This window comes from Sinorhizobium chiapasense (assembly GCF_036488675.1).
Lineage (GTDB): Bacteria > Pseudomonadota > Alphaproteobacteria > Rhizobiales > Rhizobiaceae > Sinorhizobium > Sinorhizobium chiapasense.
On record NZ_CP133148.1, the window covers coordinates 3,228,883 to 3,286,034 of the forward strand.

51 protein-coding genes, 1 tRNA gene and 1 pseudogene (2 of these 53 only partly in view) are annotated in these 57,152 nt (G+C 61.7%); 34 read left to right on the top strand and 19 right to left on the bottom strand.

All coding sequences use genetic code 11. The features are described 5' to 3' along the window. The 6 genes from RB548_RS15580 to RB548_RS15605 form a co-directional block, all read right to left on the bottom strand. Nucleotides 1-286: the start of an FAD-binding dehydrogenase gene (locus RB548_RS15580; RefSeq protein WP_331372165.1), read on the bottom strand. The gene continues 1,364 nt to the left of window position 1, outside the view; 286 of the gene's 1,650 nt are visible here — the first part of the coding sequence; its start codon is at nt 284-286; the stop codon falls past the left edge of the window. A gap of 79 nt (nt 287-365) precedes the next feature. Then, nucleotides 366-1,397 (bottom strand): peptidoglycan -binding protein, encoded by a 1,032-nt coding sequence (locus tag RB548_RS15585; protein ID WP_331372166.1) that lies wholly within the window; start codon nt 1,395-1,397, stop codon nt 366-368. Between the two features lie 4 nt (nt 1,398-1,401). After that, on the bottom strand, nt 1,402-2,502 hold the full coding sequence (locus RB548_RS15590; RefSeq protein ID WP_331372167.1) for a MotA/TolQ/ExbB proton channel family protein: 1,101 nt from the start codon (nt 2,500-2,502) through the stop codon (nt 1,402-1,404). Nucleotides 2,503-2,750: 248 nt separating this feature from the next. Then, the gene (locus RB548_RS15595) at nt 2,751-3,551 is read right to left on the bottom strand and encodes an inositol monophosphatase family protein (protein ID WP_331372168.1); all 801 of its coding nucleotides are present in this window, start codon (nt 3,549-3,551) and stop codon (nt 2,751-2,753) included. A gap of 375 nt (nt 3,552-3,926) precedes the next feature. Continuing rightward, nucleotides 3,927-5,078: a tetratricopeptide repeat protein gene (locus RB548_RS15600; protein WP_331372169.1), complete on the bottom strand. Its 1,152-nt coding sequence runs from the start codon at nt 5,076-5,078 to the stop codon at nt 3,927-3,929. A 9-nt stretch (nt 5,079-5,087) separates the two neighbouring features. After that, on the bottom strand, nt 5,088-5,741 hold the full coding sequence (locus RB548_RS15605) for a thiamine phosphate synthase (protein ID WP_331372170.1): 654 nt from the start codon (nt 5,739-5,741) through the stop codon (nt 5,088-5,090). Between the two features lie 206 nt (nt 5,742-5,947). Between RB548_RS15605 and RB548_RS15610 the strand changes: the two genes are divergently transcribed. Both RB548_RS15610 and RB548_RS15615 read left to right on the top strand, forming a co-directional pair. Next, nucleotides 5,948-6,727: a sulfite exporter TauE/SafE family protein gene (locus RB548_RS15610; RefSeq protein ID WP_331372171.1), complete on the top strand. Its 780-nt coding sequence runs from the start codon at nt 5,948-5,950 to the stop codon at nt 6,725-6,727. 89 nt (nt 6,728-6,816) lie between these two features. Continuing rightward, nucleotides 6,817-7,077, top strand: coding sequence for an ArsR/SmtB family transcription factor (locus RB548_RS15615; RefSeq protein WP_331372172.1), 261 nt, complete (start codon nt 6,817-6,819; stop codon nt 7,075-7,077). Between the two features lie 197 nt (nt 7,078-7,274). Here RB548_RS15615 and RB548_RS15620 read toward each other — a convergent pair whose 3' ends face one another. Next, complete coding sequence (locus tag RB548_RS15620; RefSeq protein ID WP_173510145.1) at nt 7,275-7,448, bottom strand: YdcH family protein; 174 nt, start codon at nt 7,446-7,448, stop codon at nt 7,275-7,277. A gap of 213 nt (nt 7,449-7,661) precedes the next feature. Here RB548_RS15620 and RB548_RS15625 point away from each other — a divergent pair, with 213 nt between their 5' ends. The 7 genes from RB548_RS15625 to RB548_RS15655 all read left to right on the top strand — a co-directional run bounded on the left by RB548_RS15625 (nt 7,662) and on the right by RB548_RS15655 (nt 11,933). Then, the gene (locus RB548_RS15625) at nt 7,662-7,865 is read left to right on the top strand and encodes a YdcH family protein (RefSeq protein WP_034855051.1); all 204 of its coding nucleotides are present in this window, start codon (nt 7,662-7,664) and stop codon (nt 7,863-7,865) included. 53 nt (nt 7,866-7,918) lie between these two features. Beyond that, the gene (gene purE / locus RB548_RS15630) at nt 7,919-8,383 is read left to right on the top strand and encodes a 5-(carboxyamino)imidazole ribonucleotide mutase (RefSeq protein WP_173510144.1); all 465 of its coding nucleotides are present in this window, start codon (nt 7,919-7,921) and stop codon (nt 8,381-8,383) included. Next, nucleotides 8,380-9,429: a 5-(carboxyamino)imidazole ribonucleotide synthase gene (locus RB548_RS15635; protein ID WP_331372173.1), complete on the top strand. Its 1,050-nt coding sequence runs from the start codon at nt 8,380-8,382 to the stop codon at nt 9,427-9,429. Before purE ends, RB548_RS15635 begins: the two co-directional genes overlap by 4 nt. Before the next feature lie 174 nt (nt 9,430-9,603). Continuing rightward, nucleotides 9,604-9,729 (top strand): type B 50S ribosomal protein L36, encoded by a 126-nt coding sequence (gene ykgO / locus RB548_RS15640; protein WP_119256688.1) that lies wholly within the window; start codon nt 9,604-9,606, stop codon nt 9,727-9,729. Between the two features lie 98 nt (nt 9,730-9,827). Next, entirely contained in the window at nt 9,828-10,436 is a 609-nt protein-coding gene (locus tag RB548_RS15645) for a tetratricopeptide repeat protein (RefSeq protein ID WP_331372174.1), read from the top strand. Between the two features lie 100 nt (nt 10,437-10,536). Next, nucleotides 10,537-10,851: a hypothetical protein gene (locus RB548_RS15650; protein ID WP_331372175.1), complete on the top strand. Its 315-nt coding sequence runs from the start codon at nt 10,537-10,539 to the stop codon at nt 10,849-10,851. Nucleotides 10,852-10,883: 32 nt separating this feature from the next. Next, the gene (locus RB548_RS15655) at nt 10,884-11,933 is read left to right on the top strand and encodes an alpha/beta fold hydrolase (RefSeq protein ID WP_331372176.1); all 1,050 of its coding nucleotides are present in this window, start codon (nt 10,884-10,886) and stop codon (nt 11,931-11,933) included. Here RB548_RS15655 and pyk read toward each other — a convergent pair. Together pyk and RB548_RS15665 are read right to left on the bottom strand one after the other, a co-directional pair. Then, nucleotides 11,900-13,339, bottom strand: coding sequence for a pyruvate kinase (gene pyk, locus RB548_RS15660; RefSeq protein ID WP_331372177.1), 1,440 nt, complete (start codon nt 13,337-13,339; stop codon nt 11,900-11,902). The genes RB548_RS15655 and pyk overlap by 34 nt on opposite strands. Next, nucleotides 13,339-13,728, bottom strand: a pseudogene (locus tag RB548_RS15665) (DUF1036 domain-containing protein); the annotation flags it as partial. The gene pyk and the pseudogene RB548_RS15665, both read right to left, overlap by 1 nt. 280 nt (nt 13,729-14,008) lie before the next feature. On the opposite strand from RB548_RS15665, the gene RB548_RS15670 reads away from it, so the two are divergent. The 3 genes from RB548_RS15670 (at nt 14,009) to RB548_RS15680 (ending at nt 15,667) form a co-directional block, all read left to right on the top strand. Beyond that, on the top strand, nt 14,009-14,803 hold the full coding sequence (locus tag RB548_RS15670; protein ID WP_331372178.1) for an N-formylglutamate amidohydrolase: 795 nt from the start codon (nt 14,009-14,011) through the stop codon (nt 14,801-14,803). A gap of 113 nt (nt 14,804-14,916) precedes the next feature. Further along, nucleotides 14,917-15,222 carry a DUF1244 domain-containing protein gene (locus RB548_RS15675; protein ID WP_331372179.1) on the top strand — a complete coding sequence of 102 codons (306 nt, stop codon included), beginning with the start codon at nt 14,917-14,919 and terminating at the stop codon, nt 15,220-15,222. 178 nt (nt 15,223-15,400) lie between these two features. Further along, nucleotides 15,401-15,667 (top strand): DUF2312 domain-containing protein, encoded by a 267-nt coding sequence (locus RB548_RS15680; RefSeq protein ID WP_136508132.1) that lies wholly within the window; start codon nt 15,401-15,403, stop codon nt 15,665-15,667. 79 nt (nt 15,668-15,746) lie between these two features. Here the strand turns inward: RB548_RS15680 and RB548_RS15685 are convergent, their stop codons facing one another. Both RB548_RS15685 and RB548_RS15690 read right to left on the bottom strand, forming a co-directional pair. Next, nucleotides 15,747-17,606: a DUF882 domain-containing protein gene (locus tag RB548_RS15685; protein WP_331372180.1), complete on the bottom strand. Its 1,860-nt coding sequence runs from the start codon at nt 17,604-17,606 to the stop codon at nt 15,747-15,749. A gap of 180 nt (nt 17,607-17,786) precedes the next feature. Next, on the bottom strand, nt 17,787-19,328 hold the full coding sequence (locus tag RB548_RS15690; RefSeq protein WP_331372181.1) for a sigma-54-dependent transcriptional regulator: 1,542 nt from the start codon (nt 19,326-19,328) through the stop codon (nt 17,787-17,789). A gap of 186 nt (nt 19,329-19,514) precedes the next feature. Between RB548_RS15690 and RB548_RS15695 the strand changes: the two genes are divergently transcribed. The 3 genes from RB548_RS15695 to RB548_RS15705 all read left to right on the top strand — a co-directional run bounded on the left by RB548_RS15695 (nt 19,515) and on the right by RB548_RS15705 (nt 23,326). Further along, nucleotides 19,515-21,389, top strand: a complete 1,875-nt coding sequence (locus RB548_RS15695) for a M3 family oligoendopeptidase (protein ID WP_331372182.1) — start codon at nt 19,515-19,517, stop codon at nt 21,387-21,389. Between the two features lie 156 nt (nt 21,390-21,545). Then, nucleotides 21,546-22,703 carry an aminodeoxychorismate synthase component I gene (locus RB548_RS15700; protein ID WP_331372183.1) on the top strand — a complete coding sequence of 386 codons (1,158 nt, stop codon included), beginning with the start codon at nt 21,546-21,548 and terminating at the stop codon, nt 22,701-22,703. After that, entirely contained in the window at nt 22,700-23,326 is a 627-nt protein-coding gene (locus tag RB548_RS15705; protein WP_331372184.1) for an aminotransferase class IV family protein, read from the top strand. The genes RB548_RS15700 and RB548_RS15705 overlap by 4 nt, the downstream gene beginning before the upstream one ends. Here RB548_RS15705 and RB548_RS15710 read toward each other — a convergent pair. Next, complete coding sequence (locus RB548_RS15710; protein WP_331374986.1) at nt 23,291-24,241, bottom strand: GGDEF domain-containing protein; 951 nt, start codon at nt 24,239-24,241, stop codon at nt 23,291-23,293. The genes RB548_RS15705 and RB548_RS15710 overlap by 36 nt on opposite strands. A gap of 161 nt (nt 24,242-24,402) precedes the next feature. Here RB548_RS15710 and RB548_RS15715 point away from each other — a divergent pair, with 161 nt between their 5' ends. The 9 genes from RB548_RS15715 (at nt 24,403) to RB548_RS15755 (ending at nt 34,652) form a co-directional block, all read left to right on the top strand. Beyond that, the gene (locus tag RB548_RS15715; RefSeq protein ID WP_331372185.1) at nt 24,403-25,281 is read left to right on the top strand and encodes a heme-dependent oxidative N-demethylase family protein; all 879 of its coding nucleotides are present in this window, start codon (nt 24,403-24,405) and stop codon (nt 25,279-25,281) included. A gap of 241 nt (nt 25,282-25,522) precedes the next feature. Further along, a complete protein-coding gene (locus tag RB548_RS15720) occupies nt 25,523-26,974 on the top strand; it encodes a homospermidine synthase (RefSeq protein ID WP_331372186.1) in 1,452 nt (483 codons plus the stop codon). A 273-nt stretch (nt 26,975-27,247) separates the two neighbouring features. Next, nucleotides 27,248-27,613 (top strand): outer membrane lipoprotein Omp10, encoded by a 366-nt coding sequence (gene omp10, locus RB548_RS15725; protein WP_331372187.1) that lies wholly within the window; start codon nt 27,248-27,250, stop codon nt 27,611-27,613. Nucleotides 27,614-27,731: 118 nt separating this feature from the next. Then, on the top strand, nt 27,732-28,139 hold the full coding sequence (locus RB548_RS15730) for a GFA family protein (protein WP_331372188.1): 408 nt from the start codon (nt 27,732-27,734) through the stop codon (nt 28,137-28,139). 321 nt (nt 28,140-28,460) lie between these two features. Next, nucleotides 28,461-30,338: a 5'-nucleotidase C-terminal domain-containing protein gene (locus tag RB548_RS15735; protein ID WP_331372189.1), complete on the top strand. Its 1,878-nt coding sequence runs from the start codon at nt 28,461-28,463 to the stop codon at nt 30,336-30,338. 114 nt (nt 30,339-30,452) lie between these two features. Further along, entirely contained in the window at nt 30,453-31,487 is a 1,035-nt protein-coding gene (gene hemH / locus RB548_RS15740) for a ferrochelatase (RefSeq protein WP_331372190.1), read from the top strand. Between the two features lie 146 nt (nt 31,488-31,633). Next, on the top strand, nt 31,634-32,629 hold the full coding sequence (locus RB548_RS15745) for an SPFH domain-containing protein (protein WP_331374987.1): 996 nt from the start codon (nt 31,634-31,636) through the stop codon (nt 32,627-32,629). A gap of 11 nt (nt 32,630-32,640) precedes the next feature. Then, nucleotides 32,641-33,096 carry an NfeD family protein gene (locus RB548_RS15750; RefSeq protein WP_331372191.1) on the top strand — a complete coding sequence of 152 codons (456 nt, stop codon included), beginning with the start codon at nt 32,641-32,643 and terminating at the stop codon, nt 33,094-33,096. Between the two features lie 116 nt (nt 33,097-33,212). Then, on the top strand, nt 33,213-34,652 hold the full coding sequence (locus RB548_RS15755; protein WP_331372192.1) for an outer membrane beta-barrel protein: 1,440 nt from the start codon (nt 33,213-33,215) through the stop codon (nt 34,650-34,652). A gap of 223 nt (nt 34,653-34,875) precedes the next feature. On the opposite strand, the gene galU is transcribed toward RB548_RS15755, so the two are convergent. After that, nucleotides 34,876-35,763 (bottom strand): UTP--glucose-1-phosphate uridylyltransferase GalU, encoded by an 888-nt coding sequence (galU, locus tag RB548_RS15760; protein WP_331372193.1) that lies wholly within the window; start codon nt 35,761-35,763, stop codon nt 34,876-34,878. 80 nt (nt 35,764-35,843) lie between these two features. On the opposite strand from galU, the gene RB548_RS15765 reads away from it, so the two are divergent. The 3 genes from RB548_RS15765 to RB548_RS15775 all read left to right on the top strand — a co-directional run bounded on the left by RB548_RS15765 (nt 35,844) and on the right by RB548_RS15775 (nt 38,697). After that, complete coding sequence (locus RB548_RS15765) at nt 35,844-36,032, top strand: hypothetical protein (RefSeq protein WP_331372194.1); 189 nt, start codon at nt 35,844-35,846, stop codon at nt 36,030-36,032. A 30-nt stretch (nt 36,033-36,062) separates the two neighbouring features. Next, entirely contained in the window at nt 36,063-37,283 is a 1,221-nt protein-coding gene (locus tag RB548_RS15770) for a lytic murein transglycosylase (protein WP_331372195.1), read from the top strand. Between the two features lie 190 nt (nt 37,284-37,473). Next, nucleotides 37,474-38,697, top strand: coding sequence for a DUF459 domain-containing protein (locus RB548_RS15775; RefSeq protein WP_331372196.1), 1,224 nt, complete (start codon nt 37,474-37,476; stop codon nt 38,695-38,697). A gap of 166 nt (nt 38,698-38,863) precedes the next feature. Here RB548_RS15775 and RB548_RS15780 read toward each other — a convergent pair whose 3' ends face one another. Both RB548_RS15780 and gltB read right to left on the bottom strand, forming a co-directional pair. Then, entirely contained in the window at nt 38,864-40,321 is a 1,458-nt protein-coding gene (locus tag RB548_RS15780) for a glutamate synthase subunit beta (protein ID WP_331372197.1), read from the bottom strand. Between the two features lie 101 nt (nt 40,322-40,422). After that, entirely contained in the window at nt 40,423-45,147 is a 4,725-nt protein-coding gene (gltB, locus tag RB548_RS15785) for a glutamate synthase large subunit (RefSeq protein ID WP_331372198.1), read from the bottom strand. A gap of 556 nt (nt 45,148-45,703) precedes the next feature. Between gltB and RB548_RS15790 the strand changes: the two genes are divergently transcribed. Continuing rightward, entirely contained in the window at nt 45,704-46,750 is a 1,047-nt protein-coding gene (locus tag RB548_RS15790) for a threonine aldolase family protein (RefSeq protein ID WP_331372199.1), read from the top strand. 167 nt (nt 46,751-46,917) lie between these two features. On the opposite strand, the gene RB548_RS15795 is transcribed toward RB548_RS15790, so the two are convergent. Next, nucleotides 46,918-47,379: an Hsp20 family protein gene (locus tag RB548_RS15795; RefSeq protein ID WP_225108588.1), complete on the bottom strand. Its 462-nt coding sequence runs from the start codon at nt 47,377-47,379 to the stop codon at nt 46,918-46,920. A 564-nt stretch (nt 47,380-47,943) separates the two neighbouring features. On the opposite strand from RB548_RS15795, the gene RB548_RS15800 reads away from it, so the two are divergent. Then, on the top strand, nt 47,944-48,933 hold the full coding sequence (locus RB548_RS15800) for an alpha/beta hydrolase (protein WP_331372200.1): 990 nt from the start codon (nt 47,944-47,946) through the stop codon (nt 48,931-48,933). Between the two features lie 62 nt (nt 48,934-48,995). On the opposite strand, the gene hisN is transcribed toward RB548_RS15800, so the two are convergent. Both hisN and RB548_RS15810 read right to left on the bottom strand, forming a co-directional pair. Continuing rightward, nucleotides 48,996-49,790, bottom strand: a complete 795-nt coding sequence (hisN, locus tag RB548_RS15805) for a histidinol-phosphatase (RefSeq protein ID WP_331372201.1) — start codon at nt 49,788-49,790, stop codon at nt 48,996-48,998. 308 nt (nt 49,791-50,098) lie between these two features. Then, entirely contained in the window at nt 50,099-50,980 is an 882-nt protein-coding gene (locus RB548_RS15810; RefSeq protein WP_331374988.1) for an N-formylglutamate amidohydrolase, read from the bottom strand. Nucleotides 50,981-51,172: 192 nt separating this feature from the next. On the opposite strand from RB548_RS15810, the gene cpdR1 reads away from it, so the two are divergent. Continuing rightward, nucleotides 51,173-51,535 (top strand): response regulator CpdR1, encoded by a 363-nt coding sequence (gene cpdR1 / locus RB548_RS15815; RefSeq protein WP_003531148.1) that lies wholly within the window; start codon nt 51,173-51,175, stop codon nt 51,533-51,535. Between the two features lie 278 nt (nt 51,536-51,813). Beyond that, nucleotides 51,814-51,888: transfer RNA gene (locus RB548_RS15820), tRNA-Val, on the top strand. A gap of 1,199 nt (nt 51,889-53,087) precedes the next feature. Here RB548_RS15820 and RB548_RS15825 read toward each other — a convergent pair. Further along, the gene (locus tag RB548_RS15825; protein WP_331372202.1) at nt 53,088-53,543 is read right to left on the bottom strand and encodes a cupin domain-containing protein; all 456 of its coding nucleotides are present in this window, start codon (nt 53,541-53,543) and stop codon (nt 53,088-53,090) included. 724 nt (nt 53,544-54,267) lie between these two features. On the opposite strand from RB548_RS15825, the gene RB548_RS15830 reads away from it, so the two are divergent. From RB548_RS15830 to RB548_RS15840, 3 genes are all read left to right on the top strand, one after another. Continuing rightward, on the top strand, nt 54,268-55,278 hold the full coding sequence (locus RB548_RS15830) for a LacI family DNA-binding transcriptional regulator (RefSeq protein ID WP_331372203.1): 1,011 nt from the start codon (nt 54,268-54,270) through the stop codon (nt 55,276-55,278). 40 nt (nt 55,279-55,318) lie between these two features. Further along, on the top strand, nt 55,319-56,593 hold the full coding sequence (locus RB548_RS15835; protein WP_331372204.1) for an ABC transporter substrate-binding protein: 1,275 nt from the start codon (nt 55,319-55,321) through the stop codon (nt 56,591-56,593). Nucleotides 56,594-56,660: 67 nt separating this feature from the next. Continuing rightward, nucleotides 56,661-57,152: the 5' portion of a carbohydrate ABC transporter permease gene (locus tag RB548_RS15840; RefSeq protein ID WP_331372205.1), read on the top strand. 360 nt of this gene lie beyond the right edge of the window; the window shows 492 of its 852 coding nt (coding positions 1-492); its start codon is at nt 56,661-56,663; its stop codon lies off the right edge, out of view.

Sequence of the window (57,152 nt, forward strand, 5' to 3'; positions counted from 1 at the left end):
GATAGGCATCAGCCCACAGCCGCGGCCAATGATCTTCCGGCCGATCGAATTGCGACGAACCCATCCAGTCCTGGCGCGCAAGATCGGGATGATCGCGAATTCCCATGCGTCGCTGCTCGGGACTGTCGATGAAGAACAGTCCTCCGAGCGACCAGAAAGCCTGGCCGCCGAGATTTTGTTCCCCCTCCTGGTCGAGAACGATCACCTTGCGGCCGCGGGCCGCAGCTTCGGACGCCGCCACGAGGCCGGCAAGGCCCGCACCGATGACCAGCACATCACAATCCATGAAAGGCGCCCTCCCCCCGCATCCTTCGACGTAACTGTTACGCAGACGTCAAGGTCAATACAAGGGCTCGGAGGCGCGACTATTTCTCTGTCAGCTTCAGCTCGATACGCCGGTTCTGTGCCCGAGCTTCAGGGTTCTCTCCCTCGGCGATCGGCTGAAATTCGCCGAAGCCTGCGGCCACCAGCCGGTCCGCCGGCACGCCCCTGGACATCAGGAACTTCACGACCGATGTCGCGCGGGCCGAAGACAGTTCCCAGTTGTCGGCAAAACGGCCGGATCCCGAGAGCTGTACATTATCGGTATGGCCATCGACGCGCAGGACCCAGTTGATCTCCGCGGGGATTTCCTTCGCGAGATCGAGAAGCGCCGTGGCGAGTTTCGCCATTTCCGCCTGGCCCTCCGGATTGAGGTCGCTGCTGCCCGACGGGAAGAGCACTTCCGACTGGAAGACGAAACGGTCGCCGACGATGCGGATGTTTTCGCGGTCGGAAAGGATTTCCCGCAGTCGACCGAAAAAGTCGGACCGGTAGCGGTTAAGCTCCTGCACGCGCTGGGCAAGCGCGACATTCAGGCGGCGGCCGAGATCGGCGATCTTGGCCTGGGATGCCTGATCCTTTGCCTCCGACGCCTGAAGCGCCCCTTCGATCGCCGCGATCTGGTTGCGCAGCGCGGCAATCTGCTGGTTGAGGAGCTCGATCTGGCTCATTGCACGCGCGCTGACCTGCTGCTCGGCCTCCAGTTCTGATCCCAGCCGGCCGATCTTCTGGTTGGCCGCTTCGGTGCTGCCAGCGCCTTGGTCGAGCAGCGCCTGCAGGCGCGAGCGCTCGTCTTCGGACTGGGTAAGCGAGGCCTGCAGGTTGGCAAGCGAATCCTCGAGGTCCTGTTTACCGCTCTTTTCCAGCGCTAGAAGCTGCGTCAGCTCGTTGATCTGGCTGTTCAACCGGTTCAGCACTTCGTCCTTGCCGCTGATTTCCCGCCCAAGCAGGAACTGCGCCAGCACGAAGACGCTCAAGAGAAACATGATCGCCATCAGCAACGTCGACAGCGCGTCGACGAAGCCCGGCCAATAATCGATCGTTCGGTGACTGCGACCTTTGCGGGCAAGGGCCATGGGCTCAGTCGCCTCCGCTCTCGTCTACGCGGCTGAGCTGCGCAATCGACTTCTCGCCATGCACGGCGATCCTTTCGGCCTGGCCGATGCGCGATGTCAGCTTGTCGAGCGTCTTGCGCATCGCCTTCGCTTCCTCCTGTTGCGCTTCGATCCAGTCTCGGAGCATCTGCTGCTCGCCGCGCATATTCTTGACAAGGCCCTGGATGCCCTCGGCCAATGAGGCCATTGCGGCCGTCGTGCGATGATTTGCGCCGCCCTCCTGGTTCAGCCGCGTGAGCTGATCGGTCAGACGGCGCAGCTCCTCGACGGACGGCTCTCCGGGAATGCTGATCGGCGAGGAGATCCCCGATCCCACATCGGTCACCGAGGAAAGCCAGTTTTCGAGTTCCGTATAGAAGCGGTTCTGGGCGCGGCCGGCCTGCAAGTCGAGGAAACCGACGATCAGCGATCCGGAAAGGCCGAAGAGTGAAGCGGAAAAAGCGGTTCCCATGCCGCTGAGCGGCGCGGACAAGCCGCTCTTCAGCGAGCCCAGCAAATCTTCCGTAGTGCCGCTGCCAGCGTCCAGGGACTGGATGACGGTGTTGATCGAGCCGATCGTACCGAGCAAACCCCAAAAGGTGCCGAGCAGGCCGAGGAAGACGAGAAGACCGGCGAGATACCGGGTTATGTCGCGCGATTCGTCGAGACGCGTCGCAATGGAATCAAGAATCGAGCGCAACGCGATCGTGGAGATCGCGGTCGTCTGGCGACCGCCGATCAGCGACCGCATTGGCGCGAGCAGGACCGGATCGCGTCCGACCTTGTCGGCGCTTCCGGCCGCACGAAAGGAGTTGAACCAGCGGACCTCGGGCCTCAAGCCCAGGACGTGGTTGAAGGCGAGCAGAATGCCGATCAGCAGAACGCCGAGAATGAGCCCATTGAGGCCCGGATTGCCGGCGAAGGCGTCACGAGCCTGCCGGAAGAGAATGGCAGCGACGAAACCGACGATGATCAGGAAAAGGACCATCGTCCAGAAATAGGGCATGGGGCTCGAAAGCTTGTGCGGATTGTAGTTCTCCTCCACGCTCTCCCGACCGTTCCATCCGGACAGATTCAGTTTCGTCATAGGTTAGCCAGACTCCCGGGTTCACTCCAGCACCGCGCCCCCTCAGACACGCAAGGGTTGCCGCAACACTTTGAATTGCCGCGGCATTTCTCGAAATCAAGTCCGACTCGAGAATTGCGCCGTCAGCGGCGGCACGGCACCGCACCGGCCCGGAGACTAGTGGAACTTTGCGCCAAATTGAAGGGAAAACGAAGGCCCCCGGGACATAACGCACCGGAGGCTGCAAAGTCTAACAAGAAGGTGGTTGTTTACTTCGCCGGAATCGGGCGATGGATCACGTCACGCAGCGCCTTGACGATATATTCATTGCCGCAAAGGACAGAGCCGTCCTCGACCGGCTTGCTGCCGCCGTCAACGTCGGTTGCCCAGCCGCCGGCCTCGCGGATGAGCAGGATGCCGGCCGCAATATCCCACGCGGCGAGGTCCCGTTCCCAGTAGCCGTCATAGCGGCCTGCGGCCACGTAGGCGAGATCGAGCGAGGCGGAACCGAAACGACGGATGCCGGCGACTTCGCCCATGACATGGCGAAGTTCGATCAGATATTTGCCGTGATTGCCGCGGCCGAGATGCGGTGTCCCGGTGGCGATGACGGCATCCGAAAGATTCTTGCGGGCGCCGACGCGCAGCCGGCGGTCGTTGAGGAAAGCACCACCGCCCTTCTCGGCGGTATAGAGTTCATCCGTTGCCGGATTGAAGACGACGGCACCGACGATCTCGCCTTGACGCTCCAGCGCAATCGAAACGGCAAAATGCGGGATGCCATGCAGGAAGTTGGTGGTGCCGTCGAGCGGATCAACGATCCAGCGATGCGCGCCGTCGGTCCCCTTGATCTCCTCGCCCTCTTCGCCGAGGAAGCCATAGGTCGGCCTCGCCTTCAGCAGCTCTTCGCGGATGATCCGTTCGGCCTTGCGGTCGGCCTGGGAAACATAGTCGCCCGGTCCCTTCAGTGAGACCTGGAGGTTCTGCACTTCGCCGAAATCGCGCGCCAGCGACTTGCCGGCCTTGAAGGCGGCCTGGACCATGACATTGAGAAGGGCAGAACGGGCCATGTGGCGATCCTTATAGCGAAGGCCGGCCGAGCCATCTCGAACCGGACATTGAACCTGCTGACGTATCCCGCCTACAGCGCCGTACGTCTTTCAGACGCACAAAGGTCGCGGTAGCACTTTTGAACTGCTGCATGTTTTATCCTTAAATCGCTACGATTTAGGGAAACATGCAGTCGGCCGCGCCTGGCGTGAGCGAAGCTGCGAGTTTCGTCGTCAAAAAACCGAGTGAAGGCACTCCGTCCGCGGGGCCGAAGTCAGAAATGGAGGCTGCGGACAAAACCGCGGCTTCAAGACCACAAAAGCCGCCAAAGTTCAAGCGAAATAGCATTGCCGCCGGCAAACGACATCCGCGACCGCCGCCTTAGGCGACCCGCGTCAGGAAGAGCGAAACTTGTTCGCCGCTGCGAGCGCGGATTTCTGCTGCGTTTCGTTGAGGCCGAGATAGAAGTCCTCAAGCGCATCGTCCTTGAGGCCGGCGCGGCGCGACAGCACATACCACTTCGCAGCCTCGACCGGATCCGGGCGCGTGCCGATCGCATTGACATAAAGGTGCGACAGCCGGTTCTGCGCTACGACATTGCCGCTTTCCGCCGCGCGCTTCATCCAGGCGAAGCCTTCTTCGAGGTTGCGGTCGCCGGCGATGCCTTCGACGAACCAGATGGCGATGTCGAGTTGTGCGGTATCGTAACCGGCTCGGGCGGCGCGCTGCAGCCATTCGCGGGCACGCGCGCGCTTGTTCTCCTCTATGCCGTCGACATTAATATAGATCTGCGAGAGGGCGTATTGCGCATCGGCGATGCCCTGCTCGGCGGATTTCTCGTAATAGGGCATTGCCGCCTTCAGGCCCTTCTCGCCCGGCATGTCGGCAACCAGCGTTTGCCCATAATTGAACTGGGCCGAAGCATTGCCGAGATCGGCCGCCTTCTTCATCAGCTCTTCGGATTTCTTTCTGTCGCGCTTGACGTAGCGCCCCTCCATCAGGATCAGGGCATACTTGAACATGGCCGCCGGATCGCCGTTATCCGCAGCCTGTCCGTACCAGAAAGCCGCCTCCTTGGCATTGCGCGCAACGCCAAGGCCCTGCTCCAGGATCGATGCGACCAGCGTCTGGGCAGCCGGATCGCCGAGCTGCGCTCGCGGCAGCGCCAGATCCATCGCGGTCAGATAGTAGCCGCGCTGGAAAGCGCCGTAGGCATCGTCGACTTTTCCGGTGAACGGCTTTTCCGCCGGAAGCGCCGGCAATTGCGCGCCCATTCGGTCGATGACATTGACGCCCTCCGACGGCTTGCTGCCATCTCCGGCCTTCGTCTTTTTGGGCGCCTCGGTCTCGAGGTTCTGCTGCGGAGCCGCACCTTCCGGCAGGATCGCCCCGTTGAAGGGTGTGATCCGCCCGCGCTTTGGCACATTCCCCTCGTCCGCGGGCGCGCCCGCCGCCGGCTGCTGCGCGCGAACCGGCGTCGCCGCGAGAGCGACGGCCATAAGAAGGACTGCAGCCCGGCTGGGCTTCGACGACAAGCGGCTCAACATCGGATCGTCTTAATCTTCAAACCGTGGCGCTTTTTCGTCAAGCAGCGCGTTGACGGCAGCGACAACCGCCGGCGCCTGGTCCGGTTCGCCAAAGACGGCGAGACGAAGCGCCACGAATTCCGCCCCGGTTTCGGCGACCGCAAGCGCTGACTGCGGATCCGTGCCGCCCATGACGACGCAGGGGATCTCGATTATCGACGCCCACCATTCGGCAAGTGCCAGATTTTTCGGATGCGGTTCCGGCTTGATGTCGCCATCGGTGCGACCGAAGAAGACGTAATCCGGCCTGAGTTCGCCGATTTCGAGCGCATGGTGGCGGTCGGAGGCATTGCCGCCTCCAACGATCAGCTTCGGCGTGTGTTTCTCGATCGCATCGCCGAGCACGTCGGGTCCTCCGACGATATGCAGGCCATCCGCCTTGGCGCGTCCCGCGACGCGCGTGTCACCCTCGATCAGCGCCGCCGCCCCCGCCTTCTGGATCACCGGCACCAACAGCTCGGCGTGCTGCTGGAACGCGGCGTCGCTGAGGCCGTACTGCGGCAGGATGACGGACGCCACGTCGCCTCCCCTCAGTGCGTCGGCGAGCACCTTCGAACGCTGGACAGGATCCGGCATATCCGGCACGACCAGCACAAGGCGGCAGCGGTTTTCTACATTGCTCATGGTATCCGTTCCTGGCGGCATCTGCTTCACTGCATGATTCCTCAAATCGGAATCGATTTAAGGACAAAATCATGCAGCACTTCAAAGTGCTACAGCAACCTTAGCGCGTCCGATTGGACGCGCGGCGCTGCAGGAGCGAAAGCCGCCACTCGATTTCGTTCGGGAAAACCGATAGACGGAGATGACAAAAGGATCAACCGCCACTCATGCTTCCCGGTTTCGACTTCTATCTCGTCGCCATCCCCGCAGTCCTGCTCGTCGGCCTCAGTAAGGGCGGCATGGGCGAGGCGCTTTCGTTGATGGGCGTTCCGATCCTGTCGATGGCGGTATCGCCGGTCCAGGCAGCCGCGCTGTTGCTGCCGATCCTCATCGCCATGGATATCGTCTCCCTCTGGATCTGGCGCAAACACGGCGACAAGAAAACGCTCACGATGCTGCTGCCCGGCGCGATCGCCGGCATCGCCATCGGCTGGGCGACCTCCGCCTATGTGCCGCGCGACGTCTTGAGGCTGATCATCGGCCTCATCACCGTCCTCTTCGTGCTGCGCTATGTCTATACCGTCTGGCGCAGCCGCAATGGTGCCCCGATCAGCCCCAAGAAGCAGCGCGCCGGCCCCGCCGCGCTCTGGGGCTCCTTTGCCGGTTACGGCAGCTTCGTCGCCCATGCCGGCGGCCCGCCTTTTCAGATCTATGCGTTGCCGCTGAAGCTCGATCCGCGTGAGTATACAGGCACCATCGTGCGCTTCTTCGCGGTTCTGAACGCCGTGAAACTCATTCCCTATTTCGCCCTCGGCCAGCTCGATATCAGCAATCTGAAGACATCTGCCACGCTTTTCCCGCTGGCAATGGTGGCGACTGCCTGCGGCGCCTGGATCGTCCGGCGGATGAAGCCCCAGATCTTCTATCCCTTCATGTACTCGATGGCCTTTATCGCCGGATCGAGACTCGTCTGGGATGGCCTTGCGGGCCTCATGGCCGGCAGGTGACGCCTCGCGGATTGCTGCAGAGCAGGGCCGCTTATACCGCAGCGCACAATTTTCTTGCCGCTTATGGAGAATTCGCTTAACGTTCGGCCATGACCATCGCGGACCCTTTCGATGCCATCGCGGATCCGAACCGGCGCTACCTGCTGGAGGAACTGCGACGCGCACCTAAGACGGTGAACGAATTGGCCGAAGGCCTGCCCATCAGCCGCCCGGCCGTGTCGCAGCACCTGAAGGCGCTGCTCGACTGCAATCTCGTGTCGGTTTCATCGAGCGGAACGCGCCGGATCTACACGATCCACAAGCCGGGCTTCGACAGGCTGAACCTTTGGCTTGACCAGTTCTGGTCCTGATGCATTTCGGCCAGAAGCGTGTCGCGGTTTTGGGACAACGACATGTATGAGGGCGCTTGGAACCGGTCGCCCGACAGAAATAGACCGGGCGTCAGGCCCGGTCGAGTGTTCCGTATATTCCGTGATGGGATTGGTTCTTGACCCTGTTGCGTTGTCACTGGAAAAGAAGACAACGCCACCCGAAATACCGTTCAGAATCAGTGAGTCGAGGAACGGAGTCTTTCGATTTCGTCCTTGATGCGCAGCTTCCTTCGCTTAAGATCGCTAATCAACTCGTCCTCGCAGGACGGTGAGTTGAGAGCTGCGTGGAGCTCCTGTTCCAGGGCGCCATGTTTTTTCTCAAGCGTTGCAAGATGAGCCTCAATGGTCATTTGGCAGTCCCTTCCTTTTGCTTGCATCCGGCAGGTAAATGCCGGATGTTCCATGGTTGTAACCTTACTACTCTGCCATGCCATTTTTCATTTGTCGAAGGCGAAATGATGACGTCTGATAACTTCCCGTTACCGCCCAAGATGTGGTAGAGCGGCGCATGAAAATTCCGGATCGCAGATCTATTGCGACCGGGCTTATGGGGATCGTTTTGCATGCCGGACCAGGACCAGGCCGAACTCAGACTGACCATCGCGCGCCTGAGGCAGGAACATGAAGACTACGACGTCGCCATCAATGCCATGATTGAGACCGGCTGCGACGCCTTGCGCATCCAGCGCATGAAGAAGAAGAAACTGGCGATCAAGGACAAGATCACCAAGATCGAAGACCAGATCATCCCCGACATCATCGCCTGAAACGGATCAAGACCGACGTGACAGACACGACCACCCCGCCCGTCGCCATCATCATGGGAAGCCAGTCGGACTGGGAGACGATGAAGAACGCCGCCGACACGCTCGAAGCGCTCGACATCGCCTACGAGGCCCGGATCGTTTCCGCGCACCGTACGCCGGACCGGCTCGTGAGCTTCGCCAAGGGCGCACGTGACGAAGGCTTCAAGGTGATCATCGCCGGCGCCGGCGGCGCCGCGCACCTGCCGGGCATGTGCGCGTCGATGACGCCGCTGCCGGTCTTCGGCGTTCCGGTGCAGTCGAAAGCACTTTCCGGTCAGGACAGCCTGCTTTCGATCGTGCAGATGCCGGCCGGCATCCCGGTCGGCACGCTGGCGATCGGAAAGGCGGGAGCGATCAATGCGGCGCTGCTTGCCGCCGCCGTCCTCGCACTCGGCGACGACGATCTCGCCGACCGCCTCGACGACTGGCGCGAACAGCAGACCGTCTCGGTAGCCGAGTACCCGGTGGACGAGGCATGAAGACCATCGGCATCATTGGCGGCGGTCAGCTCGGCCGCATGCTGGCGATGGCGGCTGCCCGCCTGAATTTCCGCACCGTCGTTCTCGAACCGCAGCCGGACTGTCCCGCTGCCCAGGTCGCCAACGCCCAGATCGTCGCGCCTTACGACGACGCGCACGGGCTTGACCAGCTCGCCGCGGTCTCGGATCTCATCACCTACGAGTTCGAAAACGTGCCCGTCTCCGCAGCCATAAGGTTGGCGGCCTCGCGCCCCGTCTTCCCACCGCCGAAAGCCTTGGAAGTGGCGCAGGACCGGCTCGTGGAGAAGCGTTTCATCAATGACTGCGGCATTGCGACGGCGCGCTTCCACGCCGTCGACAGCCAGGTCGACCTGGAGTTGGCACTTGCCGACTTCGGCGGCTCAGGTGTCCTCAAAACCCGGCGGCTCGGCTACGACGGCAAGGGCCAGCGCGTGTTCCGCTCGACCGCGGACGACCCTGCCGGCGCCTTCATGGCCCTGGGCCAGGTGCCCCTCGTCCTGGAAAGCTTCGTACCGTTCGAGCGCGAGATCTCGATCATTGCTGCGCGCGGCCCCGACGGCAGAAGCGCCTGCTTCGATCCGGCGGAGAACGTGCATCGGGACGGCATCCTCCACACGTCCACCGTGCCGGCGTCGGTTGGCGCCGCGACGGCAGACGCCGCGCGGGCGGCGGCGACCGCCATCCTCGACGCGCTCGGCTATGTCGGCGTGATCGGAGTCGAGTTCTTCGTGCTGGCCGATGGCAGCGTCGTCGCCAACGAGATCGCTCCGCGCGTCCACAATTCCGGCCATTGGACGGAAGCTGCGTGCGTCGTTTCGCAGTTCGAGCAGCATATCCGCGCGATCGCGCGCCTACCGTTAGGCGACCCGTCGCGCCATTCGGATTGCGTGATGCAGAATCTTATCGGCGACGATATTGCCGAGGTCCCAGGTTTGCTTGCCGAACGCAACGTGCTCGTTCATCTTTACGGCAAGGCCGAAGCACGTGCCGGCCGCAAGATGGGCCATTTCACCCGCCTGAGCTGAGGGAACGCCCACAGATTTGCGCTGTGCGAAAGGAAAATCCCCTGTCTTGCGGTTGACACAATAAGGGCGACACGGTATGTGCCTGCCTTACTTAGAGCGCGCTGAATGGCGCGCTTTTGATTGTTAGAGATTACCGGGCGAATTTTCGTTCCCCGAAACCTGCGGATCAGGAAAATGAAGATCAAGAATTCGCTCAAGTCGCTGAAGGCCCGCCACCGCGAAAACCGTCTGGTTCGTCGCAAGGGCCGCGTCTACATCATCAACAAGCAGAACCCGCGCTTCAAGGCACGTCAGGGCTGATGCTCCCCGGGGCAGCGATTGCGTTGCCCTGCCTGATTGGCGGGTCGCCCCTGGTGATCCCCCATATTTGATTTGATCTTGTTCCATGGCGGGCTACGATGTCCGCCATGCGTATTTTTGTAACCTCGATTCTGGCATGTTTTGCCGCGCTCGCCGTCTCCCCTGGCAATCCGCTCCGGGCAGCAGAGCCTGCGCCGCAAACGGAAACAGCAAACCTCGCCACACCGCAACAGCGTCTCGATTCCCTGTTCGCCGACCTGAAGAAGGAACGCGATGAAGCCAGGGCGCGGCAGGTGGCAGACCGCATCCGCCTGGAATGGCAGGATTCCGGTAGCGCCACCGTGAACCTCCTGATGCAATGGGCCGACAAGGCGATCACCGACGACAAGAAACCCGTTGCGCTGGACATTCTCGATCAGGTGATCGCGCTTGCTCCGACTTACGTGGAAGGCTGGAACCGCCGCGCCACCTTGCACTATCAAATGGGCAACTATCGTAAGTCGATGTCCGACATAAATCGTGTGCTTGCGATCGAACCACGGCATTTCGGCGCCCTTGCGGGCATGGCCACGATGCTCAGCGCCGCCGGCAAGGACGAACTGGCGATGCGCGCCTGGCAACAGTTCCTCGACATCTACCCGTCGGATCGAAAGGCACAGGAGCAGCTTGGCGAGCTGGCCGAGAAGCTCGCAGGCAGCCGGACTTGACAAACCCCGGAGGCTCCACCGCCTTCCTTCCGGTATCTTAAAGTTGGGCGAATACTTCGGATCGGGAAATAGAATGCCAAGGCCCCCAAGAGTGACAATCTTGTCGTCCGATTATATCGGCGTGCAGATCGCTGATGAGAACGACAAGCAAGTGTTCGCGGAGTTGGGTCTCAAACCGGATGAACTGAACGACGGTCTTTATATCTATGATGCGTCGAGCGCGCCTTCGATCTATCGCATGTGCGAGTGTCTTCGCGATTTAGGGGTCCCTTTTTCAAGTCATCGGACAGGGGGCGCCGATTACGTCATCGAGGCCTTTCGAGATAGAGGCTACGTTCAAGGGAACTTCAAGCGGGCTAATTTTTTCGGTAATGATACCGTTGAGAACGCACCCTTTGCGATCGAAGAGTTCTGATCCGAACGCAATAAGGGTAAAATCGACGCTTGATGTTGCCGGCTCTACTGATCCTCGCCGCCCTTGCCGCAGTACCGTTTGCCTACAGTCTTTACCAGGCTCGCAGGATCGCAGCACGATTCCCAAACAGGGGCGATCTTGTCGATGTCGGTGGCTTCCGCATGAACTGCGTCCACGTCCCCGCGCCTGGCAGCCCCGATCTACCGCCGGTCGTCTTCATCCACGGCGCCGGCGGCAACCTGCTCGACCAGATGCATGCCTTCAGGCCGGCGCTCGAAGGTCGGGCGGAACTGCTTTTCGTCGACCGGCCGGGCCACGGTTATTCGGAGCGGGGCGGAACCGTCAATGGCTGGCCGGACGGTCAGGCGGAGGCGATCGCCAGACTCATGGAAAGGCGCGGCATCGATCGCGCCATCGTTGTCGGCCATTCCTTCGGCGCTGCGATTGCCGCAACTTTTGCGCTCCATCACCCTGAACGAACCGCGGGTGTCGTTCTGCTCGCACCGGCGACGCATCCCTGGCCTAGCGGAATCGACTGGTACTTCTCGTTGGCGACGCTGCCTTGTCTCGGCTGGCTCTTCGCCCACACGGTCGCCACCCCGCTCGGCCTGCGCCGCATCGACAGCGCCACACGCTCGATCTTCTCACCCAATGAGCGCCCGCTGGACTACATCGGCAAGACCGCTCCGCATCTGGTGCTACGGCCGATGACCTTTCTCAACAATGCGATCGACGTTGCCAACCTGCACGCCTATGTGACGCGTGTCTCTCCGCGCTATGCCGAGATCGCGGCACCGACGGTCGTCATCACCGGCGACAGCGACGCCATCGTTCTGGCCGATATCCATGCGCGCGGCCTTGCGCGCGACATTGCCGGATCGGAGCTGTTATGGATCGCCAATCTCGGCCACAAGCCGGATTACGTGGTGACCGACCTCGTCGTTGCCGCGATCGAGAAACTGGCAGGCAAGCCGCGCGACCTCCAGGAGATGGCGCGGCGGGCCGAATCCCGCCTCGCGGCTAACGACGCTTCAATCCAGGAAAAGCCTTATACGCCGGTGAGCCCATCCGAGCCGATATAGGCGATGCGCAGCATGTTGGTGGCACCCGGCGTTCCGAGCGGGACTCCGGCGGAGATGATGATGCGGTCGCCCGGCTTCCCGAAACCCTCCGCCGCGACGATGCGGCAGGCCCGGTTGACCATGTCGTCGAGATCTTTCGCATCCTCGGTGACGACGCAGTGCAGGCCCCAGACGACCGAAAGGCGCCTTGCGGTCTCGACGATCGGCGAAAGCGCGATGACCGGCACTTGCGGCCGCTCGCGCGCGGCCCGCAGGCCGGTTGCTCCGGATGACGTATAGCAGACGATCGCCGCGAGCTTCAGTGTCTCGGCGATCTGGTGGGCGGCGAGAGAAATGGCGTCGGCGCCGGTCGCCTCGGGCGGCGTGCGCTGCGCATAGATGATGCCCGAATAATGCGGGTCGCGCTCGACGTTGCTGGCGATCGAGGCCATGGTCGACACCGCCTCGACCGGATACTCGCCGGAAGCAGATTCGGCGGAAAGCATCACTGCGTCAGCGCCCTCGAACACAGCCGTGGCCACGTCGGACACTTCCGCGCGGGTCGGGACCGGCGAGGAAATCATCGACTCCAGCATCTGGGTGGCGACGACCACCGGCTTGCCGGCACGCCGACAGGCGCGCGTCAGTTGCTTCTGCAGGCCGGGCACGGATTCAAGCGGCATCTCCACGCCGAGGTCGCCGCGCGCCACCATCAGCGCGTCTGAAAGCTCGATGATCTCGTCGATACGCTCGATCGCCTGCGGCTTTTCGATCTTCGACATCAGGCCGACACGGCCGCGGGCAACCTTGCGGACTTCCGCGAGATCTTCCGGCCGCTGGATAAAGGAGAGCGCCACCCAATCGACCTGCCCTGTCGCCAGCACGGCGTCGAGATCGATGCGGTCCTTTTCGGTCAGCGCGCCGACGCCGAGCAGCGTGTCGGGCAGGCTGACGCCCTTGCGGTCCGATATCCTCGTACCGGAGACAACGGTCGTGACGATGCTCTTGCCGTCCGTCTTCTCGGCCCTGAGGTGCAGCTTGCCATCGTCGATCAGCAGGCGATCACCGGGTTTCACCGCCTCGAGGATTTCCGGGTGGGGAAGATAGACGCGGGTGTTGTCGCCGGGGACCTCCTTGTTGTCGAGCGTGAAGGTCTGCCCGATCTTGAGCTCGACCTTGCCCTCGGCAAACTTGCCGACGCGCAGCTTGGGACCCTGGAGATCGGCCAGAATGCCGATCGGTCGGCCGCAGCGGGCTTCGACACTACGGATCTTCTCGATCAGCGAGCGCATGACGTCATGGCTCGCATGGCTCATGTTGATACGGAAAAGATCGGCTCCCGCCTCATGCAGCCTCTGGATCATCTGCTCGTCGGACGACGCCGGTCCGAGGGTGGCGAGGATTTTGACTTTTCTGTTCCGCTTCATCAATTCTGGCTTTCCTGCGTGCCGGGCGTGTCGGAAAGCTGAACCATCCAGCTGCCCTGCCGCCCCGTGTCATATTCCTTGAACCCCATTCGCTGAAAGCCGCGCGCGAAGCAGTCCTGCACGCCGGTGATCTTGAACTCGTTCTCGGCGACGCACATGTTGACCCCGCCGGTCCAGCGGCCGCCACGAGCCGCATCTTCCGCGTAGAGATAATAATACCTGGATTGAAGTTCGCCCTCGATCAGGGTCGCGCAGGTCGTTGCCGGCACCTGCCACCAGCCTTCGGTTACCCAGCCATCCTTGGCGCGGTAGCCGATCGCTACGCCAACCAGGGTTTGCGTACCGTTGCAGACACGAAAATCGGCACGAGCCTCGTCAGCGACGAGAAACGACCCAGAGGTTGCCAACAAAAACAGGAGGGTAGCCCAGAACGTTCCCAGGCCCGGTTTCGCTTTGGAAAAAGGATATCTAGACACGGCTTCCAACGGAACTCCGTTTTGATTTGCGTGGCACTTTCTTGCGATGCCCAGCCCCGAAAGTCAACGCAACACTAATCGATTACAATTGGCATTCTGGTGACAGAAGGCACAAGAGTTTCGCCTTTTTCTTGCGAATGGCCGTTGTGCATGCGATCAGGAACTCGCGTTCGCAACATCAAGCAGGAGCGGCATGCAGCACTATTACCCTTACGAGATCATTGAAGGCAATCCGGCGAATGGTCTCGTTCTTCTGGCCGACCACGCCATGAATCGTCTCCCGCCGGAATATGGAAAACTTGGCCTTCCCGACAGCGCCTTCACCCGACACATTGCCTATGACATCGGCGTCGAACCGCTCACACGCGAATTGGCCGCGGCGCTCGATGCGCCGGCCGTGCTCGGCTGCTTTTCGCGGCTGCTTATCGATCCGAACCGCGGCGAGGACGACCCGACTCTGATCATGAAGATCTCCGACGGCGCAATCGTCCCCGGCAATCATCCGATCACGGAGGAGGAATGGGAGAACAGGCTCAATCGCTTTCATCGCCCCTACCACCACGCCGTTTCCCAAACCATCGCGCGGGCTGCCACGGCAGGCGGCAAGGCGCCGCTGGTCATCTCGCTTCATTCCTTCACGCCGGCCTGGAAGGGTGTCGACCGGCCGTGGCACGCCGCAGTGCTCTGGGACAACGATCCGCGCGCTGTGTTTCCGTTGATCGAACGGCTCGAAGCAACGGGCGATATCGCCGTCGGCAACAACGAGCCCTATGACGGGGCGCTGCGTGGCGATACCATGTATCGGCATTGCATGACGCCGGGCATTGCCCATGCGCTGATCGAGATCCGACAGGACCTGATCGCCGACGCGGCCGGCGTCGCCGCCTGGACCCGGCGCCTCGCCCCCATCCTGACGGAACTCAACGGCTTGCCGAAGCTGCACGACTATCAGCGCCACCCCTCGCGCACGGGTGCTTATGACGGCTGACCACGGCATGTTTCCTTAAATCGCAGCCGATTCTAAGGATAAAACATGCAGCAATTCAAAGTGCTACAACGTCCTTTGCGCGTCTGATAGGACGCGCTGTGAAAGGAGACCCTATGACCAAACTCAGCCAGGATCAGCAGACCGCCTTCGAGGCCGCGGCCTTCCGGCGGCTCGTGACGCATCTGCGCGAGCGCAGCGACGTCCAGAATATCGATCTGATGAACCTTGCCGGCTTCTGCCGCAACTGCCTCTCCAATTGGTATCGCGAGGCGGCCGAGGCCTCCGGCATAGAGATGAGCAAGGAGGAATCGCGCGAGATCATCTACGGCATGCCGTATGAGGAATGGCGTGCGCGGCATCAGACGGAGGCATCCGCCGAGCAGAAGGCCGCCTTCGACCACAACCGCCCTAAAGAATAGCATTCCTGGCGGTGCCACTTGCGCGGGAGACATGATGGCTGTGGAAAGCGAGCCGCACTTCTCCCGGATCGTGTTCCGTGAAATAGCGCCGTTGTTGCGCAATCGCCCTTGACCTCGGCGGCGGTTCGCGGCAGGTCACAGCACCAAGAAAATTCATTCCCCATAAAAGGAGAAGACCATGTCGGATGCTCACGGCGTCGCACGCGACCAGCTTCGTGCTTTCATCGAACGGATCGAACGGCTGGAAGAGGAAAAAAAGACCATCGCGGACGACATCAAGGATGTCTACGGCGAGGCCAAGGCAATGGGCTTCGATACCAAGATCCTGCGCAAGGTGATTTCCATTCGCAAGCAGGACCATGACGAGCGCATGGAACAGGAAGCGATCCTCGACACCTATCTGCAGGCGCTGGGCATGGTTCCTGCTGCCGAGGACGCGGCATAAGCTTCCTCGACGGATTCCAACAAAAAAAAGCCCGCAGGTACGCCGGCGGGCTTTTTTGTTTTCTTAAGAACAGCGGCGATCAGTTGGTGCTGAACTTCTTCACTTCCATGAAGTTCACAGCATTGCCGCTGAAGCGCGCCGTATCGACTACGCGCACACCACTCGTAAAGCCGGCGGCATAAACCGTCGTCGGCGCTGCGCGCAGCGACTTGCTGACGAAGCGTGGCGCCTTGACCGGTTTCGACAGGGTGGCGACGCGACCGGTCGAGAGAGCCCATTCCGAGATGATCTTCTGCGTGAGCTTCGGCTCCGTGCGGACAGACGAGCGGCTGGCTGCCTCGGCATCCTGCCTCCTCGGCCGGCTGCCCTTTGCCGACACCTCGGCTTCCGTGTCGAAGGCACTATCGAAGATCGATTCCTTCGTACTTGCATCCGACCGGGGGGCATACGCCGCCATTTCGATCGGCTGTGCGGTTGGTTCGGGTTCTGTTGTCGGCGCTGCAAGCGCAACGCGCGTCGCCGCCTGGGCAGCGGTGTCACGCGGCGGCTCGGCGGACGCCATGACCGGACGTTCCGCGAAAGCCGGGACACCGACCTCGGCATCGGCAACGGCCGCAAGCGCGGCTTCCCCGGCCGGACGCATTCCCGGCACCGGCACGAAACCGAGCGCCTGAGCATCTTCGGCCGCGGCGTCGGCGGACGCCACAAGCGTTCCGTTGGCTATCAGCGCATTCATATCGCGACGGTCAAGCATCTGCGGAACCGGCACCTTCAGCGTGCTGAGATCCGCATATTCCGATGGCACGGCCGGCGTCTGCTGCATGGCGGCAGCCAGCGCCTCCTGGGCGTTGTTTTGCGCGGGCGCGACAAGCGCAACCGCTACGCCACCGTTTGCCGGCGTATCTTTGAAGGCCGGCCGGGCAGCCGGAACCGGTGCATTGATATTCTGCTGTTCTTCCGACGTCTCGCCGGCGACCGAACCCGCGACACCCGGAAGCGCCTCCTGCCCAGCCGGCGCGGATGCGGTCTGAGCCTTGGCCGGAGCCTCGCTTTCGCCGTCGTCCGCCGCGCCTGCGGCGATTGCCTCTGGTTCTTCATCCTCGTCGCCGCCACCGCCGAAGAGCATGGCAAAGAGGTTGCCGCTGCGCTTGCCGCGGGCGACGTCACCCGGTCCCTTGGCACCGCCGCCGGCAACCTCGATCGCTGACGCGCCGACGCGCCGCTTGTAATCGGCAACGGCCTGCTGATAGCCCGGCAACGGCTTGCCGTCGGACGGTACGTGCATGGTCTTGCCGTCCGGGAAGAGACGTGCGAGTTCGTTGCGGGTCATGCGCGGCCAGGCGCGCACGCCGCCGACGTCCATGTGGACGAAGGGAGAGCCGGAGGTCGGATAATAGCCGACACCGCCCACCTGGAACTTCATGCCGATTTCGCGGAGCGACTTGAGCCTCACGTCGGGCAGGTAGAAATCCATCGCCTTGCCGAGCATATGCTGGCTTTTCTTGGCGACGCCCTTGGAGCGGGACCGCAGCATGCTGTTTGTGGCGGGAGAACGATAGGCCGAAACGACGTGGATGTAGTCGCGCGAGCCACTCTTCTGGTAGACCTCCCAGACGAGATCAAGGAGCCGCGGATCCATCCTGGTCGGCTCGTTGCGCCGCCAGTCGCGCAGAAAACGGTTGATCTCCTGCAATCCCCTGGAATCGTAGCGGCCGTTGCGCTTGAAGGTGATCTGCGCCTTTTCCTTAGTATGGATGTAATAAAGCTTCAAGGTCCGGGTCTGACCGGCCGCCTCGACCGGAGGTGCCATGCCAGGTGTGACGAGGGACGCCGCCAAAGCGATGGAGGCAAGAACCTGCGGCGCCTTGCGGGCAATCGCCGAGCAGACTCTGCGCGCCAAGAAGCCGGCTGGCTTCTTCAAACCGAACAAATTTGGCATTCAATCCCCGTCCGACGGACAACCGTGCTTCGTTGTCTCAGATGACTGTCAAATAAGGTGACAGCATGGCAATTATGCCACAGTCGTCACCGCCCCTTATAATATAGTGAACAGTTCACTAACAAGGTCTAAACGGCGGCGCCCCAATTGCACGGCAAATGAGTTGTGAATGCGTCGAAATTATGCGGCCTCACGCAGCGGATCGTCGGGGTCGATGCCGTAATCCTTGAGCTTTCGATAGAGCGTCGAGCGGCCGATACCGAGTTTTCGCGCCACTTGACTCATCTGCCCGCGATAGAACTTCAAGGCAAAGCGAATCAGTTCCTCTTCGACCTCGGCCAGCTTGCGCACATCGCCGCCCTCATCGACGCTGGCGATGGCGTTTTCCAGACGGTTGTCCGCTGCGTGCTCTCGGGACGCCGGTTGCTCCGCGACCTTCGAATCAGCATGAGCGTTCGAGGCATAGCCGGCCGCTGGGACGCGGTCCGGCCCAGCCTCGCCCCAGGAGAAGCCGGAACGGTCGGCGACGACGTAGCCGGGTATCTGGGTCGCGATTTGCGGAAAATCCTTGACCGTGAGTTCGTTGCCCTCCGCAAGCACCACGGCGCGGAAAATCGCGTTCTCGAGCTGGCGGATGTTGCCCGGCCAATCGTAGGCCGTCAGCAGCGCCATCGCGCCGCTCGACACCGTCAGCGGCTGATTGAGCCTCTGCTCGGCGGCAAAGCGCTCGACGAAAGCGCGCACCAGCACCGGAATATCTTCCTTGCGCCGGCGCAGCGCCGGAATGGTGATCGGGAAGACATTGAGGCGATAATAGAGATCTTCCCGGAACCGTCCTTCGCGCACCTCGTTGATGAGGTCCTTGTTGGTGGCCGAGATCAGCCGCACATTGACCTTCTGCGGATGGCGCGCTCCGACAGTCTCTATCTCGCCCTGCTGGACAGCACGTAGGAGCTTGACCTGAACATCGAGCGGCAAATCGCCGATCTCATCGAGGAAGAGCGTTCCGCCATCAGCATCGACGAACTTGCCCGTGTGCTTTTCGGTTGCGCCGGTGAAGGCGCCCTTCTCGTGACCGAACAGGATGCTTTCAACCAGATTGTGCGGGATCGCGCCACAATTGACGGTGACGAACGGTTTGCCGGCACGGTCGCTCGCCGATTGGATCGCGCGCGCCACCATCTCCTTGCCGACGCCGGACTCGCCTTCGAGCACGATCGGGATGTTGGACTGCGCGGCACGACGGGCAAGGTCGATGACCCGGATCATCGCCGGGCTTGCCGAGACGATGTCGTCGAAACCAACCGCGCCCCCGCGCGTCCGGCGCGACGTTTTCACCTTGCCGTCGCGGTGCGCCATTTTCAGCGCGTTGCCAATCGCGACCGCGAGCCGCTCCGGCGACACCGGCTTGACCAGGAAGTCGAAGGCCCCGGCCTGCATTGCCTGGACAACCGTTTCGATGCCGCCCTGTCCGGTCTGGACGATCACGGGCGTATCGACGCCGCGTTCGGCAAGCGCCTCGAGAAAACCGTGGCCGTTCATCTCGGGCATCAGGAGGTCGAGCAGGATGACGTCGATGATACCACCCTTGCGCACCAGCACTTCGAGTCCGCTGCGCCCGTTGTCGGCGAGATGCGCGACGTGACCCAGCCGTTCGATCATGTTCGTCAGCAACCGGCGCTGCACCGGATCGTCATCGATGACAAGAATATGTGATGTCACGAAAGCCTCCTGCTCTGGACACGCAGTACTCTTTGGCCAACCTCATGTGCCAAATCATGCCAGCTATTCGTGCCATAGAGGACTGAACATCATGTTTTGAGAAAAGCTTGCATTTTATCCATTGGCGGCGATAGCAATGGGCCCCATATGGCTTGTTACCTCAGCCACCAATGCGAGAATCCGAAGATGCCGCTATCCGCTCGAAACCTTGCCGCTTCCACCACCCGATCCGTGCTTCGTGCGACGGCCGGACAGGCGCATGGCGCTGCCGCCGACCTTGGCGATCTGCCGTCCTGGCGGCTCGAAGATCTTTACGCATCCTCCACGTCGGAGGCATTCCGCTCCGACATGACGAAGGCGGAGGCCGACGCCATCGCGTTCGAGAAGAAATGGAAGGGCAAGCTGACGGAGGCCGCCGGCAAGACCGGCGACGAGGGTATTGGCGCCGCGGTGAGGCAGTTCGAGGCGCTCGAGGATCTGATGGGGCGGATCGCCTCCTTTGCCGGGCTCACCTATTTCTCCGACACGTCCAAACCGGCGAACGGCAAGCTCTATGGCGACGTCCAGTCGAAGCTCACCGACATGTCGGCGCATCTTCTGTTCTTCTCGCTGGAACTCAACCGCATCGAGGACAGTATCATCGATGCGGCTCTGACAAAGGACAGCCTTGCGGCACACTACAAGCCGTGGATCCTTGACCTGCGCAAGGACAAGCCTTTCCAGCTCGACGACAAGCTGGAACAGCTTTTCCTTGAAAAATCGATGACCGGCGCAACGGCCTTCAACCGCCTGTTCGACGAAACAGTCGCGGCGCTCACCTTCGACGTGGATGGCGAATCGTTGCCGCTCGAGGTTGCGCTGAATCTCCTGCAGGATCCCTCGCCGGAGGCCCGTAAGAAGGCGGCGATGGCGCTCGCCGCAACTTTCAAGGCGAACATCCGCACCTTCGCGCTGATTACCAATACGCTCGCCAAGGACAAGGAAATCTCCGACCGCTGGCGCGGCTTCGACGATATCGCCGACAGCCGCCATCTCGCCAATCGCGTCGAACGGGAGGTCGTGGATGCGCTCGCCGCCGCGGTGAAGGCCGCCTATCCGCGGCTCTCGCACCGCTACTACGCCATGAAGGCGAAATGGCTCGGCATGGAGCAGATGGAGTTCTGGGACCGCAACGCTCCGCTCCCCGAAACCCCCAACGCCGTCATTCCCTGGAACGAGGCGAAAGACACGGTCCTCTCCGCCTATCACGCCTTCGCTCCGGAAATGGCGACGATCGCCCGCCGTTTCTTCGATGACCGCTGGATCGACGCACCGGTCCGCCCTGGCAAGGCGCCCGGCGCCTTCGCCCATCCGACGGTCCCCTCCGTCCATCCCTACGTGCTCGTCAATTATATGGGTAAGCCGCGGGACGTGATGACGCTTGCCCACGAACTCGGCCACGGCGTGCATCAAGTGCTCGCCGGCGCTCAGGGCGCGCTGATGGCTTCGACGCCGTTGACGCTTGCCGAAACCGCCTCCGTGTTCGGCGAGATGCTGACCTTCCGCGCGCTCCTCGACCAGACCAAGGACAAGCGCGAGCGCAAGGCGATGCTTGCGCAGAAGGTGGAGGACATGATCAACACGGTCGTGCGCCAGATTGCCTTCTATGAATTCGAGCGCAAGGTCCACACCGCCCGCAAGGACGGCGAACTCACCGCCGACGACCTCGGCGAACTGTGGCTCTCGGTTCAGACGGAAAGCCTCGGTCCCGCGATCCGGATCTCCGATGGCTACGAGACCTATTGGGCCTATATCCCCCACTTCATCCACTCGCCCTTCTACGTCTATGCCTACGCCTTCGGCGATTGCCTCGTGAATTCGCTCTACGCCGTCTATCAAAAGGCCGAGAAGGGCTTCCAGGAGAAGTATTTCGAGCTCTTGAAAGCCGGCGGAACCAAGCATCATTCGGAACTGCTGGCGCCCTTCGGGCTCGACGCCACCGATCCGTCGTTCTGGGCGCAGGGACTGTCGATGATTGAGGGGCTGATCGACGAGTTGGAGGCGCTTGATAAGGCAGCCTAGGCCGCTACAGCGCCGTGCGTCTTTTCAGACGCACAAAGGCCGCTGTAGCTCTTTGAATCGCTGCATGTTTTTATCCTTAAATCGAATACGATTTAAGGAAACATGCAGTAGGCATACCCCAACGGCCCGATGTTGAACGGACGACGACCAGCTTCGATGATCGAGAATGCGCCCTATGTCCTTTTCCGGGACGACAGCGAAAACCGGACGACGGTTTTCGCCGAACCTTCGCGCGTCATCACGGCGCGGACGCGAGGCGAATTCCGGCGCGGGCTTGCCGAACTCGAAAGCGCTCATCGCGCCGGAAAGTGGCTCGCCGGGTACATGGCCTATGAGGCCGGCCACCTTTTCGAAGAAAAGCTTGAGCTCTTTGCCGAGGAGGACCGGGAAACGCCGCTTATGTCCTTCGGCGTCTTCGACGCGCCTGCGGAAGGCCATCCTCTTGGCGAACCGCAGCGACGGATGGAAAACGAGCCCTTCCTGTCCGAGCCTCGCGCCGGTTGGGATTTTCCCGCCTACCGCGCCCGGTTCGAACGCCTGCATCAACACCTGCGCCAGGGAGACTGCTACCAGGCGAACCTGACAATGCCGATCCACGCACGCTGGTCGGGCGACCCGCGCGCGGCCTTCTGGTCGCTGATCGAGCGCCAGCCGGTGAAATACGGGGCGTTGGTAGCGCTCGACGGGCCGGTTCTCCTTTCGCGCTCACCGGAACTGTTCTTCCGTGTCGACACCGACGGCTGGATCGAAACGCATCCGATGAAGGGCACTGCGCCGCGTGGCGCGACGGCTAAGGAGGACGCGGCGATCATCGCCGCGATGCGGGCAGACGAAAAGACCCAGGCCGAAAACCGGATGATCGTCGACCTATTGCGCAACGACATCTCCCGCGTCACCACGGTCGGAACGCTAGACGTCCCAAAACTCTTCGACATCGAAACCTATCCGACCGTTCATCAGATGGTGAGCCACGTCAGGGCCAAGCTTCGGCCCGACACCGGCATCGCCGATATCTTCGCGGCTCTCTTTCCCTGCGGCTCCATCACCGGCGCGCCGAAAATCCGGGCGATGGAAATCCTTCATGACCTGGAAGGCGGGCCGCGCGATGCCTATTGCGGCGCCATCGGCTTCATCGCCCCGAGCGGCGTTATGCGATTCAACGTGGCGATCCGGACGATTTCGCTGTTTCCGGACGGCCGGGCGGTCTTCAACGTCGGCGGCGGTATCGTTTTCGATTCAAAGGCCGAGGCCGAATATGACGAATGCCTGTTGAAGGCGCGCTTCGCCATCGGCGACGCCGAGATCGCGCGATGACGGATTTTTCTCTGATCGAGACGCTTCGCTTCGAGCCGGAGAGCGGCTTCGTCCGGCTGCGGCTGCATCTCGCGCGGTTGACGCGCTCGGCGCGGCGTCTTGGCTTTGCCGGCGCGGCGGCTGCGGAAGCGCACCTGACAGAAGCCGTGCGCGGCGCCGAAGGCCCGCTGCGAGTCCGCCTGACGCTCGACCGCCACGGCGCCATCGCCGTGACGACCGCTCCCTTTACCCCGCTTCCCGACGACGCCGTCTGGCGCGCGCGGATCGCTGCCACAAGGGTCGATTCCGGCAACCGGTTGCTTCGGTTCAAGACCACGCGGCGCGAACTCCTCGAGGCGGCGCGCGGCGAGTTTTCGCCGGCGGAGGCCGACGAGCTCATCCTGCTCAATGAAAAGGGCGAGGTTTGCGAAGGCACGATAACCTCCGTCTTCCTCGATGACGGAAGTGGCATCCTGAAAACGCCGCCGATCGGCTGCGGCCTGCTTGCGGGCGTGCTGCGCTCCGAACTCATCTGCCAGCGCCGCGCGCGCGTTTCTCGTCTCTCGCCGGCCGATCTTGAAAGCGGACGCCTTTATCTCGGCAATTCGCTACGAGGTCTGATCCGGGCGAAACTCGTGGTCTGAGCCTGCGAGCGTATAGCGCTTCACGCGGTCGCGCCCTTCGCGCTTGGCAAGATAGAGGGCTTCGTCCGCACGGGCATAGATATCGTTGACGGTGTCGCCCTCGCGGTATTCCGCAAGTCCCACGGAGCAGGTGTAGTAGAACTCCGGGATGTTCGAGAGCGGGCGGGCGCTGCGCACCTTGTCCAGCACCCGATCGAGGATGAGATGACTCTCGCTGACCGTCGTGTCGGGCAGGATCAGCATGAACTCCTCGCCGCCGATTCGGCCGAAGCAGTCCGAACGGCGGACGATCGCCTGCATCTGGCGGGCGAAATCGAGCAGGACTTCGTCGCCGCGCTGGTGGCCATAGCGGTCGTTGATCGCCTTGAAGTAATCGATATCGATGATCGCCACGCAACCCCACATGTCTGGATTGCCGGTGCAGTTCGTAATGAAGTCGGTAAGTCTGTCCATCGTGTAGCGCCGGTTCGGCACGCTGGTGAGTTCGTCCACCTGCGACGCACGCACCGCGAAATCGCGGTCCTGCCGCAACTCACGCTCCTCGGCGCGTATAGTGGTAATGTCGACGGCAATGCAAAGCATGCAGCCATTGGCGTCGACCGTCTCGGTCATCCACAGCCAGCGGCCGTCATGAAGGTCGGTTTCAAGCGCACGAAACGGGACCTTGCCGCGCCGATGGACCGTGGCCGCGATCCAGGCTTCGATGTCGTCCGTCTTCACCACCGTGCCCTTGCCGCAGGCATAGTTGCGCCGCATCAGATCGGCCCAGGTCGGAAAGTCGTCCGCGGCGAGATTATAGGCGGCGCGAAACGCATGATTGGCAAAACACAAACGGTCCTGCTGATCATAAAGTGCGATCAATACGGGCGATCGGGCCTCCAGTTCCATCAAGGTCTGGAGATGGTCGCCAATCACGGTCAAATCTCAATCCCTCCGGGCAAACGCATTAGGGAAATGCAATTACAGCAAGAATATACACGCGCAAGAGCTATAGCACGAATCGCTTGTGGCCGAATGCCCACCATGCCAATGGAAGGGAAATATGGTTAAGTGGCGAAGTCTTCCGGTCCTCCAGTATGAAACACACCCCCTACGACGGTTCGTCGAAACCCTTCACGATCGGCCTCGTGCAGTTCGATCCCGATCGGTGGATCGAACTGGACGATGCGCTTGAGTTCTATCTCGACGAAAAGGCGCGGCTGCTCACGTCCATGCGCGAGAGCATTTTCCTTGCCGAGGCCGGAACGGAGGCCGCGCAAGACGAACTCCTGAATGTGCTCACCGAATACCTGCCGAACCGCTATCCGACGCTCTACCGGCGCGAGGGCGACGCGATGGTCGTCGTCGAGCGTCGGGTGGAGCTTGCCGGCGATGCCGCCCTCGTCACCGCCGGCTCACTGATCCAGGACGACCTTGCGATCATGGAGCGCAAGCACGGCGATTGGCGGCTTGCCGCGGCCTATGTCGCCTTTCCATCCTCCTGGTCGCTCGCAGAGAAATTCGGCCGGGCGATGCACGAGATTCATGCGCCCGTTCCCGGCTTCGGCCAGGGCACGCGCAATGCCGAACTCATCACCCGGATGTTCGACAATCTTTCGCCCGGACGTTTCGTCGAACGCTTCAACTGGGCGATCAACGTCAACGGCGCGCTGCACCTGCCGAAGTCGAAATCCGAGGGGGTCGATGCCGAGGCGGTCTCGCTTTCCGAAGACGGTACCTTCATCCGCATCGAGCGCCAGACGCTTCGCAAACTGCCGGAGACCGGTGCGATCGTCTTCACGATCCGCATCTATTCCGACCCGCTTGCCGCGCTCAGAAGCCGGCCTGATGCGGCAGCGCTTGCCCGATCCTTCGTCGCCCAACTCAGCGAATTGACGCTGCCGCAGGCGGCATACAAGGGTCTTGTGAGCAAGCGGGAGGCTCTGATCACGGCGTTGCTGGCGATTGTCGGTTAAGCAAAGTCTCAAGTCACGGTTGACGCGGCCGCCCTTTATTGTGACAGGAAACTATGCTCTAGAGCATCCGCTTTCAACGATTTCACCTGAAAGCGGGCAAGACACTCTATAACGGCAATGATTCAGCGCCTCGGAGCGTTCATCGAACGCGCGGGCGCTGCTGGCTTTAACAGAGACTCAAGCACCCGCTTTCCGCGCGTTTAACCAACCTCACAGGGATGTTTTCTCAGGAGAAGACCAAATGGCAGATACCACCTATCCGGTTTATGGCGAGATCACCGGCCCGATCGTCATGATCGGTTTCGGCTCGATCGGCCACGGCACCTTGCCGCTGATCGAACGCCACTTCAAATACGACAAGAACCGGTTGATTGTGGTCGAACCGCGCGAAGACGCCAAGGACACGGAGATATTCGAGCGCCATGGCGTGCGTCACGTGAAGGAATACGTGACCAAGGATAACTATAAGGAGCTCCTGAAGCCGCTGCTGACCGAGGGCGGCGGACAGGGCTTCTGCGTCAACCTCTCCGTCGACACGTCCTCGCTCGATCTCATGAAGCTCTGCCGCAAGCTCGGTGTGCTCTATATCGACACGGTCGTGGAGCCTTGGCTCGGTTTCTACTTCAACACCGAAATGGACAACGCCGCGCGCACCAATTATGCGCTGCGCGAGACGGTGCGTAAGGAAAAGCAGAAGAACCCGGGCGGCACCACCGCGGTTTCGACCTGCGGCGCCAACCCGGGCATGGTCTCCTGGTTCGTCAAGAAGGCGCTCCTCAACCTCGCCGACGATCTCGGCCTGAAATACGAGGAACCGCACCAGGACGACCGCGAAGGCTGGGCGAAGCTGATGAAGAAAGCGGGCGTCAAGGGCATCCACATCGCCGAGCGCGACACCCAGCGCAGCAAGCAGCCGAAGCCGCTGGATGTCTTCTGGAACACCTGGTCGGTCGAAGGCTTCATTTCCGAAGGCCTGCAGCCGGCGGAACTCGGCTGGGGCACGCACGAAACCTGGATGCCGAAGAACGCCAAGAAGCACAAGAAGGGCTGCAAGGCGGCGATTTATCTGGAGCAGCCGGGCGCAAACACGCGTGTCCGCACCTGGTGCCCGACGCCCGGTCCGCAGTACGGCTTCCTCGTCACCCACAACGAGTCGATCTCGATTGCCGACTTCTTCACCGTTAATGGCAAGGACGACGAAGTCACCTACCGCCCGACCTGCCACTACGCCTATCACCCCAACAACGACGCCGTGCTTTCGCTGCACGAGATGTTCGGCAACGGCGGCAATGCGCAGCCGGTGCACCACGTTCTCGACGAGAACGAACTCGTCGACGGCATCGATGAACTCGGCGTGCTGCTCTACGGCCACGACAAGAACGCCTACTGGTATGGTTCGCGCCTGTCGCTGGAAGAAACCCGGCGCATCGCGCCCTATCAGAATGCCACCGGCCTGCAGGTGACGAGCGCCGTTCTCGCCGGCATGGTCTGGGCCCTTGAGAACCCGAAGGCGGGCATCGTCGAAGCCGACGAGATGGACTACAAGCGCTGCCTGGAAGTACAGCTTCCCTATCTCGGCCCGGTCGAAGGCCACTACACCGACTGGACGCCGCTCGATGGCCGCCCGGGCCTGTTCCCGGAAGACCTCGACACCAAGGATCCGTGGCAGTTCCGGAACATCCTCTTCCGCTGAAACCGCGGCAGATAAGGCGCAAAATACGGCCCGAAGCATAACTGCTTCGGGCTTTTCATCGCCGTGACAAGGTTGCATCGGAGGTGCGAAACCAACCGTCCGGAAAGAGGGAAACGCGCTCTAAGATGTTAGAATCGATCACGTTTACGATCTGGCGTGATCCGATCCAAAATCGTCGAGATTTCAGGGACGGTCTTGCTTTCAACTCATGATCGCGGCATGGTTTCGCGCACAAAACGAAACCGCCAAGGCAAGACGCGGGAGAAAACGCCAATGAAGCCTTTCGCCATTCCGACCCTTCTGGCCGCCGCGGCAGCGCTGGCATCATGCCAGTCGTCGCCACGGGAAGTCGGCGGAGCGCTGCCCCGCCAGGCGGCCGGCGTCGAGGGCGCCTGGGTCGATCCGAACGGTATCGTTTCCACCTTCGCCGGCGGGACCTTCTCGACGCGGACCACCGACACCAACCAGCTGCTTGCTTCCGGCAACTATGTGAATGTCAGCCCGACGCTTGTCGAAATCAGCATGACGTCGCTGGTGCGCAACACGCAGTCGAAGGTCAACTGCGCGCTCGTTACGCAGACACAGCTGAACTGCACCACCGATTCCGGCGCTCAGTTCTCGCTTACGCGCCGCGGCTGAGGCGGACGGGCGAGGCGACGGACGCCCCTCTCCGCATCCTGTGAAATGACGAGGGCCCGCCGAAGCGCGGGCCTTTTGCTGCCTTTGACGATGACGAACCCTCCGTTCCGAGAAGACGATGCTGATAACCTACACCGGAAGTTGCCATTGCCGCGCCGTTCGCTTCGAGGTCGACCTGGACATCGGCGCCGGCACCGGAAAGTGCAATTGCTCCATTTGCACGAAGATGCGCCTGTGGTCGGTTCGGGTGAGGCCGGAAGCCTTTCGCCTCGTCGAAGGCGAGGGTGAACTGACGGATTTTCAGGGCAAGAACAGGGTCGCCCATCACCTCTTCTGCAAACATTGCGGCGTGCACCCTTTTGAGCGCATCGGTGTCCCGAACATGACGGGCGGTCCGTACCTCAATATCAATGTCGCATGTCTCGACGACGTCGACATCGACGAGCTGATGGCAGCACCGGTCGCCTACTACGATGGCCGCAATGACAATTGGGGAGAGACGCCCGCCGAAGTGCGGCATCTCTAACGCATGTCGCCCAAAAGTGTGCAGCGGTTTTGGGACAACGACATGCACGAAAACAAAGACCTAAAGCGCGTCGCATGAGGCCGTTTAAACGCGACGCGCTTTGGGCCGGAAGCCATCGAGCATCGTGACTTCCGACCCCCATCCCATCATTCGGCAGCCGGCTTAACCCTAGCTGGAATCCGGCGAAGAAAGAGCGGCTTTAGCGCTTGAAGTCGGCCGCAACTGGTGAAAACATCCGGCACGCCACCTCGGTCAGGGGATCGAGCATTTCCGCGCGATTTGCGATCGATCGGAAATCCACAGGCAGAACGGGAGAACATCATGATCAGACACATACGGACCGGCCTGATGACCGCGTCTATTCTCGCTCTTTCTTCGGGCGCCGCCTTCGCCGATTATGAATTGAACATCCTGCACATCAACGATCTCCACTCTCGTATCGAGTCGATCAACAAGTTCGATTCGACCTGCTCGGCGGAAGAGGAAGGCAAGAACGAGTGCTTTGGCGGCGTCGCCCGCCTGAAGTCGCTGATCGACCAGAAACGCCAGGAGCTGACAGGCAAGAACGTGCTTCTGCTCAATGCAGGCGACAACTTCCAGGGCTCGCTCTTCTTCACCACCTACAAGGGCGCGGCGGAAGCGGAATTCCTGAACCTGATGAAGTTCGATGCCATGACCGTCGGCAACCACGAATTCGACGAAAGCGAAGACGGGCTCGCGAGCTTCCTCGACAAAGTCACCTTCCCGGTCGTAACCTCCAATGTGCTGCCGAGCTACAAGTCGAAGATCGGCGACCGGATCAAGCCTTCGATCGTGCTCGATGTTGGCGGGCAGAAGATCGGCATCGTCGGTGCGGTCGCCAACGACACGCCCGAGCTTTCCTCTCCCGGACCGGACATCCTGATCGGCGAGGACGTTGCGACGATTACGAGCGCCGTGGAGGAAATCAAGAAACAGGGCGTCAACAAGATCATCGCCCTCACCCATGTCGGCTACCCGCGCGACCTCGCAGCGATCGCGAAAATCCCGGACGTCGACGTCGTCGTCGGCGGTCACTCCCACAGCCTGTTGTCGAATACCGACGAGAAGGCGGAAGGCCCCTACCCGACCATGGTCGACAACCCCGGCGGCTACAAGGTGCCGGTGGTGCAGGCCGCGTCCTACAGCAAATATCTCGGCGACCTCGTCGTCACCTTCGATGACAGCGGCGTGGTGAAGGCCGCCAAGGGCGATCCGATCCTGGTCGACTCCTCGGTAAAGCCCGACGAGGCCGTGCTTGCCCGGATCCAGGAGCTCGCCAAGCCGATCGAAGAATTGCGGACCAAGGTCATCGCCAAGACGGAAACACCGATTGATGGCGCACGCGAGAATTGCCGCGCCAAGGAATGCGAAATGGGCACGCTGGTGGCCGACGCCATGCTCGACCGCGTCAAGGGCCAGGGTGTCACGATCGCCATCACCAATGGCGGCGGGCTGCGCGCCTCGATCGACGCCGGCGACGTGACCATGGGCGAAGCCATCACTGTGCTTCCCTTCCAGAACACGCTCTCGACCTTCCAGCTAAAGGGCGCCGACATTCGCGCCGCGCTGGAAAACGGCCTGAGCCAGGTCGAAGAGGGCGGCGGTCGCTTCCCGCAGGTGGCGGGCCTCAAATATTCCTTCGACCGCTCCAAGCCGGCCGGCAGCCGGCTCGTGTCTGTCGAGGTGAAGGAGGGCGAAGCTTTCGCCCCGCTCGACCCGGAAAAGACCTATTCGCTCGTCAGCAACAATTTCATGCGCGGCGGCGGCGACGGCTATGCCGTCTTCAAGACCAAGGGCGAGAACGCCTACGATTATGGTCCGGGGCTGGAGACCGTGCTCGCCGACTATCTCGCGGCGCACCAGCCGTTCAAGCCCTATACCGATGGCCGCATCACGGAAGTCGCCGCGGCGGCAGGCGCGACTGCGAGCGACACGGCTGCGCCAGCCGCCGAGACAAAACCGGCGGAGAGCACGGCAGCCGCACCGGCGCAGCCTGCAACCGAGACCGCAGCTGCCGGACCGCAGAAGCATGTCATTGCCAGAGGTGACACGCTTTGGGATCTCGCTGAGTCCTTCTACGGCAACGGCGTCGAGTGGAGGAAGATCTCGACCGCCAATGGCAATCCGGCACCGCGGGCGCTCGAGATCGGCCGCGAATTGCAGATCCCGGCCAAGTAAGACAATTTGCCTCTGACAGACCGGCCGGCGCGGGCTTCCCCGCGCCGGCTTTTCTTTTTAGAAGAGTTTGAAACCGAAGGCGCCGGTAACCGAAGGGCGCCCATGAGGATCGAGATGACGACCGCCCCTGCCGAACCAACAACTGACCACGCTGCCGGGAAATCCGGGAAGATCGGTGTGCTGCTCGTCAATCTCGGCACGCCGGACGGTACCGACTACGCCTCCATGCGTCGTTACCTCAAGGAGTTCCTGAGCGACAGGCGCGTCATCGAATGGTCGCGTCTCTATTGGTATCCGATCCTCTACGGCATCGTGCTCAACACCCGCCCCGGCAAAGTCGGCAAGGCCTATGAGGTGATCTGGAACAAGGAGCGGAACGAAAGCTGGCTGCGCACCTACACCCGCAACCAGGCCGAGCTGATGGCGAAGACCTTTGCCGATCGACCGGAGGTGGTGATCGACTGGGCGATGCGCTATGGCCAGCCGTCCATCGCTTCGCGCATGGAGGCGCTGCAGCAGAAAGGCTGCGATCGCGTCCTCGTTTTTCCGCTTTATCCGCAATATGCCGCGGCCACGACTGCGACCGTCAACGACAAGGCCTTCGAAGCCCTGCTGAAGATGCGCTGGCAGCCGGCGCTGCGCACTGTTCCGGCCTATCCCTGCGACCCGGTCTATATCGATGCGCTCGCCGCCTCGATCAGCAAGCACCTTGCAACGCTCGACTGGGAGCCGGAAGTGGTGCTCGCCTCCTTCCACGGCATTCCGCAGAACTATTCCGATCAAGGTGATCCCTATTATTTCCAATGCCAGGAGACCGCACAGCTGCTGCGCGAGAAGCTCGGCTGGCCGGAGGACAAGCTGCAGGTTACCTTCCAGTCCCGCTTCGGCCCGGAGGAATGGCTGCAGCCCTATACGGACAAGACGGTCGAGAAGCTGGCGAAGGACGGCGTCAAGCGTCTCGCGGTCGTCAATCCCGGCTTCGTCTCCGACTGTCTGGAAACACTGGAGGAAATCGCCGGCCAGGCCGCCGAAAGCTTCCACCACAACGGCGGCGAGAAATTTGCGCATATTCCCTGTCTGAACGACAGTGCCGAGGGCATGGCAGTGCTGAACCATGTCGTCCGCCGTGAGCTTGAGGGCTGGCTCTGAGCGGCCCCACTCTGGACCCCGCTTGAATTCTTCCGGCGAATCGCCACGTCATATCATACAGCGCCGTGCGTCTTTCAGACGCACACAGGACGCTGCAGTGGGGGCAGCACTCCAAACGCTGGAGTTGCGAAGAGGGAGATATGTCGGTGGGCGGCATGGATATCGCAGTCATTGCATTCGTCGTTCTCGTCGTCCTGGTGCTTTTTGCCGGGATCAAGACGGTGCCACAGGGCTATCTGTACACGGTCGAGCGCTTCGGCCGTTACACGAAGACCATGGAACCGGGGCTGAACCTGATCATACCTTTCATCGATCGCATCGGCGCGAAGATGAATGTGATGGAGCAGGTCCTCGATGTGCCGACACAGGAGGTCATCACCAAGGACAACGCCAGCGTGTCGGCGGATGCGGTTGCTTTCTATCAAGTGCTGAACCCCGCCCAGGCCGCCTATCAGGTCGCTCATCTCGAGAATGCCCTCCTCAACCTGACGATGACCAACATCCGCTCGGTGATGGGCTCGATGGACCTCGACGAGTTGCTTTCCAACCGCGATGCGATCAACGACCGGCTGCTTAGGGTCGTCGACGAGGCGGCCAATCCCTGGGGCATCAAGATCACCCGCGTCGAGATCAAGGACATCGCGCCACCGACGGACCTGGTCGAGGCGATGGCCCGGCAGATGAAGGCGGAACGCGAAAAGCGCGCGCAGGTGCTGGAGGCGGAAGGTGCCCGCAACGCGCAGATCCTGCGCGCCGAGGGCGCCAAGCAATCCGCAATCCTCGAGGCCGAGGGCCAGCGCGAAGCCGCCTATCGCGAGGCGGAGGCGCGGGAGCGCCTGGCGGAAGCAGAAGCCAAGGCGACCCGCATGGTATCCGAAGCGATCGCCGCCGGAGACGTGCAGGCGATCAACTACTTCGTCGCGCAGAAGTATACCGAGGCGCTCGCTTCGATCGGCACGGCGAACAACCAGAAGATCGTGCTGATGCCGATGGAGGCCTCCTCGCTGATCGGCTCGCTCGGCGGTATCGGTGCCATCGCGAGGGAAGTCTTCGGCGATGGCCAGCCGCCTGGCTCGCCGCGCCCACGCCAGTCGACGCCGCGCACGGGTCCGGCCGCCAATTCCTCCGAAACGACTTCTTGAAGGGCGTCGCCATGATCGCACGCGTCGTCCTCGAACTCGGCCCCTGGAGCTGGTGGGTGCTCGGCCTCGTCCTGCTGGCAGCGGAATTGGTGCTGCCCGGCGTCTTTCTCGTCTGGATCGCGCTCGCAGCCCTTGCCACCGGCATCCTCTCGCTCCTGCTGTGGGAAGCGTCCTTCTGGATCTGGCAGGTCCAGTTCGTCGTCTTCGCGCTGCTGTCGGTAATCGCGGTCCTTATCGGCCGCCGCTTCGTCTCCTCGTCGAAGACGAGCGACGAGCCTTTGCTCAACCGGCGCGGCGAAAGCCTCGTCGGCCGCACCGCGGTTTTGGAGCAGCCGATCGCCGAGGGCCGAGGGCGCGTGCGCCTGGACGACACGACCTGGGCGGTCGAAGGGCCGGATCTGCCGGTCGGGACGCGCGTCCGCATCGTGGCAAGCAGCGGCCGCCACCTCACTGTCGAGCGCGCCTGAGCGGATCGCTGGAAACCGGCCCGGAAACCGGATTTTCCGTTTGGAAACGATTGCTTAACCACGTGCCTTTACGGTTGCGAAACGATTGCAATCACGTTTTCGCGGACAGACGGCGCATGGGGGCCAAAATTTCACGCTCGATCACGGCGGGCGCCTTGCGCCCGAGGATGCGCGCGTGGCTCCTCGCGGGCTGCGCCATCTTCGCCATCACGCCCGCAAGCGCTCAGAGCCTCGACAATCCATCGATTGCCGGCACCGCAACAGGCATCACCGGTGCCACCGGCAATACCGCCGCGATCACGGACCCAGAGACGACCGGCGCCGTTGCCGCCAGCGATCTTCCTCCGGCACTCGACGAGGACTTCAACCGCCTCAACCGGCGCGAGGAGACGATCGATGGCCTCCGCACACGCATCGACCCCTACGAAGGCCAGGCACCGGGCATCCGTATCGGCACCTTCGTCCTGAAGCCGGCTCTCAGCGAAACCTTCAACCACGAACGGCAGAAGACGGGCGACCGCAGCGAGAGTCGCAGCTTCATCGAGACGGGCCTCAAGGGGTCGCTGACTTCCGACTGGTCGCGCCACCAGCTGAGCGTCACCGGTGAAGGCGTCCTGCAGAACAACACGTCCGGCGAGGGGGAAGAAGAACCGCGCGCGGATGTCGACGCCGAACTGCGCCTCGACCTCAGCGACCAGACGACCGCACGGCTGAGGGCGGGTTACAGCTTCGAGCGGGAAGACGCCAACGATCCCAACGCGATTGCCAATGCCGAAGAGCAATCCGGCGTCAACATCTATCGGCTGGGCGCTGCGGTCGAGCGCGACTACGGTCTCATTCGCGGATCGCTCGGCGTCGATTTCGAGCGTCGGACCTATGGCGACGTCGAGCTCGACAATGGCACGAGGCTTTCCGTCGAGGACCGAAACCGCAACATCGGCCTATTGGACGCGCGCATCGGCTACGAGCTGTCCCCTGCCCTCATCCCCTTCCTGGAAGCGTCGGTCGGGAAGTCGAACTACGATCTGCGCGAGGACATGTTCGGCTTCCAGCGGTCCTATCAAAACTATGCGGGCCGCGCCGGATTGGAGGTCGATCTGGGCGAAAAGCTCAATGGCGAACTCGCATTCGGCTACGAAAGCTATCGTTTCGACGATGATCGCCTGGGAGATCTTCGCGGGTTGTCGGTTGACGGCCGCGTAAACTGGTCCCCGCAGAGGGGCACCGACGTCCTGCTCGGTCTCGAAACCTATCTCGACCCTTCGACGACGCCAGGCGACGCGGGCTCGATCAACTATGCTCTGACCAGCATCGTCACCCGCCAACTGCGCTCGACGCTGGTCGCCCGGCTGTCGAACAGCCTGACATTGAGTAACTTCCCCTCGGACGCTACCTCCTCCGACGAAACCACCTGGCGAACCGGCGCCGGCCTGACCTGGGACATGAATCGCTATCTCGCACTTACCGGAGACGTCAGTTACGAACGGACGAACCGGGACCGCGGCCAGTCGACCGATACCGCTCGAATCGGCGTTGGACTGACGCTAAGGCGCTAGAGCATCCCGCTTTCAAGTGGAATCACTGAAAGCGGATAAGATGCTCTAGAATCAAAGCTCACATCTAGAGCGCCGTGCGTTCACTTGAACGCACGGCGCTGTACTTGGAAAGAAACGCATGAGGAGAGCCAGTGCGGGCTTCCGGTGTGCATCCCACTTCGGAGGTCGCCATTAAAAAGGCCGCGCCTTTTCGGCGCGGCCAGGTTTTGCGACCCGACAGGGATCACCTCAGGCTTTGCAGCAATGCCTTCAGCGGCCCTTCGACGGAGGGACGAATGTCACCGCGCTCGAGCGCGAACGCGACGTTCGCGAGAATGAACCCGTCCTTCGCCCCGCAGTCATAAGTATCGCCGCGGAAGTGATAGGCGGCAAAAGGCTGGGCGCCGGAAAGCTTCACCATGCCGTCGGTCAGCTGGATCTCGTTGCCGGCGCCGCGCTCCTGCCGTTCCAGGATCGGGAAGATCTCCGGCTGCAGGATGTAGCGGCCGTTGATGAAGAAATTGGAGGGTGCGGTACCCTGCGCGGGTTTCTCGACCATCTTGGTGATCTTGAAGCCATCGCCGATTTTGTCGCCGACGCCGACGATGCCGTATTTGTGGGCCTGGTCGGGCGCACATTCCTCGACGGCGACGACGTTGCCGCCGCTTTGCTCGTAGAGTTCGACCATGCCCCTGAGGCACCCCTTTTCACCCTTCATGATCATGTCGGGCAAAAGCAGCGCGAAGGGTTCATTGCCGACGAGATCACGCGCGCACCAGACCGCATGGCCGAGGCCGAGCGGCGCCTGTTGGCGCGTGAAGCTGGTGGTGCCGGCCTTCGGCAATATGCCCTCGAGCAGCTCGATTTCCGCCTTCTTGTTGCGTTCGCGGAGCGTCTGATCGAGTTCGACCTGAATATCGAAATAGTCCTCGATCACCGCCTTGCTGCGGCCGGTCACAAAGATCAGGTGCTCGATGCCCGCTTCCAGCGCCTCGTCGACGACATATTGGATGACCGGCTTGTCCACCACCGTCAGCATCTCCTTCGGCACCGCCTTGGTTGCCGGCAGGAAACGCGTGCCAAGTCCCGCCACGGGGAACACGGCTTTGCGGACTTTACGCTTGTCGGTCATAGACATCTCCTTGCAGTGGTTCTCAACTCTAGCCCGAAAGGGGCAAATTGGATTGGATTTAGTCGCCGATCGCTATTTTTTTGCAAAAGAAGACGACGTCGCTTATTCATGGTAAAGACTTTGTTGACTTCGTTTCTGTAGGCTTCTCCCCTGATCCGATGCGGTTTCCGCTGTTCGGAATGAAGAAGAACCGCATGCTGCCCGTTCACGGCCTGCTGCGGGCGACATTGCAAACCCGGAGTATTCCGTCCGGCATGAACGCCGGCTGAACGCTCGCTGAGAAACGGAACCGATAGCTGATGATCAGAAACCGCAGGATGTTCTTTAGCCATATCGCCGCCGCCCTCGTCGTTACCGCCGCCACGTTTGGCTCAGCACCTGCACATGCAGACACGGGCTTCCAGAACTGGATCAACAATTTCTATTCGACCGCCGCCAAGGCCGGCATTACCCAGGCGACCTACCGCAAGGCCTTCGCCGGCGTGAAGACACCTGATCCCGGAGTGCTCGAAAAGGCGAACTACCAGCCCGAGTTCAAGCACAAGATTTGGGAGTATATCGACTCGCGTGTCAATCCGTACACAAAGCGGGTCGGACAGGAAATGGCCGCCAAGCATGCCCGCACGCTCAACTCGCTTGAACGACACTTCGGCGTCGACAGGAACATTCTGCTCGCGATCTGGTCGATGGAAACGAACTATGGCGCCGTCCTCGATAAGGATGACCGGCTGCACTACGTGCCGCGCGCCCTGGCCACACTTGCCTATGCCGATGCGAAGCGGTCCAAATACGCCAGGACTCAATTGATCGCGGCGTTGAAGATCCTCCAGAGCGGCGACATCACCCCGCGCGAACTGACCGGGTCCTGGGCGGGCGCCATGGGACACACGCAGTTCATTCCGACAAGCTACCTGCTTTATGCGGTCGACGCCGACGGAAACGGGCACCGCGACATCTGGAATTCGGTCCCGGATGCGCTGGCCACAGCCGCCAACCTCTTGAGGAAGAACGGGTGGCAGCCGGGCGAGACCTGGGGCTACGAAGTGGTGCCACCGGCGAATGCAGCGAAATATTCCGGCCAGACGAAAACGCTTGGCCAATGGGCAGCGCTCGGCTTCCTCCGCCCGAACGGCAAGGGTTTTCGCAATGCCGGTACGCGCGCCGAGCTCAAGCTTCCGAGCGGCGGCAACGGTCCCGGCTTCCTGATGACGAAGAACTTCTTCGTCATCAAGCGCTACAACGCGTCCGATTCGTATGCGCTTGGAGTCGGGCTGCTGGCCGACCAGATCGCTGGCTACGCGGGCATGCAGCAGCGCTGGCCACGCCCGGACGGATCGCTCGATATCAGCGAAAAGTTCGAGCTGCAGAACCGCCTGAAGGAGCTTGGCTATTACAACGGTGAAGTCGACGGCAATTTCGGCTCAGGTTCGAAGGCCGCGATCCAGGCCTTCCAGACCCAGAACGGCCTGACGCCGGATGGCGAACCGACACAGCACCTCCTGCGCGCCTTGCGCAACTAAACGCACTTTGCGGAATCTTCTGAATCACGGCGATTTGCGCTCATTCGATCCCAAATTGCCGTGATTTGGCGTATGGTGAGGCTGCACTTCAGCGCCGCACGTCTCGCCGACGCGCAAAGGTCGCTGAGCACTCTGAATTTCTGCGTTCGACGGTGAAAGCGATCATGTTGCCAATCAGAGAAACGCACCAATGAGACGGTTGTTGCGTCCGTTTCGTTTAGCGCCGATCTTCATAGCTGCGGCAGCGATGCTTTTTGCCGGTTTCTTTGCCACCATGGCCGAAGCGCAGGAGCCGCCCCCGCGGCGGAATGTTCTGCAGAGGCTCTTCGGCGTCTTCATTCCGCAAAGGCGCACCTACTATCAGGACCAATACTATCCCCGCCAGCCCGCGCCCCGACGCGTGCTGAAGCGCCGGCAGCAGCCGGCAGAACCGCAGCGAGCGCGCCCTGGCCGGGCCAAGCCGCGGCCGGCGGAAACGCCGCCGCCAGCGCCGGTCATCGCAAAATCTCCGGATGCAAAAAAGGTCCTGGTCGTCGGCGACTTCGTTGCCGGAAGCCTCGGCGACGGCCTCAAGGTTGCGTTCGAAACGACGCCGGGAGTTGTGATCGAAACGCGCACCAACGGCTCCTCAGGCCTCGTCCGCAACGACTATTTCGACTGGCCGAAGATGCTGCCGGACTATGCATCGGAACTGAAGCCTTCCGTCATCGTCGTCAGCCTCGGCGCCAATGACCGCCAGATGATGCGGATTGGCGACACCAAGGAGCAGTTCCGCACCGATCTCTGGGCGGAGGAATATCGCAAGCGCGTGAACGCGCTCGCGACTCTGGCGCGCAAGGACGGATTGCCTGTTCTCTGGGTCGGCATGCCGCCGTTCCAGTCGAGCGCAATGACCGCCGACATGGTGACGTTCAACGGCCTCTTCCGCGAAGAGGTGGAAAAGGCTGGCGGACAGTTTATCGATATCTGGGATGGCTTCGTTGACGAGGGCGGCAAATTCGTCCTGACCGGCTCCGACATCAATGGCCAACAGGTCCGCCTGCGCGGTTCCGACGGCATCAACCTGACCAAGGCCGGCAAGCGCAAACTCGCCTTCTATGTCGAGAAGGACATCCGCAAACTGCTCGGCGAGGCGGCCGCCACGACCGACGTGCCGGGTGCCGAGGAACTGAAGGACCTGGTCGTCACGGCACCGCTCGCCAACGAGGATATAGTCAAGACGCAGCCGATCGGCGTGACCGATCCGGAACTCGATGGTGCGACCGCTTTGCTTGGAGGCGACGCGCCCTTGAAGAGCACGGGCAAGAGCCCGCGCGACCTGCTCATCGAGAAGGGCGAGGTCGTCGCCGCGCCGCCCGGCCGCATCGATGATTTTCGTCTGGCAAAGCCGGAGGCGGTGGTAAGTGGCCGCTGATGCGAAATTGAGCGACGCGAGCCGAGGTTCGCCCCTCATCCGGCCTGCCGGCCACCTTCTCCCCGCAGGCGGGGCGAAGGAGACTTGTGGTGCCGCCCCAATCCCCTCTCCCCGCCTGCGGGGAGAGGGTTAGGGTGAGGGGCAAGCCCAAGACAGGTAAGGGCCGCTACCGCGGCAGGACGCTCGACCCCATCAGCGCTTCGTCGATCGCCCGGGCAGCCTGTCGTCCTTCGCGGATCGCCCAGACGACGAGCGACTGGCCGCGGCGGACGTCGCCGGCGGTCCAGAGCTTGTCGACCGACGTCTTGTAGTCCCGCTCATTGGCGACAACATTGGTCGAGCCGCGCCGGTCGGTGTTAAGCGTCAGCTTGTCGCCGAGATCCTTGAGCACGCTGTTGGTGAAGGGACCACGGAAACCGATGGCGATGAAGGCGAGATCGGCCTTGATGATGAACTCGGTTCCGGCGATCGGCTTGCGGCGCTCATCGACCTGACAGCACTTGACACCGGTAAGCACGCCATCCTCGTCGCTGATGAACTCCAGCGTCGCGACCTGGAACTCGCGAACCGCACCTTCCGCCTGGCTGGAGGACGTGCGCATCTTCGTCGCCCAGAACGGCCAGACGGCGAGCTTGTCTTCCTTTTCCGGCGGCTGCGGACGAATATCGAGCTGCGTCACCTTGACTGCACCCTGGCGGAATGCCGTGCCGACGCAGTCGGACGCCGTATCGCCGCCGCCGACGACGACGACATGCTTGCCGCCGGCGAGGATCGGTTCGGACGGCCAGCCGACGCTGTCGATGTTCTCGCGGCCGAGGCGGCGGTTCTGCTGCACCAGATATGGCATTGCATCGTGCACGCCGGCAAATTCCACGCCCGGTATTCCGGCGTCGCGTGGCGTCTCGGAGCCGCCGCAATAAAGAACAGCGTCACTGTCGTCGAGGAGCTTCTGCACCGGCAGGTCTGCACCGACATTGATGCCGCAATGGAAGGTGACGCCCTCGCCACGCATCTGCTCGATGCGGCGATCGATGAAGTTCTTCTCCATCTTGAAGTCCGGGATGCCGAAGCGCAGCAACCCGCCGGGCTTCGACTCGCGCTCGTAGACATGGACTTCGTGGCCGGCGCGGGCAAGCTGCTGGGCGGCCGCCATGCCGGCCGGACCCGAGCCGATGATCGCCACCTTCTTGCCGGTCTTGGTGACGGCCGGCTGCGGTACGATGTATCCCATCTCATAGGCCTTGTCGGCGATCGCCTGCTCGACCGTCTTGATCGCGACCGGCACATCCTCGAGGTTCAGCGTGCAGGCTTCCTCGCACGGCGCCGGGCAGACGCGGCCGGTGAATTCCGGGAAGTTGTTGGTCGAATGCAGGTTGCGGATCGCCTCGTCCCAGTTGCCGTTGTAGACGAGGTCGTTCCAGTCCGGGATCTGGTTGTGCACCGGGCACCCCGTTGGCCCATGGCAATAAGGGATGCCGCAGTCCATGCAGCGTGCGGCCTGCTTCTGCACTTCCTGGTCGGACATGGGAATGGTGAATTCACGGAAATGGCGGATGCGGTCGGACGCCGGCTGGTACTTTGCCACCTGCCGGTCGATCTCCAAAAACCCAGTAACCTTGCCCATCTTACGATCCTGATATCTTCAAATCTCACACAGGCGCGTTCAAGCGCGCGAGGAGCCCCCGGGATCCTTCCCGGGCCGGGGGCCGTTATCACAGGGGCCGGTTACTCGGCCGCTTCAGCCATCTTCATGCGCTCCATGTCTTCGAGCGCGCGGCGGTATTCGACCGGCATGACCTTGCGGAATTTCGGCCTGTAGTCCGCCCAGTGATCGAGGATCTCCTTGGCACGCAGCGAACCCGTGTAGTGCAGATGATTGGAGATCAACTGGTAGAGCCGCTCCTCGTCGTGACGTGTCATGTCACCCGAAACATCGACCATGCCCTTGTGCATGAGGTCGCCGCCGTGGTGGTGCAGCTTCTCCAGCATGTCGTCTTCCTCCGGCACCGGCTGCAGTTCGACCATCGCCATGTTGCAGCGGCGGGCGAAATCGCCCTCCTCGTCGAGCACATAGGCAACGCCGCCGGACATGCCGGCCGCAAAGTTGCGGCCCGTTCCGCCGATGACGACGACCACGCCGCCGGTCATGTATTCGCAGCCGTGATCGCCGACGCCTTCGACGACCGCGATCGCACCGGAGTTACGCACCGCGAAGCGCTCGCCGGCGACGCCATTGAAGTAGCATTCGCCCGAGATTGCTCCGTAAAGCACGGTGTTGCCGACGATGATCGACTGATGCGGCACGATCTTGGCGTTTTCTGGCGGCCGGACGATGATACGTCCGCCGGAGAGCCCCTTGCCGACATAGTCGTTGCCGTCGCCCACGAGGTCGAAGGTGATGCCGCGAGCGAGGAACGCGCCGAAGGACTGGCCCGCCGTGCCCTTGAGCGTGACGTTGATCGTGCCGTCCTTCAACCCCTTGTGACCCCAGCGCTTGGCGAGCGCACCGGAAAGCATCGCGCCGGCCGAACGGTCGACGTTCTTGATCTCCGTCTCGAAAGCGACCGGCACCTTGGTTTCGAGCGCGGTCTTCGCCTTTTCGATCAGGTTGCGATCGAGAATGTCGTCGATCGGATGCTTCTGGCGCTCGGTCCAATAGGTCGCTTCCTTTGGAGCCTCCACCTTGTGGAAGATCTTCGAGAAGTCGAGACCCTTGGCCTTCCAGTGCTCGATCATGCGGTCACGCTCGAGCAGTTCCGAAGCGCCGATGATCTCATCGAGCTTTTTGATGCCAAGCGATGCGAGGATCTCGCGCACTTCCTCGGCAACGAAGAAGAAATAGTTGATGACGTGCTCAGGCGTGCCCTTGAAGCGCTTCCGGAGTACCGGATCCTGGGTCGCGACACCGACGGGACAGGTGTTCAGATGGCACTTGCGCATCATGATGCAGCCGGCGGCGATCAGCGGTGCGGTCGCGAAACCGAACTCGTCCGCACCGAGCAGCGCCCCGATGATAACGTCGCGGCCGGTCTTCAGGCCACCATCGACCTGCAACGCGACGCGCGAACGCAAACCGTTGAGGACAAGCGTCTGCTGGGTCTCGGCGAGGCCGATTTCCCACGGGCTGCCCGCATGCTTCAGCGAGGTCAGCGGCGAGGCACCGGTGCCGCCGTCGAAGCCGGCGATCGTGATGTGATCGGCGCGCGCCTTGGCGACGCCGGCCGCAACCGTACCGACACCCACTTCCGACACCAGCTTGACGGAAACATCCGCCTCCGGGTTGACGTTCTTCAAATCGTAGATCAGCTGCGCCAGATCTTCGATCGAATAAATGTCGTGGTGCGGCGGCGGCGAGATGAGGCCAACGCCGGGCGTCGAATGCCGGGTCTTGGCGACCGTCGCGTCGACCTTGTGGCCGGGAAGCTGGCCGCCCTCCCCGGGCTTTGCCCCTTGAGCCACCTTGATCTGCAGCACGTCGGCATTGACCAGATATTCGGTGGTGACCCCGAAGCGGCCGGATGCGATCTGCTTGATCGCCGAGCGCTGCGGGTTCATCGAGCCATCCGGCAGCGGCATGTAGCGGTCGCTCTCCTCGCCGCCTTCGCCGGTGTTCGACTTGCCGCCGATTCGGTTCATGGCGATTGCCAGTGTCGTATGCGCCTCGCGGCTGATCGAGCCGAAGGACATCGCCCCGGTCGAAAAACGCTTGACGATATCCGCCGCCGGCTCGACTTCCTCGACCGGGATCGGCTTGCGGCCAACGGCCTCGGCGGTCTTGATCGTGAAGAGGCCGCGGATCGTGTTCATGCGCAGCGACGACGCATTCACCATCTCGGCAAATTCGCGGTAGCGGTCGTCAGCATTACCGCGCACGGCGTGCTGGAGCGAGGCAATGGCATCGGGCGTCCAGGCATGGCTCTCGCCGCGCATGCGGTAGGCATATTCGCCGCCGATGTCGAGCGTGTTGGCCAGCACCGGATCGGCGCCAAAGGCCGCCTTGTGGCGGGCGACCGTTTCGGCCGCGATCTCGTCGAGACCGATGCCTTCGATCGTTGTCGCGGTGCCGAAGAAAAACTGGTCGACCAACTTCGACGACAGGCCGACCGCATCGAAGATCTGCGCGCCGCAGTAGGATTGATAGGTCGAAATGCCCATCTTCGACATGACCTTGAGGATGCCTTTGCCGACCGCCTTGATGTAGCGGTAGACGACCTCGTTGGCGTCGACTTCCTTCGGGAACTCGCCGCGCTTGTGCATGTCGACCAGCGTGTCGAAGGCGAGGTAAGGGTTGATCGCCTCGGCGCCGTAGCCGGCGAGCAGGCAGAAATGGTGCACCTCGCGCGGCTCGCCCGATTCGAGCACGATGCCGACCGAGGTACGCAGGCCCTTGCGGATCAGGTGGTGATGCACTGCCGCCGTCGCAAGCAGCGCCGGGATCGCGACACGATCCGGACCGACCTGACGGTCGGAGAGCACGATGATGTTGTAGCCGCCCTTGACCGCCGCTTCCGCCCGCTCGCAGAGACGATCGAGCATTTCCGGCATGCCTTCCGCACCGCGCGAAATGTCATAGGTGAAGTCGAGCGTCTTGGTGTCGAACCGGTCTTCCGTGTGGCCGATCGAGCGGATCTTTTCGAGGTCGCCATTGGTGAGGATCGGCTGGCGAACCTCGAGCCGCTTGGCATGCGCCATGCCCTCGTGGTCGAGGATGTTGGGTCGCGGACCGATGAACGAGACGAGGCTCATCACCAGTTCCTCGCGGATCGGATCGATCGGCGGGTTGGTGACCTGCGCGAAGTTCTGCTTGAAATAGGTGTAAAGCAGCTTGGTCTTGTTCGACATGGCCGAGATCGGCGTGTCGGTACCCATCGAGCCAATCGCTTCCTGCCCGGTCGTCGCCATTGGCGACATCAAGAGTTTGGTGTCTTCCTGCGAGTAGCCGAAGGCCTGCTGGCGGTCGATCAGCGATACATCGCGGCGAAGCGCCCGCGGCTCGACCGGCTTCAGGTCCTCGAGGATCAACTGCGTGTCATCGAGCCACTTGCGGTAGGGATGCTTGCCGGCGAGCGAAGACTTCACCTCCTCGTCGGAGATGATGCGGCCTTCTTCCATGTCGATCAGCAGCATCTTGCCCGGCTGCAGGCGCCACTTTCTGACGATCTTGTCCTGGGCGACCGGCAGCACGCCGGCCTCCGACGCCATAATGACACGGTCGTCGCTGGTGACGATATAACGCGCCGGGCGCAGGCCGTTGCGATCAAGCGTGGCGCCGATCTGGCGGCCGTCGGTGAAGGCCACAGCCGCCGGCCCGTCCCACGGCTCCATCAGCGCTGCGTGGTATTCATAGAACGCCTTGCGTTCCGGCGACATCAACTGGTTGCCGGCCCAGGCCTCGGGGATCAGCATCATCACCGCATGGGCAAGCGAGTAGCCGCCCCGCACGAGGAATTCGAGCGCGTTGTCGAAGCAGGCCGTGTCCGACTGGCCTTCATAGGAAATCGGCCAGAGCTTGGAGATATCGTCACCGAAAAGCGGCGAAGAGACGGAAGCCTGCCGCGCCGCCATCCAGTTGACGTTGCCGCGCAGCGTATTGATTTCGCCGTTGTGCGCGACCATGCGATAGGGATGCGCGAGCTTCCACGACGGGAAGGTGTTCGTCGAGAACCGCTGGTGCACCAGCGCCACCGCCGACTGGAAGCGCTCGTCGGCAAGATCCTTGTAGTAGGTGCCGACCTGGTAGGCGAGGAACATGCCCTTGTAGACCACCGTCGAAGTCGACAGCGATACGACGTAGAAGCCGAGGTCGCCGCCATCCGCCTCCGCATAGATGCGGTTGGAGATAACCTTGCGCAGCGTGAACAGCCGGCGCTCGAATTCGGCGTTGGTGGCAGCGTCGCGACCGGCACCGATGAAGATCTGCACGTGGTGCGGTTCGGTGGCGGCGATGTCCGGCGCCTTGGAGAGCGATGAATTGTCGACCGGCACGTCACGGAAGCCGAGCAGGTGCTGGCCTTCCTCGGCGACGACCTCGCTGATCACGTCCTTGAAATGGGCGATCAGCTTTTCGTCGCGCGGCATGAAGAGATAGCCGACGGCGTATTCGCCGGCTTTCGGCAGGGTAACGCCCTGCTTCGCCATTTCCTCGCGGAAGAAGCGATCGGGAATCTGGACGAGGATGCCGGCGCCATCGCCCATCAGCGGGTCGGCGCCAACGGCGCCGCGATGCGTCAGGTTTTCGAGCATGAAGAGGCCATCGCGCACGATCTGATGCGACTTCTCACCCTTCATGTGAGCGACGAAGCCGACGCCGCAGGCGTCGTGCTCGTTTCGCGGGTCATAGAGCCCCTGTTTTCGCGGTAATCCGGACGGGAAAGCGGGCGTTTTCGCAACCATCGCAGCGCCGTGTGCGAGGTGGAGCCCTGATTGCTGTGATGGCGAATGATCCGTCATCGTCTTCCCTCCTATTGGCCCGGAATCCCGGGCATACCGCCGCCCGCGCATCCCTCGCCGCGTCGGCGCCTTTCGCGCCGCGGCAAGGCCGGGCATTATCGTCGCATGATCCTGATCAGGTCGCAAATAAGCGCGGCTGCACCAGGCACGAATGTCCCGCGACCATCCTGATGGCAGGCGTCAACAACCGGATGAAACCCGGCGGAAACCCCTTGCGCTACACGCCGAATGCCGCATTTTTCGGCACTTCCGGCGATTGTTCCGGTCCCTAGACCGAAATAGGACAGCAAACCTGTCCTATTTCATGCGCTCTATGCCAGAAAGCGCCCCCATTCGCAAGGGCATATGAGCAAATATTGGAAGAGATTTTGCCGAAGATTGCCGGAAATTTCGCGCTTTTAAAATTAAATTACAAACCGCTCGGTGCTTTCTTCACTTTGGTTTCAAACTGGTCTTGTGTTGGCCTACCTGCCGGGCAGCCGCATTGATCGTCCGTGGAAGTCGGCTATGGTCTCGCCGAAGCGGCCGGGCGTGGCCCAAACCAGGGTGATTTCAGATGATCTTTTCCTCCGACAACTGGGCTGGCGCCCATCCGGCAATCGCCGAAAGCCTGATGGCTCATGCAGGCGGCTATGCTTCCGCCTACGGTACGAGCGAACTCGACCGGAAGGTGGAAAAGAAATTCTCCGAAATTTTCGAAAGGGAGGTGGCGGTATTTTTCGTGGGTACCGGAACTGCCGCAAACGCGCTGGCGCTGTCCAGTGTCAACCGGGCAGGCGGCGTCGTCTTCTGCCATCGGGAGGCGCACGTCAACGTCGACGAGTGCGGCGCACCGGAATTCTTCTCCCACGGGGCAAGGCTTTGCCCGGTCGATGGCATTCGCGGCAAGATGGACGCATCTGGGCTTGAGGCCGAAATCCGTCGCTTTCCCCCGGAATTCATCCATGGCGGCCGGCCGATGGCAGTAACCCTTACCCAGGCAACGGAAAGCGGCACGATCTATTCGCCGGCGGAAATCGATGCGATCGCGGCCGTTGCGAAATCGCACAAGCTTCCGCTGCACATGGACGGTGCGCGCTTCGCCAACGCGCTCGTCGGCCTCGATGTGTCGCCGGCGGAGATGACCTGGAAACGCGGTATCGACCTCTTGTCGTTCGGCGGCACCAAGAACGGCTGCTGGTGTGCCGAAGCGCTGATCCTGTTCGACCCTTCGAAGGCGCACGAAATGCACTTCCTGCGCAAACGTGCCGCCCAACTTTTTTCCAAGTCCCGCTTCATCGCCGCGCAGTTCGAAGCCTATCTCTCAGGCGATCTGTGGCTCAATCTCGCCCGCCATGCGAACGCGATGGCGGCGCGCCTTGCCGATGGCATTTCCGCCTCGGCGAAAAGCCGGCTCGCCTGGTCGCCCGACGCCAACGAGGTCTTCGTGATCCTCAAGCAGGACGTGGCGTCGAAGCTGCAGCAACAGGGCGCCGTCTTCTACGACTGGCACGTGCCAGATGAACTGGCAGACAGGCTGGCCCAAGACGAGGGGCTTTACCGGCTCGTCACCAGCTTTGCCACACGATCGGAAGACGTCGACCGCTTCATCGAGACCTGCTGACTGCCGGAAACTGCGGCGCCGTGCATCTTTTCAGACGCACAAGGTCGCTGTGGCACTTTGAATTGCTGCATGTTTTTAAAGTCGGCTCCGATCAGGGAGGCATGCAGGTGGGTGTGAAAAAAGGCGGCGCCCCTCGGACGCCGCCTTCCTCCGTTCCTTAGACCGGATTAGAGGGTCTGGGCCTCGATCTGCTTCGGCTGCGAGGCAACCGAGGTGATCTCGATGCGACGCGGCTTGGCTGCCTCCGGAATCTCGCGAACGAGATCGATATGGAGCAGGCCATTCTTCAGCGAAGCGGACTTGATCTCGACATGGTCGGCAAGCTGGAAGCGGCGCTCGAATGCGCGCTTGGCAATGCCGCGATGGAGAAACTGGCTCTCCTCGCCCTTGTCTTCGCTCTTTTCACCCTTGATCGTCAGCGTGTGCTCACGCGCTTCGACCGAAAGCTCGCTCTCGTCGAAGCCGGCGACGGCCATGGTGATGCGATAGGCATTTTCGCCCGTGCGTTCGATGTTGTAGGGCGGGTAGGTCTGCGACTGATCGGGCTGACCCAGGCTGTCAAGCATGGTGAACAGGCGATCGAAGCCGACGGTGGAACGATAGAGGGGGGAGAAATCAAAGTGACGCATGGTGTCCTCCTTTAGAGCAACGGTTTGCGATGTCTGGTCTGCCACCCCATCAGGCGGCGGCACGACCGGTGAACGGACCCGTCATCGGCGTCCGTAATCAACAGATGGGAATACGCGCGCGCCAGTTCAAGGGAATTTCCGCGCGGATTTTCTCGGGCCGGCACTACTGCATGTTTCGTTAAATCGTCGCCGATTTAAGGATAGAAACAGGCAGCAGTTCAAAGTGCTACGGCGTCTTTTGCGCATCTGATAGGACGCGCAGCGCTATAGGTGAACAGAACATGAATGACCGGTTCGGCCCCCGTTCAGCCGACGCGGGTTAAAACAGGGACACTGGGAAGAAACTCCCGGCGCTGAAGTGACCATGTCCCTTCTGCTTCAGCGGCCGGAAACGGTGATCGTCCGGATTTCACCCACCGTTTCCGGCCTTTTTTCTTTTGACGCGCGCGAGGCCACCGCCTATCCCTGAGGGCGTGACGCGGTTGGGGGGGGCGGAATGCTCTCATCCTCCTCTTTCCGCGGCAACGACTTCAACGCGCTTTACATCTCGGGCCGTCGCTCTTCATGACCACGATCCTCTATTCGACGCCAGACAATCCGATACCGGGTAAGTACGCGACAGGTTTTTTCGATGGGGTCGCCAACCGCAAGATCCGTTACGCGGTCTTCAAGACGGAAGCCTCGGTAGCCCGCGGTACCGTCGTGCTGCTGCAGGGGCGCAACGAGACGATCGAGAAATATTTCGAAACGATCGCCGAACTTACCGCTGCCGGTTTTTGGGTCGCCACCTTCGATTGGCGCGGCCAGGGCGGCTCCGAGCGGTTGCTGCGCCAACCCGGTCGCGGCCATGTCGCTCGTTTCACCGACTACGAGCGCGATCTCATGATCTTCCTCGAGAAGATCGTGCTGCCCGACACGCGCCTGCCCTTCTCCATCGTCGCCCATTCAATGGGCGCGCTGGTGGCGCTGTCGCTGGCGCCGATGCTCGCAAGCCGGATCGACCGCATGGTGCTGCTCGCGCCCTTTGTCGGCCTCAGCGGCCAGGCCATCGACCAGCGAGGCATTTTTGCGATCGCGACGATAATGGACCGGCTCGGCTTTGGAACGCTGCCGCTAAATGGCGACAAGGGCAACCGCCCCTTCACGGACAACGTCCTGACGGCCGATGCGCGCCGCTATGCGCGCAACCAGGCGCTGCCTGATGCCTGCCCGCAATTGCGGCTCGGACCACCGACCGCCCGATGGCTGCGCGAGACTTTCCGGGCAATCCGGCGCGTCCTGCGCCGCGAGCACCTGACGCAGGTCACTGTGCCGACCATCATCCTGGCGCCGACAGCCGACCGCCTCGTGCCGCATCTCGCTGTCGAATTCCTGGCACGCAACTTCCGCGCCGGGCACATGATCCCGATAGACGGCGCGCGTCACGAACTCTTTCATGAAGCCGACCGTTATCGCGCCCAGGCGATGGCGGCGATTTTCGCGTTCCTGCCCGGCTCCGAGAACGCCGACGAGGCGCCCCAGCAATTCGAGGACAGCTTAGTCCTTACTGCATGATTCCTAAATCGAAATCGATTTAAGGACAAAATCATGCAGCAATTCAAAGTGCTACAGCGACCTCAGCGCGTCCCGTCGGACGCGCGGCGCTGTAGTATTTCCAGCGCCTGCGTGTGGATCTCGCGACTGCCGGCGGCAATGATCTCGCCGCCCATTTCCGCCGCCCCGCCCTGCCAATTGGTGACAATGCCGCCAGCCTGTTCAATCAACGGGATAAGGCCGCCGACGTCGTAGGGCTTCAATCCGCACTCGATGACGAGGTCGACGTGGCCGGATGCGAGAAGCGCGAAGGCGTAACAGTCGCAACCGTAGCGGAAGAGCCGCACCTTGGCCTGCAACGCCTCGAACCGCTCCTTTAGGTCGCCGGTATAGAGATGCGGCGAGGTGGTGAACAGCACCGCGTCCGAGAGCGCATCGCAAGCACGCGTCGAAAGCACCTTCTCTCCACCGGGACCGCGATAGGTTGCCTTCTCGCCGTCGGCAAAATAGCGCTCGCCGGTAAAAGGCTGGTCCATCAGCCCCATCACGGCCTTGCCGTTGCGATAAAGACCGATCAGCGTTCCCCATACGGGAAGACCGGAAATGAACGCACGCGTCCCGTCGATCGGATCGATGACCCAGACATGTTCGCGGTCGAGACCGACATTGCCGTGCTCCTCGCCCAAAATGCCGTGCTGCGGAAACGCGCCTTCGATCAACGCGCGGATCGCCGCCTCAGCCGACCTGTCCGCCTCCGTGACGGGGTCGAACCCGCCTTCCAGCTTGTTGACGACGCTGGTGCCGGTCCGGAAACGCGGTATCGTCTCCGCTTTGGCAGCATCGGCGAGGCGATCGAAAAAGGTACGGTCCGGCAACATGTCGCTCTCTCCAGGAAAGGAAGGGAAGGCGATCTGATTAGACGAATTTGATCGAAAGGCAAGAATGCCGAATTCGAGGAAATGGAGGCCGACCGTGCGCGCTCGATTCGCGCACGCGTCGCCGTCCGGTTTAGGAAAATTTCCCGCTGCGACTGCGAAAGTTTTCGCCCTCACAACTTGACATTTGTGCAGCGCAACATTAGAGTCTTGAGGCAGTCATTCGTGGCTGCAAATACCCTCCTTGGGTGTTTCCTCCCTAGACTTGACCGCGCCGCTGGCGCGGTTCTTTTTGAGCGGCGAGCCGCGCGCTATTCTGCCGCAAGCGGCAGATAGGCGCCATATTCCTCGACATGTTGCGCAAGTGCGGCGATGAACGTCGTGAGGTCGGCCGCCAGTGCGGCAAATCCCGACTTTTTGACGAGCGTCACCTCGTCGACATAGAGGCTGCGGTTGATTTCGATCTGGAGCGCGTGCAGTCCGCGTGTCGGCCGTCCGTAGTGTTCGGTAATGAACCCGCCGGCATAGGGCTTGTTGCGGGCGACCACGTAACCAAGCTGCTCGAGCAGACTGACGGCAGTGCGCGACAACTCGCCCGCCGCGCTCGTTCCGTAGCGGTCGCCGATAATAAAGTCCGGACGCTGGCCGCTGCCTGGAAGATGGACGTTGCCCGGCATCGAATGGCAATCGATCAGCACCGACATCCCGAATTGCACATGGGTGCGGGCGATCAGCTTCCTGAGCGTCGCGTGGTAGGGCTTGTAGATCGACTCGATGCGTGTCAGCGCTTCCTCGACCGGAAAGCGGCCGCGGTAGATCTCCATGTTCTCGGCAACCAGCCGCGGCACGGTTCCAAGCCCGCCGGCTACCCGCATGGAGCTTATGTTGGCATGAGCCGGCAACGGCCCTTCGAACATGCGCGGGTCGAGTTCGTAGGGTTCCCGGTTGACATCGAGGAAGGCACGCGGGAAATGGGCGCGAAGCAACGGCGCACCCAGAAAGGTCGCGTTCTGAAACAGCTCGTCGACGAAGTGATCTTCCGAACGGCGGATCGAATGCGCATCGAGCCGCGACTGATCAAGAAAGGACTGCGGATAGGACCGGCCGCTATGCGGGGAATTGAACACAAAAGGGAGCCGCTGACTTGCGGGTTCCAGTACCTCGAAAAACTCCCGCTCGACCGTTTCCCCCATCGCAACCCTTTTTACCATGTCCGGATCTTGCTGTTTAGATCATGTTGCCAGTTGGTCGCCTCTGTGTCCATAGTGACGTCTTGCTGGTACCAGGGCATTGTTATGCCCTGTTCACCAGATATTTACCATGTTGCGGTTTGCTAAGCTGCCGCACTCCACAAGCATTGAAAAGAAGTAGCCACGGCCGAATTCATGACTGCGAAAATCCTCCTTGCCGAAGACGATAACGATATGCGCCGCTTCCTCGTGAAGGCGCTGGAAAAGGCTGGCTATAAGGTCCTGTCCTATGACAATGGCGCCAGCGCCTACGACCGGCTTCGCGAAGAACCCTTTTCGCTTCTGCTGACCGATATCGTCATGCCGGAGATGGACGGCATCGAACTCGCCCGCCGCGCGACCGAACTCGACCCGGACCTCAAGGTGATGTTCATCACCGGCTTTGCCGCGGTGGCGCTGAACCCCGATTCGAAGGCGCCGAAGGATGCCAAGGTCCTTTCCAAGCCCTTCCACCTGCGCGACCTCGTCAACGAGGTCAACAAGATGCTGGCAGCCTGACGGCACCTCGCCAGCAGGCCTCTTGAAATTTTAATGCCAGCCCCGCCAACTCCTGTGCGGGTGTGCACCCTTTCGAGGCTGCCGCCGATCAACACGGATCGGCGGCAGCCTTTGTCATTTCAACAACTTATCGGCGGAGCCCGCGCGACCGAGGCATCGGGCGAAGGTGTTTCGCTGAGAAATGCGCCCCCCGAACGTCACCGAAAATTCTGTCAAAAAACCTTCGAAAAGCCTATTGACGCGGACGAGGGTTTTGTGGTCTATGCGCCGCATCGGATGGGCGTGTAGCTCAGCGGGAGAGCACTACGTTGACATCGTAGGGGTCACAAGTTCGATCCTTGTCACGCCCACCATCCAAGTTTCTGATTTAAAAGGCCTTTCGAGAAATCGGGAGGCCATTTTGCGTAGCGCCCCTTAGGTTCATTGAACCTCATACACGGGGAATGGCAATGAGCCGAGCCGCTTTCCGCCAGGCAGATGTGGAAGGGCTTTTTGCGCGCCGCTCTTACAGCGCCGCGCGTCCAATCGGACGCGCAAAGGTCGCTGTAACACTTTGAATTGCTGCATGATTTTGTCCTTAAATCGATTCCGATTTAAGGAATCATGCAGTAGAACAGACGCAATCGTGCAAATCGACCTGCGCACCCTTCTTGCCACGATCTTGTCGGTCTTTACTTCAGAGGACGTTGCAACGCCTGCACTGGCAGGGACGGGAAGAGAATCGGGACGACTGACGATGCATGTCACGCTCTCGTCCGATCGCTGGTTATACGGGTCGCATCTCGCCATTGACCACGGATGTACTGGCAATGGCTGCAGGAAGGTCGGGTATGCCCCGGCCTTTTTTGTTAGCGAGCCTCTCCTCCGTCCTTACAGCGCTGCGCGTCTAACCAGACGCGCAAAGGTCGCTGTAGAATTTTGAATTTCTGCATGATTTTGTCCTTAAATCGATTCCGATTTAAGGAATCCTGCAATAGCAGGCCACATCTAATGACTCGCGCTTCCGGCAGATAGGCGTAAACTAGATTCATCATCGGCCAATGATACGGGCGCCGATGGCCGGAAGATCGTCGCGCTTTCGCCCCAGTGAGGAGAGCACGATGCTTTACCTTAAATTTCCAAATGCGCGATCCCCCATGTATCCCGCCCAACTGGTGCAGCTGCGGAGAGTCTTTGACGACGAACTCATGCGCAGGGGGTGGCCACGGCGAAGCAACCGCGCGAAGAACCTCGCAAGGCGGATCTTTTACCTTTACCAATCCGGGACTCGCTCCTCGCACGAGCTTCATGAGCGGCTTAGAGAGATCGAGTCGTGACATAGGATAGGCGGCGCATCATCCCCGCCCCCGCATCAACCTTCGCTGCGAAGCCCCGCATGAATAGCACCTCCGAGCCGCGCGGCCAGAGACTACAGCGGCGCGCGTCTCATCAGACGCACAAAGGACTGTAGCACTTTGAAGTGCTGCATGTTTTTGTCCTTAAATCGGCTACGATTTAAGGAAACATGCAGTAGGCGAGTGCAGCAATCAAGCAGGGCGACGACCTCCGCAGCTCAGGCCGGCGGCGGACCCAGGATCTCGAGTCCAAACTCGCTCGCCGCGACGGTAGCAATCTCGTCCAGGTCCTCTTCTCCGAGACCGCGCTCGGCAACCACCTCGAAGAAGCGTTCAAAGCCTGCGGGCAGGATGACGGTCAGGAGGCGGCCGGGGGCCGTCCCAATGTTCTTGAAGGAGTGGACCTGATGGCGGGGTAGCAATGCGATGCCGCCCGGACCGACGTCGAGCACCTCATCGCCACGCCAGATCCGAAACGTCCCTTCGATAACATAGGAGATCTCATCCTCCCTGCCGTGGCGGTGCAGTGGTGCGCCCACGGAAGGCGGCACGATCTCCTCGATCACGGCCGCGTCAAGAAGCGCGCCGGCCGCGTCGTCACGGATGATCACAGTCTCGCCGAACACCTCGAGTGCCCGGTCCGCTCGAGCTTCAGCTGCGTTCGCTTCTGCCATCGGCTCCTCCGTTAGTCTCACTTAAGACGGTAGTCCTGCGCCGGACCCATCACACGGCGCGCCGACCCGTCTGGCCGCGCGTGGATCAAAAGCAAGCCCATAGTAGTCCTCATTTTGCGTGGCTGGGGTTTGCCCCCGCCTTTTTTGTTCCTCAGAGTGCGACTGAATACCCTTGCAGCGAGCCATACTTTAGAAGGCAGCCGACCGCTCTTTTTGCCAACAGATTGGGCATTTATGATTTTGCTTTATTTTTGAGCAAATGTGAATTATATGACAGTTATGCGATGCGGCCCCTCCCAAGCGCATCGCCGGGTATCGCGTCCCGATATAGCCTGTCGCTGATGCATCGGCGCCAGGCTTTCTTTTTTGGTATCTACGCACGGATCCGCGAAAACGCCGCGGACGAGCGGATCTCCGTTTTGCTCACCTTCCAGCGGCGACTAACACTTTTGTTACTGCATGTTTCCTTAAATCGTATTCAATTTGAGGATGAAGACATGCAGCGATTCAAAGTGCTACAGAGACCTTTGTGCGTTTGAAAAGACGCACGGCGCATAGTAGCGACTGCCATCTCCTCCGCCAGCCTCGAAACAATTAGCCCGCTGCATCCAAGCCACTGATTATTCGTGATGCCCGCAGCCAATTAGCGATCCGCCATTCCAAAACGTTTTGGCTTGACTACCAAAACGTTTTGGAGAATTGTCTCTGACAGGGAGTGAGAGCATTGGCCAATCTGAAACAGCTCGCGCAATCGCTTGGACTGTCGATCACGACGGTTTCCCGTGCGCTCGACGGCTATGCCGACGTCTCCGCGGCCACCCGCGAGCGGGTCCGCGAGGCTGCAGAGAAGACAGGGTACCGGCCGAATGCGTCCGCCCGCAGGCTCCGCAAGCAGCGCGCCGAACTGGTCGCGGTCACGCTGCCGGCCGATCCTGGCCACATCGGCCCGCCGCACTTTCTCGACATGCTTTCCGGCTGCGCCGAACACCTGGCAAGCGCAGGTCTGAACCTCGTCATCGCGCCCGTTCCGCGCGGCGAGAGCGAAGTGGAAATCTGCCGCCGCTTTGTCGATGGACGCCGTGTTGACGCCATGCTCCTGGTGCGCACCAAGCGGCGCGACGAGCGTGTCGAATTCCTGCAGTCGCGTGGCATTCCCTTCGTCACCAACGGACGCACCGAAAGCCTCGAGCCGCATCCCTATATCGACGGCGACGGCTTTGCCGGGTTCCTCGCCGCGACCCAGCGCTTCCAGGCCACCGGCCACCGCCGCATCGGCCATATTGCCGGCCCGCAGGAATATTACTTCGCGCATGTGCGCCGCATGGGCTGGCAGGCGGCCATGGACGATGCCGGACTCGGGTCCGACCTCTGCGCCGAGGGCGCGCCAACCGAACAGGGCGGCTATCTCGCAGCCCTTGAGCTGCTCCGCCGTCCTTCGAGGCCGACTGCGCTCGTCTGCGCCACCGACGAAATGGCAATCGGCGCGCTCAGGGCATTGCGCGAGATCGACGGCGGCGAACACATCAGCATCGTTGGCCACGACGACCTGCCGATCGGCGCCTTTACGAGCCCATCGCTTTCGACCATGCGCATGACCGGCGAGAACCTCGGCGCGAGCTTTGCCTCGCTGCTGCTTCGCGCCATCGCCGGCGAACCGGCAGCGCAACTCCAGGAGCTTCACGCGATCGAATTCGTCGACCGCGATAGCCACCGCCTCCCGCGCGCGGCGGCATGACCGCATTCGATCACGCACAAGAATAACGAAGGAGGAGAAGATGAAACGCCTGATGTCATTCGGAATTGTGGCGTCCACCATGCTGGCTTTTGCCTCGCCGGTGCTCGCCCAGACGGTTTTTGTGTCCACTCAGCTTCGTCCTATCGAAGAGGCGACCATCGTTCGCGAGGAACTGCTGCAGGATGTCGGCGACGTCGACTACGTCGTTGAGGAGCCGCCGCAGTTCGCGGTGCGCATGGAGGCGGAGCGGCAGGCAGGCACCCGTACGGTGAGCCTCGTCGGTGCGCTGCATGGTGAGCTTTCCCCGCTTGCCGACAGGGATACCCTCGAGCCGCTCGACGAGCTTGCCACGAAGCTCGCGGCCGGCGGCATGCCGCAATCGCTGCTCGATCTCGGCAAGCTCGGTAAATCGAGCCAGCAATACATCCCGTGGATGCAAGCGACCTATGTCATGGCCGCCAAGAAGGAAGCCCTGCAATATCTGCCAGCCGGTGCCGACGTGAATGCCCTCACCTATGACCAGCTCATCGAGTGGGGCAAGAAGATGCAGGAAGCGACCGGTCAGCCGCAGATCGGCTTCCCGGCCGGTCCGAAAGGCCTGATGGCCCGTTACTTCCAGGGCTATTTCTATCCGTCCTTTACAGGCGGCGTGGTGCGCACCTTCCAAGGCGCCGACGCGGCCGCCGGCTGGGAGAAGCTCAGGGCGCTCTGGGCCTACGTGAACCCGAATTCGACCAACTACGACTTCATGCAGGAGCCTTTGGCCGCCGGCGAGGTCATGGTCGCCTGGGATCACATCGCGCGTCTGAAGAATGCCATCTCCGCAGCTCCGGATGACTACGTCGTGTTCCCCGCCCCGGCCGGCCCGAAGGGCCGCGGTTACATGCCGGTCATCGCCGGCCTCGCGATCCCGAAGGGCGCACCGGACAAGGACGGCGCAACGAAGATCATCGAGCATCTTGCGTCAGCGGACGTCCAGCTCCTCACCGCATCGCGGGTCGGCTTCTTCCCGACGCTCAACGTAAAACTGCCTGAAGACCTGGATCCGGGTGTCGCGCTGCTCGCCGGCGCTGTGACCACCACGCAGGCTTCCAAGGATGCGCTGATTTCGCTCCTGCCGGTCGGCCTCGGCGACAAGGGCGGCGAATTCAACAAGGTCTACATGGACAGTTTCCAGCGCATCGTGCTGCAGAACGAGCCGGTCGCCGATGTGCTCAAGGCGCAGGGCCAGACCTTGGCCAAACTGATGACCGACACCAAGGCAGCCTGCTGGGCACCGGACGCCAAGAGCGACGGCCCGTGCCCGGTCGAATAAATCCTCCCGAGGATGCCCGGGCGGATTGTCCGGGCATCCCCATTGAAAACGTCCGAGGCGGGAGCCGATGACCAACAATCGACCCTGGATTCCCTATCTCCTGATCCTGCCGTCCGTTGCCTTCCTGGCGCTGCTCTTTATCGTACCGCTGCTGCAGACAATCTGGCTGGCGTTCTCGGACAACGGCGTGCCGTCGCCAGCGAATGCCCAGCGCATGATCGCCGACATCAACTTCACCCGCTCGATCAAGAATACGTTCCTGCTGACCATCGCGGTTGTGCCGGTTCAGCTCGCCATCGCGCTTGCCATGGGCACCATGGTCGCCAAGGTTGGCCGCGGTCGCGAGACCATTCTCTGGGTCTGGACGATCCCGCTCGGCATCTCGGATCTCGCCGCCGGTCTCGTCTGGCTGTCGATCCTGCAGAACAGCGGCTATTTCAACTCGATGCTCCTCGGGCTCGGCATCATCGAACGGCAGGCAAGCTGGCTCTCATACCAGACGCCCGTGGCCCTCTTCTTTGTCATCGCGGTCGCCGAGATCTGGCGCGGCACGGCGATC

What these genes read in the sequence shown, in the direction of transcription:
- RB548_RS15600 (WP_331372169.1), bottom strand. Translation starts at nt 5,078, where the DNA reads ATGTTGAGCCGCTTGTCGTCGAAGCCCAGCCGGGCTGCAGTCCTTCTT.
- RB548_RS15730 (WP_331372188.1), top strand. Translation starts at nt 27,732, where the DNA reads ATGCTGATAACCTACACCGGAAGTTGCCATTGCCGCGCCGTTCGCTTC.
- RB548_RS15685 (WP_331372180.1), bottom strand. Translation starts at nt 17,606, where the DNA reads ATGCCAAATTTGTTCGGTTTGAAGAAGCCAGCCGGCTTCTTGGCGCGC.
- RB548_RS15615 (WP_331372172.1), top strand. Translation starts at nt 6,817, where the DNA reads ATGACCATCGCGGACCCTTTCGATGCCATCGCGGATCCGAACCGGCGC.
- ykgO (WP_119256688.1), top strand. Translation starts at nt 9,604, where the DNA reads ATGAAGATCAAGAATTCGCTCAAGTCGCTGAAGGCCCGCCACCGCGAA.
- omp10 (WP_331372187.1), top strand. Translation starts at nt 27,248, where the DNA reads ATGAAGCCTTTCGCCATTCCGACCCTTCTGGCCGCCGCGGCAGCGCTG.
- RB548_RS15715 (WP_331372185.1), top strand. Translation starts at nt 24,403, where the DNA reads ATGAAACACACCCCCTACGACGGTTCGTCGAAACCCTTCACGATCGGC.
- cpdR1 (WP_003531148.1), top strand. Translation starts at nt 51,173, where the DNA reads ATGACTGCGAAAATCCTCCTTGCCGAAGACGATAACGATATGCGCCGC.
- RB548_RS15680 (WP_136508132.1), top strand. Translation starts at nt 15,401, where the DNA reads ATGTCGGATGCTCACGGCGTCGCACGCGACCAGCTTCGTGCTTTCATC.
- RB548_RS15670 (WP_331372178.1), top strand. Translation starts at nt 14,009, where the DNA reads ATGCAGCACTATTACCCTTACGAGATCATTGAAGGCAATCCGGCGAAT.
- RB548_RS15610 (WP_331372171.1), top strand. Translation starts at nt 5,948, where the DNA reads ATGCTTCCCGGTTTCGACTTCTATCTCGTCGCCATCCCCGCAGTCCTG.
- RB548_RS15585 (WP_331372166.1), bottom strand. Translation starts at nt 1,397, where the DNA reads ATGGCCCTTGCCCGCAAAGGTCGCAGTCACCGAACGATCGATTATTGG.
- hemH (WP_331372190.1), top strand. Translation starts at nt 30,453, where the DNA reads ATGACGACCGCCCCTGCCGAACCAACAACTGACCACGCTGCCGGGAAA.
- gltB (WP_331372198.1), bottom strand. Translation starts at nt 45,147, where the DNA reads ATGACGGATCATTCGCCATCACAGCAATCAGGGCTCCACCTCGCACAC.
- RB548_RS15755 (WP_331372192.1), top strand. Translation starts at nt 33,213, where the DNA reads ATGGGGGCCAAAATTTCACGCTCGATCACGGCGGGCGCCTTGCGCCCG.
- RB548_RS15735 (WP_331372189.1), top strand. Translation starts at nt 28,461, where the DNA reads ATGATCAGACACATACGGACCGGCCTGATGACCGCGTCTATTCTCGCT.
- RB548_RS15720 (WP_331372186.1), top strand. Translation starts at nt 25,523, where the DNA reads ATGGCAGATACCACCTATCCGGTTTATGGCGAGATCACCGGCCCGATC.
- RB548_RS15620 (WP_173510145.1), bottom strand. Translation starts at nt 7,448, where the DNA reads ATGACCATTGAGGCTCATCTTGCAACGCTTGAGAAAAAACATGGCGCC.
- RB548_RS15780 (WP_331372197.1), bottom strand. Translation starts at nt 40,321, where the DNA reads ATGGGCAAGGTTACTGGGTTTTTGGAGATCGACCGGCAGGTGGCAAAG.
- RB548_RS15750 (WP_331372191.1), top strand. Translation starts at nt 32,641, where the DNA reads ATGATCGCACGCGTCGTCCTCGAACTCGGCCCCTGGAGCTGGTGGGTG.
- RB548_RS15705 (WP_331372184.1), top strand. Translation starts at nt 22,700, where the DNA reads ATGACGGATTTTTCTCTGATCGAGACGCTTCGCTTCGAGCCGGAGAGC.
- RB548_RS15770 (WP_331372195.1), top strand. Translation starts at nt 36,063, where the DNA reads ATGATCAGAAACCGCAGGATGTTCTTTAGCCATATCGCCGCCGCCCTC.
- RB548_RS15595 (WP_331372168.1), bottom strand. Translation starts at nt 3,551, where the DNA reads ATGGCCCGTTCTGCCCTTCTCAATGTCATGGTCCAGGCCGCCTTCAAG.
- RB548_RS15590 (WP_331372167.1), bottom strand. Translation starts at nt 2,502, where the DNA reads ATGACGAAACTGAATCTGTCCGGATGGAACGGTCGGGAGAGCGTGGAG.
- RB548_RS15655 (WP_331372176.1), top strand. Translation starts at nt 10,884, where the DNA reads ATGTTGCCGGCTCTACTGATCCTCGCCGCCCTTGCCGCAGTACCGTTT.
- galU (WP_331372193.1), bottom strand. Translation starts at nt 35,763, where the DNA reads ATGACCGACAAGCGTAAAGTCCGCAAAGCCGTGTTCCCCGTGGCGGGA.
- pyk (WP_331372177.1), bottom strand. Translation starts at nt 13,339, where the DNA reads ATGAAGCGGAACAGAAAAGTCAAAATCCTCGCCACCCTCGGACCGGCG.
- RB548_RS15835 (WP_331372204.1), top strand. Translation starts at nt 55,319, where the DNA reads ATGAAACGCCTGATGTCATTCGGAATTGTGGCGTCCACCATGCTGGCT.
- RB548_RS15625 (WP_034855051.1), top strand. Translation starts at nt 7,662, where the DNA reads ATGCCGGACCAGGACCAGGCCGAACTCAGACTGACCATCGCGCGCCTG.
- RB548_RS15775 (WP_331372196.1), top strand. Translation starts at nt 37,474, where the DNA reads ATGAGACGGTTGTTGCGTCCGTTTCGTTTAGCGCCGATCTTCATAGCT.
- RB548_RS15810 (WP_331374988.1), bottom strand. Translation starts at nt 50,980, where the DNA reads ATGGGGGAAACGGTCGAGCGGGAGTTTTTCGAGGTACTGGAACCCGCA.
- RB548_RS15795 (WP_225108588.1), bottom strand. Translation starts at nt 47,379, where the DNA reads ATGCGTCACTTTGATTTCTCCCCCCTCTATCGTTCCACCGTCGGCTTC.
- RB548_RS15645 (WP_331372174.1), top strand. Translation starts at nt 9,828, where the DNA reads ATGTCCGCCATGCGTATTTTTGTAACCTCGATTCTGGCATGTTTTGCC.
- RB548_RS15635 (WP_331372173.1), top strand. Translation starts at nt 8,380, where the DNA reads ATGAAGACCATCGGCATCATTGGCGGCGGTCAGCTCGGCCGCATGCTG.
- RB548_RS15675 (WP_331372179.1), top strand. Translation starts at nt 14,917, where the DNA reads ATGACCAAACTCAGCCAGGATCAGCAGACCGCCTTCGAGGCCGCGGCC.
- purE (WP_173510144.1), top strand. Translation starts at nt 7,919, where the DNA reads ATGGGAAGCCAGTCGGACTGGGAGACGATGAAGAACGCCGCCGACACG.
- RB548_RS15790 (WP_331372199.1), top strand. Translation starts at nt 45,704, where the DNA reads ATGATCTTTTCCTCCGACAACTGGGCTGGCGCCCATCCGGCAATCGCC.
- RB548_RS15825 (WP_331372202.1), bottom strand. Translation starts at nt 53,543, where the DNA reads ATGGCAGAAGCGAACGCAGCTGAAGCTCGAGCGGACCGGGCACTCGAG.
- RB548_RS15700 (WP_331372183.1), top strand. Translation starts at nt 21,546, where the DNA reads ATGATCGAGAATGCGCCCTATGTCCTTTTCCGGGACGACAGCGAAAAC.
- RB548_RS15695 (WP_331372182.1), top strand. Translation starts at nt 19,515, where the DNA reads ATGCCGCTATCCGCTCGAAACCTTGCCGCTTCCACCACCCGATCCGTG.
- RB548_RS15605 (WP_331372170.1), bottom strand. Translation starts at nt 5,741, where the DNA reads ATGAGCAATGTAGAAAACCGCTGCCGCCTTGTGCTGGTCGTGCCGGAT.
- hisN (WP_331372201.1), bottom strand. Translation starts at nt 49,790, where the DNA reads ATGTTGCCGGACCGTACCTTTTTCGATCGCCTCGCCGATGCTGCCAAA.
- RB548_RS15800 (WP_331372200.1), top strand. Translation starts at nt 47,944, where the DNA reads ATGACCACGATCCTCTATTCGACGCCAGACAATCCGATACCGGGTAAG.